The organism is Rheinheimera gaetbuli (assembly GCF_054781935.1).
Genome location: NZ_BAAGTL010000025.1, coordinates 1 through 57671 on the forward strand (window position 1 = coordinate 1; position 57671 = coordinate 57671).

Genomic DNA, 57671 nt, shown 5'->3' on the forward strand with positions numbered 1-57671 from the left:
TAACGCAGCTCCGTTTCCAGGAGGTGGTCATGGTTTACAGCGGGTGTATCAGAGTTAGGATCAGTTATTTAGATCTTGATGGTCAGCTTGTATCTCTCTCCATACTTGAGGTTCAAAATCCGCACGCCTTCCAATCACTGCAATTGCAGCCCTGAATCGCTCAAACTTCAATTGACTCAGAAATCTCTAAAGCGTCGTCAACTTCAATACCTAGATAACGGACTGTACTTTCCAACTTCTTATGTCCAAGCAGAAGCTGAATTACTCTGAGGTTCTTTGTCTTCTTGTAGATAAGATATGGCTTGGTTCTTCTCATCGAGTGGGTACTGTAAAGAGAGTCGTCAAGCGCTAATTTGCTTATCCATCCATGAAATATACGATTATATTGCCTCGTCGAGATATGTTGAGATGAAAGTACTCGCGATTTGAAAAGGTAATCGCTGCTACGTAAATTGGCCTTTCTTATCCAATCCGCCACAGCTGCTCTAGTACCGCTCGTAATCTCAAATTGCACCGGCGTCCCGGTTTTTTGCTGTACTACATGTGCTCTGCTGAGAATCGAGCGCCCGCAAGTGACATCCGCTACTTTGAGTTTTACTAGGTCACAACCCCGAAGTTTACTATCAAGCGCTAAGTTAAAAAGTGCCAGATCTCGAGTCTTTCCTTCTAACTCCAGTCTTATTCGAATGCCCCAGATATGAGATATCTGAAGTGGTCTTTTCTGCCCAACTAAACGATCTTTGTTCCAAGGTGAATGTGTCATAACAGTTCTCCCGTATATAAGGAGAAATAATTATGGTTGGCATCGTGCAATAGAGGTCCAGAGTTAACCTCTCGCGCCATGCGACAGTATTACAACACCATTTACCCAAATTAACTATTTAATAGGGATAGGTCGCAGTTTACAGAGTAACTATTAGAGCTTTCTACTTCATTTCCTTTATTATCCACTTCTGTAAATTCAATCATATAAGCTTCGCCCTCGCTTATCTTCATTCGGAGGACATAATTTAATAACTTTAGTTTCAACCATTTACCAATAGCCACGTCGTTTGGTGATTTAGGCTTTCGCTTACTCGACCATTTGTATTCGCGTAGACAACTGTACATCGCACCTAAGTTGCCACGTTGCTCAAACTCATGTTTAACATGGTACTGTTCAAGAACAGTGTAATGACTGTCTGGCGTCAGTTCTTGAAATACATTTTCGATTATTGGATCTGGTCGAAACAAAGCTACTGCAATTCCAACCAACCAACTAACGCAAAAAAAATACAATATATAAATAGGCTTAAAGCGATTACTCAAGTTCCACCCACATCATTTCAGCCATAAATCTGACATCACGACGAACATCCGAAAATATCCTAATCTCTATTCGCTGGATGCTAACATTATTCGTTACAGATTGTCCGCTTTTGGCACTTAACGGACATTACACTTAAGTTTTTTTAAACCAAGTTCTGGAGTGGCAATTCTTTGCAACAGACAACAAAACCCGCAAGATTGAACCTATTTTCACACGCCATACAGTTCATGCTGTAACGCTTTAAACTGGTCTTTAAACGCCTGCTCTGATTTAGCCGGGAATGGGTAACCTGCCGGGCCGACGAATACGAAGTCGGTTCGTGCATTTAGCGTGGTGTCGTTTCGAATGCGGTTATAGGCTTCTATCCAGGCATCGTAATGTTCTATCAGCGCGATGGCATGCACCATTAGCTGTGCCGGGATTAAATGACCTTTGGCCAGCAGTAAATCGCGGATGGCTATATTGCCTTTTTGAATTACCTCGGCTTCCAAGTGCAGGTTTTTATTGTCCCAGCGTTCAAACGCGCGCTTGGTGCGCTCTAGCTGCATTTGCAGCGGGCCAAACAGCTCTGCTAGCGCCTGCTCTTTCCAGCTGCGGGTGGATTCAAACACTTTAAGCCCTTGGTTAAACTGGGCTTCTATCTGCGTTTCAATAGTTTTATTGCGGCGTAAAAACAGCACGCCCAGTAATGCCGTTACCACACTGCTGCCAAGAAAACTGCCGATAACGACATCTAGTAATTGCGCCATTTTCCGGCCGCCTGTTACTTGTTGATATTGGCATTAAAGATAGCAGGCCGCTGTCCGGTGCAGCGCAAACTTTAAGCTTTATCTTTTAGCGCTACCCACTTAAGCCCACAAAATACTTAAAATAATTAACCCCATCACCGCTGACATAAACAGCACATTATATAACGAGCTGGTTAGCCAGAATTTCAGCACGGTTTTACCCCAGCGTTGTTGGTAGTAACTTTTTTGGCATAACAGCAAATAAGTCGGGATCCAAATCAGGATAGCAGTAGCCAACCAATCAATAACTGTAAGCAGCCAGGGCAAGCTGATGCTGCCCGCCAGCGCTTGCAGGGCCAGATACAGCACAGAAAATTGCAAAATAAAGCTGTGGCTGTGCAATGCCACAATTAAATGCTCCATGTAGTAGCGGTTTGAGCGGATGTACAGCAGCTTTAGCAGCAAGGCAAACAGCGGCAGTAGTACAAACATCATTTGCGGTGCCAGGCTAAAAAACTTATTTATCGCCAGCTTAGGGTTGGCGACGATAGCCTCTACTTTCGCATCAAACTCTTGTTGCGTTTTATCGGAAAAAAAGCCAGTGCTATGGTCTTGTTGCAGGTCGCGATTGACGTCAGTTATTACGTCAGAAAAGATTGCTTTAGCCTGCCCTGCGTCTTGTGCCGGCTGCGCCGCTACTGCTTCAGTAGGGCTTGCAGTGCTCTGTGGATCGGGCATAAATTTAGCAAAGATCAGAAAAGCAATAATCGAGGTAAACAGGTACAGTCGCAGCGGCGGCACATAAGGCACGCGGTGGCCGTTGACATAACGACGACTTAAATAACCGGGCATAAACCATAGCGGAATAAGAGTGCGCCAGAGTCGGGTGTCCCAATTACTGAATTCACCAAAAAACTCCGTTACTACCCCGCCAACATTGCGGATATAGCTCTTCTTTTCCTGGCCACAGTGATGGCAAAAATCGCCTTGTAAGGTGCTATAGCAGTTATCACACTGCCCTGCTGATACATCCATCTTGTTTGGTACGCTGTTAATTCTCCTAAGCTGATTCTACGTTAAGCAATTGTTTTGGCAATAGTTGTCCGCAACGACGTTGCGGACAGTTTAACTGTACGCGGACACGGCGAAACGGTGAAGAAAAACAATTTTATACATTTAAATCAGTAATTTAATAGTTGGCACTAAACCTGCTAAAAGCTGGTATAAGCAATAGAGCAGGACAACAAATGATTCAAGGTACAGAGCAACAAGACAATATTATTCAGCGGCCGGCCAAAAGCGCACTGCGCCGCTATCTGCCTGCTGTCGCCTTCGCCGCCATCGGTCTGGCTTTGGCATTAGTGTTGTTTCAATCTGTGGGGCAAAGCGCCAGCTTAGTATTACCACGTAATCAAATGCAGTTTGCCACAGTAGAGCGCGGCGACTTGGTACGCGATATCGCGGTGCAAGGCCGAATTGTCGCCGCCAACGCCCCTACCCTGTACAGCCAGGAAACCGGCCAGGTGCAGTTATTTAAGCAACCGGGCGAAGCCGTTACGCTGGGCGATTTACTCGCCACCATTACCAGCCCGGCGTTGCAAAACGATTTACAGCAACAGCAAGCGGTGCTGGCCGGTATGCAAAGTGAAGCCGAGCGGTCTGTGTTGGCGGCACGCGAGCAGCAACTGGATATCGAACAAGTGATGAACAATGCTCAGGTGAATTTGCTGGCGGCACGACGTGAGCTGCAACGGGCTAATCAATCGATTGAAATGGGCGTGATACGTGCGCTGGATTTTGATATTGCCAAAGACAATTTAACCAAAGCCGAGCTGGAATTTGACCATGCCAAACGCAAAGTTGAGCTGGCTAAAGACAAACTGGCGTTTGAGCACAGCTCACGCGCGCAGGACATTCACCGCCAGCAGCTGGTGGTAGATGAGCTACAGCGTAAAGTGGCCGCGCTCAATATCACCGCGCCGGTTACCGGCCAGCTGGGTAACTGGCTTACCGAGCAACAAAGCCATGTATTGCCGGGCCAGGCGTTGCTAACGGTAATTGATTTAAGCCAATACGAAGCAGAGCTGGCGGTACCGGAAAGTTATGCCCGCGATTTAGCCGCCGGCCAACAAGTTGAAGTAAGCATAGGCAACCAGCAACTTAGCGGCGCAATCAGCACCATAGCGGCTGAAGTGCGCAATAACCAGGTTACAGCCCGGGTGCGCTTTAGCGAGGCCGACAGTACACAGCTGCGGCAAAGTCAGCGTTTAACCGCGCGAGTAGTCCTGGAGCACAAAAGCAATGTGCTGAAAATTGCCCGCGGTGACTTTGTCAGCTCTGGCGGTGGCCGCCAGGCCTATCAGGTACAGGATAATCAGGCATTGCGTAAAAATATCGAACTGGGTGCGCTGTCGGTGCAGTGGGTAGAAATACTTAGCGGCGCGACGGAGGGCGAGCAATGGGTAATCTCTAACCTGAGTGACTTTAAAGATCAGCAACGGGTAAATCTGAATTAAACAGGCTAACAGCAAGGAATAAATAATGATAACGCTAACCAATTTGAGCAAAATTTTTCGCACCGAACTGATAGAAACGCACGCCCTGCGTGAGGTTAACCTGCAAGTGAATGAAGGCGAATTCGCCGCTTTAACCGGCCCATCAGGCTCGGGTAAATCTACCCTACTGAATATTCTTGGCACGCTGGAAAGCTTTGACAGCGGCGACTACCTGCTGGATGGCCAATCGGTGAAGGGGTTGTCGGATGCGGCGCTGTCCAAACTGCGCAATGAAAAAATAGGCTTTATTTTTCAAAGCTTTAACCTGATAAAAGATTTCAGCATTTATGACAATATCGAGCTGCCACTGCGCTATCGCGGTTTAAACGCCAGCGCGCGCAAACAACGCATCGAGCAAGCGCTGGAACTGGTAGGCCTGCATGCACGGCGCGACTATCTGCCAGGGCAGCTATCCGGCGGCCAGCAGCAACGGGTAGCCATTGCCCGCGCCATTGCCGGACAGCCGCGTATTTTGCTGGCTGATGAACCTACCGGTAACCTCGACTCGTTAATGGCACGCCAGGTGATGGAGCTGCTAGAGCAAATAAACCAGCAAGGCTGCACCATTTTAATGGTAACGCACGACCCGGATCAGGCCCGCCGCGCCGGACGCAATATTCAGATCATCGACGGTCAGCTGCACGACAGCACCCTGTATGAACCATTGGCCGCACACAGCGCTTAAGGGGCACAATATGGAACAGTTTGTTTATTATCTGAAAGTCAGCTTTAAGGGTATTAAGCGCGCCCCGCTGCCTTATGCGTTAACCATTTTTATATTAAGCGTGGGGCTGGGGGTGTTTTTTGCCAATGCCACCTTTTACTATCAGCTAAACAGCGACCCACTGCCGCACAAAAGCGACAAGTTGTTTTTTCCGATGGCATTAATGGCACCCTATGAGTGTAACGATTGTAAGCCACCGAGTGTGCTTAGCTATAGCAATGTGGAAAAACTCAGCCAAACCGACATCCCAAGCAAAGCCTCAGCCATGTACAGCGCGGATGGCTATTTGCGTCAAACCGCTGAGCAAGCGCCGTTACCGGTGAGTATCCGTATTACTCAGCGTGATTTTTTCAGCATGTTTGACGTGCCGGTATTGCACGGCAGTATCTGGCCGGATAACAGTGCGCGCGCTGAGGTGATCTTAACCAAAGCCAGCGCTGAAAAGCTGTTCGGTCGCACTGATGTGGTCGGTGAAACATTATTACTCGATGAACGCGATGTTACGGTAAGTGCCGTACTGGACAGCTGGCAAATGCTGCCCCGACTGTACGACGCCAATCATCGTAATCATTTAAGTGACGCTGACGATATTTACCTGCCACTGGAAACCGGTTACGACATGAATTATTTGTCGAACAGCCAGTCACAAACCTTTGATGATACCGACTATCGCCAGTTAAGTACGCAAGGCCGCAGCGGCGCATTGCATCAACTACAGTATTGGGTGCAATTAGATACACCGGCCCAACAACAAGCTTATCGTCAGTTTATGCACAATCTGGTGCAAGATGAAAAAGCCGCCGGCCGCCATCCGTCAGTGCCGAATAATCAGTTAGTTGCTATGCGTGATATTGTGCACTACTTTGGCGGTGAAAGTAGCGATATCAAAGCCTTTGCATTGGTTACACTACTGTTTTTGCTGGTGTGTTTATTTAATGCCAGTCATCTGTCGTTAAACCGTTATTTAAGTAACCAGTACGAATTTAGCCTGCGCCGTGCACTGGGCGCCAGCCGGGCGCAACTGCAACTGCAGATGTTGGCTGATGTAATGCTTATGGCATTGTTCACTATTGTGGGCGCGCTACTAACCGGCTATGCCGGCATCAAACTGATGAATCAGCTGCTACCCAGTAACCGGTTGTTTTCCAGTTGGGATCTGCCACTGCTGCTCAGTTTATTGGCTATTGCCTTTGTCTGTAGTTATCTGGTTACGCTGTACCCATCGCTTCGTGCATCGTTTGGTTCGTTAAATCAGCAGCTTAAGGAATAATGGCTATGTCATTTTATTTACTCTGTAAAGTATTGTTCAGCCGTAAAGTGGTCACCAGTTTATTATTATTGCAATTGGCGATGACATTGGCCCTGCTGTTAAACAGTGTGTTACTGGCGCAGCAAACCCAACAACAGCTTAACCAACCTACCGGGCTGGATTTAGACAATATATTGCTGGTACAGCTAAAACCCACGACAGCACCGCTGCGGGTATATCCGGCGCTGGAAGAGTTGCTAAACCGGCAACTCAGTGCGGTACAAGCCATCCCCGGTGTTATCGCCGCGGCTTATTCAAACCAGTCTGCCATTATGCAGGGCGGCAATAACGGCAATGTCTATGTGGTAGAGCAACAAGAACGTACCAATGTGTCTACCGTGCCGATGTATTTTGTCTCGCCGGACTTTTTTAACGTACTGGACAGTCAGGTGCTGCAGGGTGAACTACCGCTTCACTCGGTATCGCTGGACGCTCCGGGCGCCCCGGACGTGATAATAACCCAAAGTTTGGCAGACAAACTGTTTGCTGGTTCGCCAGCGGTGGGCCAACAGCTTAACCGCGGCCGGGTGGCAGCGGTTATCAGCGATTTTTACGGTCAGCGCAGTGGCGACCATATTATGTATAACAGCGTACAGGTCGCCCCACCCTATGGTGTTGATTGGGGCTACAGCATTTTACTGCGCACTACACCAGCGCAAACCGACGCCGTAAGGCAACAGCTGGCCACTGTGTTACAGAACGTTGAGTCAAATATCGAAATCTTCCATATTCGCTCGCTGGCCGAGCAGCATCAGCGCCTGTACCGAAACGAATATGGCCTGGCGATGTTGCTGACCATATTAAGTGCGCTGATGTTATTGGTGACTATGGTATCAAGTTATAGCAGCACTCACTTTCATGCGCTGAAACGCCAACAGGAGATTGGTATTAAACGCGCACTGGGTGCCAGTAAAAGCTTAATTTTAGTCGAGTTACTCAGTGAGAACTGGCTGTGTACGGCCTTAGGCGCCATGCTGGGGGTGGTGCTGGCCTTGTGGCTTAATCAGGCGCTGGCACAGGTCATTTCTATACCGTCATTAAATTGGTATCTGCCTATGATAACGATAGCGGTACTGCTACTTTGTGTCACAGTAGCCACATGGTATCCTGCTGCCATTGCTACCCGGGTGTCACCGGCCACTGCCACTAAAGCCTTATAAACTATGCTAAAATTATTGGTAATTGATGACAATCAGCCAATCTGTCAGGCCCTGCAAACGCTGTTTGCATTGCAGGGTTATCAGGTGTTGTGCGCCAACTCGCCTGAGCAGGCCTGGCAGCTGCTAAGCCAGCACAATATTGATTTGATATTGCAGGATATGAATTTCAGTGCCGGCCAAATGCAGGGCGCTCAGGGCCAAAGCCTGTTTTATCAGCTACGCCAGCGTTATCCAGCTATTCCAATAGTACTAATGACCGCCTGGACGCAATTGGAAATGGTAGTTGAGCTGGTTAAAGCCGGCGCGACCGACTATATCGCCAAGCCGTGGGACGACCAACGCTTGCTGCTTACTGTCGCCAATGCCCTCAAACTTAAACAGCTAACCGAACAGCAGCAACGCACTGAGCAAGCCCGTAGTGCCGCCTTTGCCGGTAAAGAGTTATGCGGTTTGGTGTTCGCCAGCAGCCAAATGCAGCAATTGCTGCAGATGGCTCTGCAATTGGCGCCTTCGCAGGCAGCCGTGTTGATCACCGGCCCCAATGGCGCGGGCAAAGAAGGCATTGCCAATGTGTTGCATGCCAACTCTCCACGCAAAGATAAGCCGTTTATTAAAGTAAATATGGGTGCCCTACCGGCAGATTTAATGGAGGCCGAGCTGTTTGGCGCTGAGGCAGGTGCGTACAGTGGTGCAAACAAAACCCGCATTGGCCGCTTTGAAGCAGCCGATGGTGGCAGTGTGTTTTTGGATGAAATTGGCAATTTGTCGCTGGCCGGCCAGGCCAAGCTGTTGCGCGTGCTGCAAACCGGCGAATTTGAACGTTTAGGTTCCAGTGTTACCCGCAAAACAGATGTCAGATTAATCAGCGCCACCAACAGTGATTTAGCCTCAGCCATCAACCGTGGCGAATTTCGCCAGGATTTATATTACCGTATCAATGTCGTGCAACTGGACCTGCCGGCTCTGGCCAAACGACCTGACGATATCCTGCCGTTGGCACAGTATTTTCTGGCCGGTAAAAAAGCCTTAAGCCATACCGCCGAACAGCTGCTGCTCAGCCACAACTGGCCCGGCAATGTGCGCGAGCTACAAAATGTCTGTCAACGGGCCTTGCTGTTAAGTCAGGGCGACGAAATACATAGCAGCGATCTGGGGTTAACCGAAACTGGCAGCACCAATAAGCGGGCGCTGGATGATATAGATTGCGAGCACTTGCGCCAGGCATTATTGCAGGCCGGTGGCATAGTGTCCCGGGCAGCAAAACAGCTGGGGATCAGCCGGCAGGCGCTGTACCGGCGCATGGAGTATTACGGCATTGATGCCCCTTAAGCAGCTATGTTCTGCATTGAAACGGCGCTGGCAACGGCCCGACAGCCAAAGCAGACTTAACCTGTTGTGCCTGCTGCTAACCCTGGTGGCACTGGCGGCACAGTTTAGTCTGGTTGGCGCTAATAGCGTTGTCAGCGCGGCCATCTGCAGTGCCGGTATCTTATTGGCGCTATTACAGCATTTATGCCTGCGGCCGTTATTACAAGAAATTACCGCACTTAATCTGCATGCGCAAAACCTGCAGGATGGCAGTTTTAATACTGGCGCGAATCAATTAAAAATCAATGCGCTGGCGCCGTTGGCACAAAGTTTAAACACCATGTCGGCGCAATTGCGCAGTGAGCGGGCCACGTTGTATCAGCGTGAGTTGCTACTTGATACGGTGCTGCAAAGCAGCCCCACGGCGTTGTTGCTAACCGACGAGCAAGATACCGTATTGATGACAAACCCGGCCGCGCGGCAACTGCTTAACGCCGGCAAAGCCTTAAACGGCAGCAAGCTGGCTGACAGCACCACAGCCCTGCCCACTCTGGCACAGGCCATAGCCAGCCGACAGCAAGGCTTATTGCATTTGCCGGACCACAGCATCTGGCATTTGGCGCAAAGCCAATTTCAGCTAAACCAAAAGCAGCATCATTTATATCTGTTAAAACCTATGACGCGCGAAATTCAACGCGAAGAGCTCAGCGCCTGGAAAAAATTACTGCGCGTGATTGGCCATGAATTAAACAATACGTTGGCACCGCTATCATCATTAGCTTATTCCGGTGAGCAACGCGCTTTGCAGCTACAACAAACTGAACTGGCACAGTTATTTAGCAGCGTAAGTGAGCGCAGCATGGCATTGAACCAGTTTGTACAAGCTTATATTCAATTTGCTAAATTGCCGCAACCGCACCTTAGCCCGGTTAACTGGCCGCGGCTGATAAATCAGTTGCACGATTTATATGAATTCGAACTCGTCGGTGACCTGCCACAACTGCCATGGCAAGCTGACAGCGCGCAGCTACAGCAGTTACTTTTGAACTTGCTGAAAAATGCCCATGAATCCGGCTCTGCCCCTGAGCTTATCACGCTACAGTTTGATGAAAGCCCACAGCAGCTATTTATTACGTTGCAAGATGGTGGCGGCGGCATGAGCGAAGAGCAACTGCAACATGCGCTGGTACCATTTTATACCAGCAAAAGGGGTGGTTCCGGTATCGGGCTTACGTTATGCCGCGATATTATTGAAGCACATGGCGGCAGTATCAGCCTACGTAATCAAGGGCCTGGCTTAGAAGTCAGGTTAATCTTGCCTCGGCACTCGGCTAATACCTAGCCCTTTATTCCCATTGCACCGGACAGTGTTTCTTCTGCGCTTTTTGCAGCATTTCGAGCAGCGGCACAGCGCGCACCGTTAAACTAACATGCTCTTTGCCGCCAGCGTGCTGATTAGCATTAGCTGCCTCGGCTTGCTCGGCTTTTTCCCGCTCTGAATCGGCAATAGCCGCTAAGCCTTGTTGCAGTTGCATCAGTGCAGGACCAACGTCGTCTGCATAAAGTGCGGAGGGCACTTTGTCATCACGTCCCATCAACTGTAATAGTTTTAACGCGGCATCTTTAAAGTAAATTAAATCGCCGCTGGCTTTGGATCTAAAAGTAACAATCATAAGGACTCCATTCACAGGTGATAGGCAGCGTTGCAGTTTGCTGCTAGGCTGAACAATAACTTAAGCATAACGTTAAAAGCTTACGCCATGTCAAAATATATTCTGGCCATCGATCAGGGCACCACATCCAGCCGCGCGATTATTTATAACGCTGCAATGCAACCTCTGGCCAGCGCACAGCAAGAGGTGCCTCTTACATATCCAGAGCCCGGTTGGGTCGAGCAGGATCCCAAGCAACTTTGGCACAGTGTACTGGACTGTATTCGGCAGGCGCTGCACCGCGCGTCGCTAAGTGCTGCCGATATTGCCGGTATTGGTATTACCAATCAACGCGAAACCAGTTTGTTGTGGCACCGACACACAGGCAACGTGTTGTACCCGGCGATTGTCTGGCAGGACAGACGCACAGCAGCCCACTGCCAGCAGCTAAAAGATGCCGGTGTTGAGGCGTTGTTGCAGCAAAAAACCGGTTTGTTGGTCGACCCCTATTTCTCGGCGACAAAACTTTGCTGGCTATTAGATAATGTGTCCGGAGCCAGGCAGCAAGCTGAGCGCGGCGAGCTGTGCTTTGGTACCGTTGATAGCTATTTACTCTGGCAATTAACTGCGGGCAAAGTCCATGCAACCGATGCCAGCAATGCCAGTCGTACCTTACTGTTTAACATCCATAACCAATGCTGGGATGACGAGCTGCTAACACTGTTTAATGTCCCGGCTGCAGTTTTGCCAACAGTAGAAAATAACACTGCCCATTTTGGTATGAGCTCACCTGAGCTGCTAGGGGCGACAATCCCCATTCTTGGCATGATCGGCGATCAGCAAAGTGCACTGCTAGGCCAGGCTTGTACTGCAGCAGGTATGAGCAAAAGCACCTTTGGTACCGGTTGCTTTACTATGGTAAATACCGGCGATACGGTATTACACAGCCAGCATAAACTGCTGAGTACCGTAGCATGGCGCTTAAACGGCCAAAGCACCTATGCACTGGAGGGCAGTATTTTTATGGCCGGTGCCACAGTGCAATGGCTGCGTGACCAATTGGGCATTATTGCTACTGCAGCCCAGAGCGAAGCACTGGCGCAGCACGTTGATTATCAACAAACTGAGTTGCTAATACCTGCTTTTACCGGCTTAGGTGCACCCTACTGGCAACCTGAAGTAAAGGCGGCTTTATTTGGCATGACCCGAGACAGTGGCCGCGCGCACATAGCTGCCGCTGCGCTACGCAGTGTCGCCTATCAAAGCCGGGATTTACTGCAAGCTGTGCAGCAAGATGGTATTAACGTACAAAAACTGCGGGTAGATGGTGGCATGACAAGCAACCGCTGGTTCTTGCAGGCACTGGCCGATATCACCCAGCAACAGGTAGAGCGCTGCCAAACTACCGACGCCACCGCTATGGGCGCAGCATTTCTGGTGGCGTTGCAGCTGGGTATTTATCGCAGTGTGCATGACATGCATGCCGTTTGGCGTAGCGACTGGCAACTTAGCCCCTTGCTAAGCAGCGACGAAGCCGACAAGCTGTACCAACGCTGGCGACATGTGGTGACAGCACTACTCAGCGTCAATCTTTCTCTGGACTAAGCCGTTAATTTAAAAATATTTTTGTTCCAAGGCAAATTAAGCTTGCATAAAAAACCAGCGTTAATTAGAATGCGCACGCTCGAAAGGCAAGTCTCCCGAAAGGGTGTACACGCAAAGCTTCAGGTCTAAGGGTTGCCGTAAGGCATCTACGATAGCTGGGCTGCCGTCGCTAAGTGCGATGTTTATTCTGCTCTGCCAGAGTTAAACGACATGCCTTATGTCCTTTCGTGTTCTGCAACTGCTGTTGCATTAATGATTGTAAATTAACTCACATTTTGGAGCTCGAATATGAAAGCCAAATTAATCACTTTAGCTACTGTTATTGCCGCAACTTCATTTATCAGCGCTCCTGCTGCTGCCAACGAGCAGTTAGCACAATCTATTTGTTCTTATGTAGCTGCTGACAGCAAAAACAACCTGCGTAAAACCTTGTCTGACAACCGCTTACGTCTGCGTAACGTATACGATGGTATTGTATGTGACGGTTTACCACTGGTTCGCCACGCTATAAAACACAACGCTGCAGATGCTGCAGGCTTTATCATCAGCCAGTTACCAGGCAGCCAGGTTGCCGCTTCAGGTGATGTAGAATGGGCTAACAGCAACGGCTTCGGTTCATCACCCATTATTGCTGCTATTCAAGAGCGTAGCGCAAGCTAATAAACGACATTCCAGAATAAAGGCGCCTAGTGGCGCCTTTATTGTTTTTGTATTCACGCCTTTAATGTAAAACAGTGCTGCTTAACATGCTCGGCAATACCGACACCGGCTTCAGCCATGGTTAAATAGGTTTGGTCGGCACCGGCGGCAATAATGTCACGAGCCTCATCATCATGCATACTATGCGATACGATAAAACCGCCAAAACCAGCACTTCGCAGTTTTTTTGCTGCAATCATTTTGGCTTCTACATCATTCATACTTAAGATCACTGCTTCAACTTTGCCAAAATCCAGGCCTTGCCAAAACACCTGATCTTCAGCGTCGGCATAAAAAATATTAATGCCCTTTTGCTGATGTTCGGCTACTTTAGCCGGATCGGAGTCCATGGCAATAATTTTCCGGCTGGTTTGCAGGTAATTGTATGCCGACGTGCCGGTACGCCCCATACCCATAATTAATACGTCCGCATCCCCCAGCGACACAGGCTGCTCGTCAGGGTGATGAATATTGCGCTCAAATTTCAGCAATCTGTGGCAGAGCTTTTCATACAGCGGGTGCGCCATGCGATTAAGAGGGGCAGAGATAACAAAAGATATCGCTACCGTTAACGCCAGCGGAATTAGCCATTCCGGTAAGACTACGCTTGCGACAATCAAACCAAACTCACTGTAATTTGTCAGGCTGATGCTGGTTAAAAATGCGCTGCGTGCCCGCAGTTTAAACAAGATCAATAACAGGAAGAATAATATTGCTTTTACCGGCAGCAATAACGACATCACACCGGCAAATAGCCAGGCGTTGGCATCAGGCAAGCCATCTATACCAATTTGCAAAAAGAAGCCAACCAGGAAAAACTCTTTAATACTCCACAACGATTTAGACAGCTCGCCGGCCCTGGCATGCTTAGCTAACAAGGCACCAAACACCAGTGCACCTAACTCTGAACTTAGCCCCACCAGCTCAAACCCCTTGCCGCCTATGACCAGGGCCAGCATTAAACCGAATAAAATCAGTAAGTCTTCATGGCCACTGGCATCAAGCAATTTGTATAACACCGGCCGCAACAACGGCAAACCGAACACCAACAGAGCCCAGGGTGATGGTGTAGTGCCATTGGCCAGACTCATTACCAGTAGAGCCAATAAATCCTGCACAATCAGAATACCTATGGCAACCCGGCCATGAAAGGCACGGATCTCGCGTTTGCCTTCGAGTACTTTAGCCGCCAACACTGTGCTGGAAAACGCCAGCGCCACGGCCAGCATCAAAGCCTGATACCAACTAACGTCAAAAATAAACAGTACCGCAGGTAAGGTAAGAATAATCGACAAGGCAAAATGCAAAGTACTACCGCCCAGTACTTCTGGCTTGGCCAGACTACGTACATTTAACTTCAGGCCAACAGTAAACAACAGCAGTAATACCCCCAAATGGGCAACATGATGAATTATCGATGGTCCTTCCGCCGGTAAGTTAAGGTCTGCAGCAGTTGCAGAGATAACAAAACCAGCCAGCAAATAGCCCACTAATGGCGGCAAGCCGATAGCACGCACCAATAGCCCTAATGAAAACGCAAAACCAATCCAAACTGCTTCAAGCATCCACAAATCCCAATGTTAGTATTTAATTGTTAGTTATGAGTTTATTCAGTATTTTGCGTACTGTTATTAATGTGGATCATCAATATCCTGTACTTTAGCTTCTTTGTGCAGGCTAAACAAACTGCCGTTATTGAGGTACAACCACTCGTCTAAAATGTCTTTAGGTTGCACGCGCTGCCAGCTTGGCTGCCAACCACTCGGCCTGGGTTATCGGGCTGGTGTCACCGGCGTTTACACCATTTAGCTCAGCCTGCTGTTTACGCTTAGCAACCTTTTGTAATATAGCGGTATTTTGCTCATCTGTACGCCGACTCCAGTCAACTATTTCAGTTATATGACGATAACAACCGACACACAGCTTATCGGCATTTAACCGGCAACACGCCACACAAGGTGATTCAACCACTCTTTTCTCCTGTTTTATCGGCTTTTGCCTGAGTTCTGGCGCAAGATGATAGCGAAAAACTTAACTCAGGCGCCAGTTTATGTCACTCTGCTGCTTGAGCATACCAACGACAATAAAAATAGCCAAACCAAACCACAGGATCTGTATATGAAAACTCCTACCCCAACTCTGCTGGCGCTGGCGCTCAGCAGTTTTTTTCTGCAGGCTGAAACTGACAAAGACCTCGCCTGGGACGTCAATGCACCACAAGGCCAATTTGAGACGGTAAATATTAATGTAACACAAGGCAGTTGGATGAATGTCGCCATAAGCCCGGACGGCAAAACCCTTGCCTTTGATTTACTCGGTGATATTTATACCATGCCGGTAAGTGGCGGCGAAGCGAAGCGTTTAACGCCGGATATCGGCTGGCAAATGCAGCCCGCGTTTAGCCCGGACGGTAAATACATTGCCTATACCAGTGATGAAGGTGGCGGCGACAATATTTGGATCATGAACAGCGACGGCAGCGAGCAACGCGCCATAACCAAAGAAACCTTCCGCTTATTAAACAGCCCGGCCTGGAGCCCGGATGGCGAGTTTATTGTGGCGCGTAAGCACTTTACTGCCAGCCGCTCCTTAGGTGCCGGTGAAATTTGGCAGTACCATAAAACTGGTGGCAGCGGCATTATGCTGACTGAGCGCACCAATGATCAGAAAGACTTAGGCGAGCCGGCGTTTTCTCCCGACGGCAAACATATCTATTTCTCTCAGGATGACACTCCAGGCAAAACCTTTCACTACAGCAAAGACTCAGAAAGCGGCATTTATAAGATAAAACGCTTCGAGCGCGAAACCGGAAAATGGGAGGTTGTGCTGGATGGTGCCGGTGGTGCTATTCGCCCTACGCCGTCACCGGATGGTAAATACCTTGCTTATATCCGCCGCGTCGATTTTCAAAGTACGCTGTTTTTATATGACTTAACCAGCGGTGAGCATATTAAATTGTATGACGGTTTAGACCGCGATATGCAGGAAACCTGGGCTATTCACGGTGTTTACCCCACGCTGGCCTGGACACCGGATAACAAAAGCCTGCTGTTTTGGGCCCGCGGAGAAATTAAGCAACTCAGCGTAGCCGATAAAAAAGTCGCGACAATACCGTTTAGCGTCACCACCGATAAGCAAATTCAAACGGCACTGCGGGTACAGCAAGATCTGGATAAAGACCAGCTCGATACTAAAATGCTACGCTTTGTGCAGGTATCACCTGATGGCAAGCAAGCAGTATTTACCGCACTGGGGCATTTATATATTACCGATGTCACTCACCCTAAACCTCGCCGCTTAACCAAACAAAGCACAGATTTTGAATATTACCCGCAATTCTCCCGCGACGGCAAAGAGCTGGTGTACGTTAGCTGGAACGACAACAGCCAGGGCGCAGTGAACATTTTAAACTTACGCAATGGCCGCATCAGCAAATTAACCAGCGAGCCGGGTAAATATGTTGAGCCGGTATTCAGCCCGGATGGCAAAACGGTGGTGTACCGCAAAGCCGGTGCCGGCAGCTTGTTACCCCGGCAATGGTCGTTAAATACCGGTTTGTACAAAATCAGCAGCAAAGGCGGCACACCAGAGCTTATCAGCCGCAACGGCCGCGCACCGATGTTTGCTGCCGGCAATGAAGCGGTATACGCCATGGACTATGGCAAAACACCAAGCCTTATTCGTATAGATTTAACTAAACACACCCAGCAAACGCTGTACACCGCCAAATTTGGTACCGAATTTAAGCTGTCGCCGGATGGCAAATATCTGGCCTTTGCCGATCGCTTTAAAGTCTTTGTTACGCCCTTTACCGAGCGTGGCAGTGCCATTGATATCAGCGGTACCGATAAGCAACTGCCCGTAAAACAGCTGTCAGTGCGCGCCGGCGAATATATCAGCTGGAGTGGTGACAGCCGCCATCTGTACTGGAGCTTAGGCCCGGAGCTGTATCACGCCGGTATTGATGGCCTGTTCGACTTTAGCGCTAAAACCGACTTTGCCGCCAAAAACGGCGTAAACCTCGGCTTTAGCACCCCCGCTGACATACCGCGTGGCAGTGTGGCCTTTGTTGGCGGCCAGGTAATTACCATGAATGGCGATGAAGTGATCCAGGATGGTGTGGTACTGGTTGAAAACAACAAAATTAAAGCGGTAGGTAAACGCGGCGACGTTGCTATACCTACCAGCGCAAAAGTGTTTGATATCAGCGGCAAAACCATTATGCCGGGCCTGTTTGATGCCCACGCCCATGGCAGCCAGGGCACTAACCAGTTAATACCACAGCAAAACTGGCAAAACTATGCGTTGCTGGCCTTTGGTGTTACCGCCATTCACGACCCGTCAAATGATACCCGTGAAGTATTTGCCGCCAGCGAAATGCAACAGGCCGGCCGCATTGCCGCGCCGCGTATTTTCTCTACCGGCACCATTTTATACGGTGCCGAAGGGGCCGGTTATACCTCACATATCGACAGCCTGGACGATGCTAAATTCCACCTCGAACGCTTACAAAAAGCCGGCGCCTTTAGCGTAAAAAGCTACAACCAGCCACGGCGAAACCAGCGTCAGCAGGTAATACAGGCCGCGCGTGAGCTGGGTATGATGGTAGTACCCGAGGGCGGATCGTTAATGCAGCACAACCTGACAATGATAGTTGATGGCCACACCACCATTGAACATGCGCTGCCGGCCGCCAAAGTGTATGACGATATTAAGCAGCTGTGGCAGGCCAGTGGTACGGCTTACACGCCGACCTTAAACGTAGCCTATGGCGGCATTTGGGGCGAAAACTACTGGTACGACAAAACCGAAGTATGGCAACACCCGAAACTGCGGACCTATGTACCCATGGATATGTTAGCGCCGCGCAGTATGCGCCGGCCTACCGCACCAGAGCACCACTATAACCACTTTAGCGTGGTAAAAACCGCTAAAGAACTGAGCGACTTAGGTGTAGTGGCCAATATCGGCGCCCATGGCCAGCGTGAGGGTTTAGGTATTCATTGGGAGATTTGGATGTTTGCCCAAGGCGGCATGAGCCCGCTGGAGGCACTAAAAACCGCCACCATTAACCCGGCGAAAACCTTTGCTATGGACCATCAACTCGGCTCGCTTGAAGCCGGTAAACTGGCTGATTTAATTGTCATCGACGGCAACCCGCTGCAGGATATCAGGCTTAGCGACCGGGTAACCCATACCATGGTAAATGGCCGTTTATTTGATGCTAACAGCTTGAACGAGATTGGCCTGCGTGAGCGTAAGCGCGCGCCCTTTGAGTTTGAACCGCGATAAAGCCTTTGCTGCGGGGCAGCTAAGCCTGCCCCGTGGCTACAACCACGCCCGCGTTATTTTTCCGATTATTGCGTTACATCAAAGACTTTGCAGCTTTTTTGTCTATACTAAACCGCAATTTAACACCGATTTAAGCCAATGGAGTAACAGTGCCGTTATTGCAGCAATTTCTGCATCAGTTTATCCATGCCCTGAAAAACCTGCTGCCAATAGTGGCCGTAGTGTTGTTTTTTCAACTGGCTATTTTCCAAACCCTGCCACCTGAGCCACTCAGTATTGTTGTTGGCCTGCTGATTGTTGCCATTGGTATAGCACTGTTTTTGCTTGGGTTGGAGCTGAGTATCTTTCCGGTGGGTAAAAATCTGGCTAACCAGTTTGCCCGTAAAGGCTCCCTGCCCTTACTGCTGCTATTTGGCTTTGCTATTGGCTTTGCCGCTGTTATTGCCGAACCGGCATTAATTGCTGTGGCGCAACAAGCGCAGCTAATCAGTGAAGGCCGGGTAGATGGTTTAACACTACGCTTAATTGTGGCCTGCTCGGTAGGCGCCGTGATGGCGCTTGGCATACTGCGCATTATTTTAGGCTGGCCTATCCATTGGCTGATGATTGGCGGCTACATCATAGTGCTGACAGTCACTTTTTTTGCGCCGGCTGAGATTGTCGGCCTGGCCTATGACTCCGGCGGCGTGACGACCAATATTGTTACCGTGCCGCTGATTGCTGCACTGGGGCTGGGGCTGGCCAGTTCGATTAAAGGCCGCAACCCGCTGATGGATGGTTTTGGTTTGGTTGCGCTGGCGGTAATGGTACCGATGATCAGCGTACAGTTGTATGGCATTTGGGTATATAACGTCAGTGACGCTGCCGCTGTTGTCAGCGACGCCAGCTCTGCCGCCCCCATGTTCTGGTTGCTCAAAGCTGTTATCGATTTAACCACTATGGTTAAAGATATTCTGCCGATGATTTTGGTGGTACTGGTATTTCAATACCTGATCTTGCGCCGGCCGTTAGCTAACCCGGTAAAAGTGGTATTGGGTTTTAGTATGGTGCTGCTGGGGCTTTATGCGTTTGTACTGGGGTTAAAGCTGGGCCTGTTTCCGGTTGGCAGCCTGATGGCAGAGCAACTGATTGCCAAAAACTACAATGCACTTATTTTACTGTTCGCCTTTTTAATTGGTTTTGCCACTACCATGGCAGAGCCAGCACTGATTGCTATTGGCGAACAAGCCGAGCAAGCCTCGCCGGGTAAACTTAAAGGCTCGGTGATCCGGCTGATTGTAGCGCTGGGGGTGGCCATCGGCATTACCGTAGGTGTGTACCGCATTATCAGCGGCGACTCTATCCACTATTACATTATGGCCGGCTATGCCGTAGTAGTACTGCTGACGGCTTTTGCGCCGCGCTATATCACCGCGCTGGCATTCGACCTGGGCGGTGTTACAACCTCTGAAGTAACAGTGCCGCTGGTTACTGCCTTGGGTATTGGCCTGGCCACGTCAATTGAAGGGCGCAATGTATTGATCGACGGCTTTGGCCTGATCGCCTTTGCTTCTATTTTTCCTATTATCACTGTTATGTTGTACGCCATCGCGGTAGAGTTTATTAATCCTCGCAGGAGTGTCACTGAATGAAATTTTCCATTGTTGTTGCTATTGCTCCGGAAGAACTGGAACAACAAGCTATCGAAGCAGCACAACACGCCGGCGCCGCAGGTATTACCTTATTTAATGGCCGCGGCATTGGCGCTAAAGCAAAAAAAACCTTCTTTGGTATGACTTTTGAGGGCAGTCAATCCGTGCTGTTGATGGTAGTAGCAAAAAGTCTGGCTGAACCTGTTTTAGCAGCTATGCATACCCTGCTGGTTAAAGATGGCGACTCACGTGGTTTAGCCTTTAGCCTGCCAATAGAGCACATTACAGGTATAGACTTAAGCCAGCTTGAGCAATTTGAACAACGCTTAATGCACAGTAATACTAGCGACTAATGAGAACATGCAGCTGATTGCGCAAGCTTTCAGCTTCCTGGCTATCAAACGGCAACACCAGGTCATCTTTGCCGTTGCCGGTTAAATCCATCACTTTTACCTTACGCGCATCGCGCGGTAAATCCAGTTTCAGCCTTTCACTGCGCCGGCTGAATAAACGTTTGTCATCATGCTGATATACTTTAAGCTGGTTTTGCCCTTCGCCTATTAATAACGCTTTAAAGCCATCGCCGTTAATATCCGCCAGTTGAAACAGTGGCATATCATAGCGTAGGTTTCCTATGCTAACGTCAATAGTGGCTTGCTGGCGAAAATCGGCTTTTGCCGGATACTGGCGTTGCCCGTTTAATAAATAGAAGTCAATGTCCAGATTAGCACTACCGCGCAGCAACACGCGGATTATGGTCCCTACCCCAAAATGCGTGCTGGGGATATAAAAGTCTTTACGGCCATCGTTGTTAAAGTCGTCTATTACTACATCTATCGGCGAGGTATCAGTGGTAATTAAGGTATCCGGCTCAGCATTAAAACTCAGGCCCTGATCACCAATACGGCCAAAATGGACACGAAAGCTGTTATTGCGCTCCAGCGCATCGGCCAACTGCTCACGGTTTATCACCAGATCCGCAACCCCATCGCCATCAAGGTCTGTAAGCTCGCGCAAGGTATCAATATTCTGCCCGCTGTAGCTGCGCCCGGCATCGTTGCGTTGGTCGGATTCCTGCTCACTGGACAACAGCACCGGCCACGGCATTATTGCAGGCTCAGTGCTGAAGCTACCATCAGACTGCTGTAAAAATGCCTGAAACTTACCTTGCCAAATGAACAACAAGTCTGGCCTGCCATCCATATTTACATCAACAATAGAGTGTTTGCGCGGGGTATAATCGGGACTGTTGCGCCAGCTTTGTACCAGCGCCGGGATTTGCAGCGCATAGTGCATGAAGCTGCCGTCAGTTTGCTGGCGGTATAAATGCGTGTGTTGAAAATCGGCAATTAAAAAGTCACTTAAACCAGAGCCCAACTCAACGACAAAATTAGCACTGCGCAAACGATTTTGGTCCAGTACCCGGTAGAGTGAATCAGCAGCTACTATGCGCTGCGCGTAACTGCCATCTTCACTTAACCGGCTAACGCCGCCCAAGCCAAGAAACACCAGCTGGCTACCTGGCTCGCCCGCCAATGTCGCCGAACTGAAAAACTGGGCATCATCCGGTAATGGCAACATCCGGCTGCTGTAATCGGTTAAATCAACCGCACTTAGCCAGCGGGCAAACTGGCTATAACCTGATACCACAAGCTGTTTACGCTCGGTTAGCTGCAACATATCGCCATTGGGTGGATGTGGCAGGATAATTTTTTTCAGCTCAGCATCGGCGGCCTCTGCTAAAAAACTGATGTTTAACAGCAGCAATAAGATAAAACAAGCAACATACTTCACGGCCAAAGACATCCTTGATAAATTCGCTGAACAAAATGAACGTATAAACAGCGCTTTTGGTTCAACATGTTGCAGGTTAAAGCCTTTGGCGGATCTGGTCTACTTCGCCACTTTGTAGCATCTGTTGCCAGTGTTGCTGCAATTCTTTGTATAGTTCATTAGATATTGCCTTACGGCTTACCGCAAAATAAACCGGGTTCTCATGCACAACAAACAACTTTATGTAGCGCGGTGCCAGGCCGCTATTTAGCAACATCTCATCAGCAATGGCTTCGTCTTCTAACGTAGCCACCACCCTGTCGGACGCCAACATCGCCAGTTTTTGTTGATTTCCTGAGGCATAAAATAAGCGTTTTTGCAGCGTAGTTTTTCGTTGAAGCAGTAGTTGCTGCCATGTCGGCCCGTAATAAGCACCGTCGGTAACAGAAATCAGCCCGGGCCAGCTCAACAGTTGAAACAAATCACTGACGCTGTCTTGCAGTTCACGCCGGCCCACTACAACCATACGCTCAATATGGTGCGGCCCGACAAAATAACTGAACTCAGCCCGCTCCGCCGTTTCTGACATGCCGACCATAACACTCAGTGAGCCATCTTCCAGCATTTTAACTGCTCTACCTGCAGGTAATGCCTGCATTTTTAACTGGCATCCTGCTTTGTCGAGCAGGGCGCTAAGCAAGGCGTAAGATTGTCTGGAGATGCGGGTATTGTTGTGCAATCCGGCTGCCGTGCTTTGCTGCTCTGATTCCAGCCTTACACTGAGCACACAGGCGCTTTGCTGCGCTAATGCAGTTAGGCTGCACAACAACAGCAGTAACAGGCAGCTGGCACTGGCGGACCCTATCATCTGTCGCTCCTGTTAGCAATTCACCTCACTATAGCGCTGTCGTAGCAATGCAGCAAGTTACATTGCCACGCTATAAAAAAGGCCAGCGAGCGGCTGGCCTGATCAGGTGTTATCGCGTTAACAACGCGGTTCGCGCGCCCTGTTAACGGGCATTGGTGCTTTCAAAAATTTTATCAGCTGACGCAGCAACAAAACCGGTGTAAAGCATGCCATTCGTCATCGGGTAACGACGGGCAAATTCATAAAAACAACTTGGAATAGTCGCCACAGTATCGCTGAACTGTACCGGGTGTAAATCAGCCAGAGTAGAAGATTGCTCCAAATACACCTGTGGCGTGCCTTTAATCTCACCACCTGAGGTGTTAAGTAAAAAGCCGGCATCTTTCAGCGCGTTGTTTACCTGCTCTAGCGTCGCAAAGCTTTGTAAATCATTCACACTTACTGTGAAGTGGTTAGCGCGGTAACCCCAGGCAGATACCCAGGCGGCGTATTCGCTTTCAGCAAGTAGTTGCTCATAGGTCGCCTGGCTTACCTGCCAGTGTGTACCGCTGTACAGGAAGTTATCTGCCGTAACAGCATCAGCCGGAATTTGTTCAACCAGCGCGGTGATGGTGTCGCGCAAATAAGCCGAGCATTTATCCAATAACAGCTCAGAGATAAATACCTTGGGTAAGCTGCGATCCGGGTGTTCATAGTGCTTGGCGTACAGCTTTTTCGCCTCAAAATGGTATTCACCGCATTCTTCATAGCCCAGCGCTTTAAAATGCGCCGCTAATTTTTCCAGGCCTACCTTTTCCAGGTTAAAGGTACGCAGCGCGATATGATCGTTTATCACATCATCCTGCTGCGAACTGCCGAGTAACTGGTGTACTTGTTTGGCAGAAGGAGTCACGGCTACATAGTCTTGCCACAGGTTGGCAAACAACACTTTTACATCAGTATGCATTTTTAATCCGCCTTAACATTTACCGGTTAATACTTGTTTGGCCCTCAAGCCTTATCCAACACTATAAATCTTGCCATATCGCCATCGTGCAGGCGCAGTGTATCGGCAAATTCTGCACTTAGCAGCAGTTGCTGCTGATCTGCATCAAACTTTGCGTTCTTACCAAAGCTGGCGCGAAAGCCTTGCAGTTGGGTATTAGCCACTGCCAACGTTTGCTCACCTTGCACATCGGCAATTTTAACTTTGACTTTCTGACTGGCCGCCACCGATTTAATCTGGTTTAAGCGCGCTTCAACCGTCGGGCCGGCGTCAAATAAGTCGATATAACCACGATGGGCAAAACCTTCGCCTTCCAGCATCTTCAGTGCTGGCTTGGTGTTTTGATGCACCTGACCAATGACATCCTGCGCGGCCTGTGGCAGCAAACCTACGTAGATAGGGTGACGCGGCATCAGCTCAGCAATAAAGGCTTTTTTACCCACACCAATCAGGTGATCGGCGGTCGGAAAATCAATGGTTAAAAACAGTTGCTGTAACCAGTGCCAAAAAGGTGGCTGGCCATTACTGTCTGCCGCACCACGCATCTCGGCAATAACCCTGTCGCTAAAGCGCTGTGGATGCTCAGCCATAAACAAAAAACGCACCTTGGATAAAAACCGGCCGGCATGATTGCGCCGGTAGCTTTCACGCAAAAACAACGTACAAATTTCTGAAGCACCAGTGTAGTCGTTACACAGCGTCAGGGTTTTTAGCTGGTTAAATACATTTAGCTCAGCACTGTGATGAATAACGGTATTCTGCTGAAAGTGGTACAACGGTGTGCTTAAACCCACAGCCGCTTCAATGCCGGTTGTACCGACAATTTCACCGCTTTGGGTATCTTCCAGCACAAACAAATAACCCTGATCGCCCGGGCCATCAACCTTAGCGGCAAAGCTGTGCTCAGCATGGTCAATTTTTTGCTTTAAACGCACATCATTTACCGGCAAAGAGGTAAAACCCGCACCGGATTCAATAGCAATGTGCTTTAGTGCAGCAAAATCCGCTGCCGTTATCGGCCGGATCACTAACATAGCTTAGCCCTTCACTACTTGAGCTACAGCACGCTCAAAGCGCGCCAAGCCTTCAATGACATCGGCATCAGGAATAACCAGTGACGGTGCAAAGCGCACGACGCTGGTACCGGCAACCAGTGCCATTAAGCCCTGATCTGCCGCCGCTAACATAAAGTCACGCGCTTTACCGGCGTAATCGCTGTTTAATACCGCACCAATTAATAAACCGGCACCGCGCACTTCGCTAAACACATGATATTTTTCGTTAATGGCGTTCAGTCCATCTTTAAACAGCTGCGCTTTAGCTTTAACACCATTTAACACAGCCGGTGTATTTACCGTATTAACTGCGGCTAACGCAACCGCACAAGCCAGCGGGTTACCGCCATAAGTCGAGCCGTGGGTGCCTACTACCAAATGTTTGGCAATCTCAGTGGTGGTTAACATAGCGCCAATTGGGAAGCCGCCGCCCAGTGCTTTGGCTGTGGTTAGAATATCCGGCGTGACACCATAACCCATATAAGCATACAGCTCGCCGGTGCGGCCAACGCCGGTTTGCACTTCATCGAAAATCAGCAACGCATTGTGCGCATCGCACAGCTCACGTACGCCTTTAATAAAGTCAGCAGTGGCCGGCATAACACCGCCCTCGCCCTGCACCGGCTCAACCATTACCGCACAGGTGTTTGCGTTAATCAGTGCTTTTACGCTGTCCAGGTTATTAAACTCACCGTGAACTATCGCTTCCGGCTTAGGGCCGAAACCGTCTGAATAGGCCGGCTGACCACCAACGGTGACAGTAAAGAAAGTACGGCCATGGAAGCCTTGTTTAAAGGCGACAATCTGGTTTTTCTGCTCACCGTATTTATCTTTGGCAAAGCGGCGGGCCAACTTCAGTGCTGCTTCGTTGGCTTCAGCACCGGAGTTAGCAAAGTAAACTTTTTCAGCAAAGGTAGTATCGACCAGCGCTTTGGCTAACAGCAACGCCGGCTCGTTGGTCATCACGTTAGATAAATGCCAAAGTTTATCAGCCTGATCTTTTAAAGCAGTGACTAACGCAGGATGGCAATGGCCTAAGCAATTAACCGCAATACCGCCGGCAAAATCGATAAACTCCGCGCCATTTTGATCCCAAACGCGCGAGCCTTCGCCTTTTAGCGGAATAATCTTTGACGGCGCATAGTTTGGCACCATAACATCATCGAATAAGCTTCTTGAAACCTGCATATACTACCTCTCTGTTGCTGTAGGGCTGGCCTGCCTTTATAAATTTACGAAGTGGCGGGTCCGGGTAAATTTAACCTTATTATATTGCTGTCACTCGCCAAATTGCAGTATCATTATCAGCAATTTTAAAGATTAACTTAGCAATTTAACGACACGGATTAGCAAAATGATAAGCAAGGAAGATGAAAAGTTGTTAGCAGTACTAAAACACCATGCCCGCGCTAGTATTTCAGACTTAGCACGCATGCTGGATTTATCGCGCTCAACGGTGCAAACCCGCATCGCCAAACTCGAGCAAAGCGGTGTAATTAAAGGTTATTCAGTAGATTACGGTGAAGATTATCTGGCCTCACTGGTATCGGCCCATGTCAGTATTAAAGTACGGCAAAAACTCACCGCCAAAACCAACGTTGAGCTAAAGCAAATTGCCCAGGTGTCTGCACTCTATGCCATCAGCGGTGAGTACGATCTTATCGCCATAGTGCAAGCACAAAGCACCGAACAACTCAGCCATATCCTGGATGATATCGGCAATTTAGACGGCGTAGAGCGCACTAACTCCTCGGTCATTCTGGAAACCAAGTTTAAGCGCTGAATCTGAGGGCAGCATGAGCTGCCGGCAAAGATTTACCGTTGTAACGTCACGGTGGGCTCGCGCTGTTGCTGCCATAAATCGGGTCTGGCTTGCAAATACTCAATAAAGGCCTGCGCGGCGACTTTGCAATCAACACCGTCGGTTTTGCACGGCAAAGTGGCAACATTGTGGTATTGGGTGCTGAAGGATTTCTGACCACTGCTGTCTTGTTTAGCCGTAACGCGCTTAACCGGATATAGCGCCACTTGCTGCTGGCGCAGGATAATATCCAGCCGGTCGCTGTGTTCTGCCTGCAATTGCTGTAACAACTGCCAGCCGTCATTGCCATCGGCCAGGTAACTGGTGGTGACCAGGCTATAACGCTGTTGCGGCTCAACAGCTTGCCAGCTCCCGCCTTGTTTAATATCCAGCGTGGTTAACTCTGCGGTAGCCGGGCCGGTTTGCTTTGCCACATAGCGTATACCGGCAACATAAGGGAACTTACCGGTATGGGCACCGGCGACTACCGACTGGCTAATAATATCGGTTAACAGCGCATGCAACTCGGCACCGCTAATGCTCAGTACACTGAGCGGCGTATCAAACGGCAGCACTTCCAGACGAATATTACCTTCGCGCACTTCACCTGCTGCCAGCGGTGCGCGGATATTGCCGGCGCCAATCAGCGCTAACTGCACCGGCCGTTTCATCAGGTTTTGCATTGCAGTTTGGTTAACATAGTTAAGCATCGCATCGGCGATATGCCCAGCCAGTGGCGAGCCGTGCATATCACTACCACCGCTGCCGGGGAGCCGTACATGTGACACTTCAGTTTCAGTGCTGCTGATCACCGCACCATAAGCTTGCTGTACCGCCGGTAAATAAGTGCTATCCAGCACTGAGCGCAGCGCGGCATCTTCGGCCACAATGGCTGTGCGCGGCAGGCCGGCAATATAACGCTCTGTCGCAGCTTGCCCAGCTGCAGCAATACGGCTGGACTCGCTGCGCAGTGCCGAGCGGAAATAATCAGTGCCTGCCAATAAGGTATTTTGTCCGGCACAGCTTAGCAGCTCACCGCCGGTGTTAAACTTAAGCCTTGCCTGACCCACGGCCTGAGCAAACTGCCCTGCCTGTACCACACAGGTTTTACCTTTGCCATCGGGGTTGGCAACCAGCTCAGCGTAAGGCCGTTGGTTGCCCAAATACCAATGGCGAAAATCACCCAGCAGACTGTGCGAGTGGCCGCCGACAATGGCATCGATACCATTTACCGCACCGGCCAGCGCCAAGTCACGCTGATTCCCCAAATGCGTTAGCGCAATAATGTGCTTAACACCCTGCGCAGTTAACCTATCTACCGTTTGCTGTGCACTTTGCACCTCATTGTTAAATATAACCGCGCCGGTATCGGGCGCTATGGCCCGCATATCTTGCAGCGCCAGGCCAAACACCGCCACCAGCTCACGCCCGGCAGCAGCATCAACACTGGCCACAGCATTCAGTTGATTGTTATCAAGTGCAAATAAACTGTAGGGCTTCAGATTTTGGCTATTGACCAACAGCGGTTCAGCACTGGTATCAACGTTAGCGGCCAAAACAGGAAAGTTTACCTTGTCGACAAAGTCGGCCAGTTTGGTCAGGCCAATATCAAACTCATGGTTGCCCAGCGCCATAGCATCGATATTCATCCGGTTTAACACATCGATATTAATGCGCTGTTCAAACAGCTCAAAATAGGCACTGCCTTTAAAAGCATCGCCGCCATGTAAAAACAGCGCCGGCACGCCATCTTGCGCAGCCTGCTGCCGCAACTGCTGTGCTTGGGTTAACAAGCGCGGATGGCCGCCAACATAGGTATAAACGGGCTTACCGCTGGCATCCTTTACACTGGCCGGGCTGGCATCAAATTGCGAGTGGGTGTCGTTAATATGAATAAGGCTTAGCGTTAAGCCCGGCTCTGGTGAGGGTGATGATGGCAGCGCGCTGCAGCCGGCCAGCAGCAGTGCAGAAAAAAACGACGCAGAAAACAGCAGTGAAGAGTTAAATCGCATAAATTAAACCTGTGTAACTCCGGTTAAAGTGCCGTGCGGATTTTTTCTGCCAGCGCTTTTATTTTTTCCATATTGCCCATTGCAGCACCATGGCCGGATAATTTAGATAAATGCTCCGGAATTAAATGAAAGTGCAAATGCGGTACAGTTTGCCCTGCTGCGGCGCCATTTAATTGCATGAGCACTACGCCTTCAACGCCGAGGGTAGATTTAAGCGCCGACATCACTTTTTGTACCGTGGTCATGGTGTGGCTAAGCTCATCCGCCGGAATATCTAACAGCGTCTGTGCCTGAAATTTCGGGATCACCAGGGTATGGCCGTCGGCCTGCGGCATAATATCCATAAAAGCCAGGGTGTAGTCGTCTTCGTACACTTTAAAGCTGGGGATTTCGTCGCGCAGAATTTTGGCAAAAATATTGTTGTTATCGTAGCTCATGCAGTTCTCCTTTATGCGGGCTTATGCAACCAAGTATGCCAGCATCTGACGGTATAAAACCAGCTTTTGACGGAACAGATTAGTACGCAAACGCGGGCTTTATCGCCCGGCGCCATACATTTTTACCGGAACACGCCGTAAACACATCCCTGGGGGCTCGATTCGCGCCGTCCGGGCGCTCAACGGTTCCGGCTAAAAAGTATTATGCCGGGCTCAATCAGGCATTGCGGCAGATTTTATCAACCAATCAGGTACTTCGCATGAAACCGCAGATGCTGCTCAATAAAGCTGGCGATAAAATAATAGCTGTGGTCATAGCCCGCCTGCAGGCGGATCTCAGCCGGCGCAGCGCTTTGCTTCGCTGCAGCAATTAAACTGTCGGTGCGCAATTGCTCAGGATAAAAACTGTCTGCTGTACCTTGATCAACTAATAACGGCAGCGGATCTTGCGCTGCAGCTAACAACAAAGATGCATCATATTGCTGCCATTGGCTTTTATCATCGCCTAAATAGCCACTAAAAGCTTTAATACCCCACGGGCAATTTACCGGGTTACAAATCGGTGAAAATGCCGAGATGCTGCTGTAGCGCTGCGGGTTGCGCAGGCCAATCACTAAAGCGCCATGCCCGCCCATCGAATGACCGCTGATCGCACGCTTATCCGATAATGGCAGCTCAGCTTCCAACAGCTGCGGCAGTTCGCTGACAATATAATCGTACATGCGGTAATGCTTAGCGAATGGCTCGCGCGTGGCGTTAACATAGAAGCCAGCGCCCAGGCCAAAATCGTAAGCGCCGTCTTCATCATCCGGTACACCATCACCGCGCGGGCTGGTATCCGGCATAACCAGCGCTATACCTAACTCTGCAGCAATACGCTGGGCACCGGCTTTGGCAGAAAAGTTTTCATCGGTACAGGTTAAACCCGACAGCCAATACAGTGCAGGCACAGCTTGTGTTTCGGCCTGTGGCGGTAAAAACACCGAAAACTGCATATTGCAGCTCAGCACAGTGGATGCATGGGTAAAACGAATTTGTTTGCCACCAAAGCAAAGCTGTTCGCTGGTTTTCACTAACTCATTTTTATTCATGGAATTTGCCACCTAAGTTGAAGAGGACGAATTAGAACCCCGTTTTGGTTGCCACAGAGTGTCTGAGCCTTGCCGTAGGCAAAGGGCGAGTTGCTGTGGCAAGCCAAGGCGGGTGTTGTAATTTGTCCTAAAACCAAAAAATCAAATCCATCAAAAATGAATCACTGTCCGAATCGACTTACCCTCATGCATCAAATCAAAAGCTTCATTGATCCGTTCCAACGGCATGGTATGGGTAATAAAAGTATCCAGCTCAAACTCACCGTTTAAATAGCGCTCAACATAATCCGGCAACTCAGTGCGGCCTTTTACGCCACCAAAAGCAGTACCGCGCCAAACGCGGCCGGTCACCAGCTGAAATGGCCGGGTTGAAATTTCCTGGCCGGCACCGGCTACACCAATAATGACCGACTCGCCCCAGCCTTTATGGCAGCATTCCAGCGCCGAGCGCATAACGTTGACATTACCGATACACTCAAACGAGAAATCTACCCCGCCGTCTGTCATCTCAACGATAACATCCTGAATTGGCTTATCGAATTTTTTCGGGTTAATAACGTCAGTCGCGCCAAGCTTGGTGGCAATATCAAACTTACTCTCATTAATATCAATAGCAATAATCCGGCTGGCTTTGGCCATTACCGCACCAATAATGGCAGATAAACCAATACCACCTAAGCCAAATACCGCAACCGTATCGCCCTCTTTTACCTTAGCGGTGTTCATTACCGCGCCCATACCGGTGGTTACACCACAGCCGAGCAGACATACTTTTTCCAGCGGCGCGGCTTTGTTAATTTTGGCCAGCGAAATTTCCGGCAGTACGGTGTACTCAGAAAAGGTAGAGGTGCCCATATAGTGATAAATCGGCTTGCCGTCTTTTGAAAAACGCGTAGTGCCATCAGGCATTAAACCCTTACCCTGGGTAGCGCGGATTGCCTGGCACAGGTTAGTTTTACCGGATAAACAGAACTTACATTTACCGCACTCCGGGGTATACAGTGGAATAACATGGTCGCCCACCGCAACCGAGGTTACGCCCTCGCCGACAGCTTCAACAATACCGCCACCTTCATGACCTAAAATGGCCGGGAAGATGCCCTCAGGGTCTTCACCCGATAAGGTAAACGCATCGGTGTGGCACACTCCGGTGGCGATAATTTTAACCAGCACTTCGCCTTTTTGCGGTGGCATTAAATCCACTTCTTCAATCGATAATGGCTGGCCCGGGCCCCAGGCCACTGCAGCGCGTGTTTTGATCATTTGCATCAGGTTGTCCTTTTTGTTGTTTGCACAGGGCAAAAATCTGTTACCAGCAAGTGTAACCTGATTTTTATTTTTGCCATATCAGTATGAATAACTGTAAAATGCAAATCAGTTTTTCATATATGCAAAACTTGAGTGCCGGCAGCTTGCGTTACAACGCCCGCCCTGGCTTGCCACAGCAACTCACTCACGCTGGCGCGTTCGCTCAGACACTCTGTGGCAACCAGAACGGGGTTCTAACCGCTGCCTTGAGTTGCAATATCACACAAGCAGCCTTTCGTCACCGAAGCCGATTTAACAAAAACTGATTATAAAGAGGCAGGTTTAATTGAAACACTGGATTGGCATCAGCGAATTTGTAGCGGTAGCAGAGCTGCAAAGCTTTACCAAAGCCGCAAAGCAATTAGGCATCTCGGTAGCCCAGGTTAGCCGCAATATTGCCGAACTGGAAGCCAGTTTGGCGATAAAACTGCTGTATCGAAGCACGCGCAGTGTCAGCCTGACCGAAGAAGGCTTACTGTATTTGCAGCATTGCAGGCATTTGGTTTCCAGCTTAGAAGAAGCCAACCGTACTTTGGCAAATTTAAAAGCCACGCCACGCGGCCAAATTAAACTTACCGCGCCGGTGTTTTACGGCGAAACCCGTATAGCGCCGTTGCTGCATGATTTTATGGCACAATACCCCGACACCGAACTGGATTTACAGCTGACTAATAACAAGCTGGATTTAGTCCAGGGTGGCTTTGACCTGGCTATACGCCTGGGCACACTGGAAAGCTCCAGCCTGATAGCGCGTAAGCTGGCAAGCCGCACTCAGTATGTGGTGGCTTCACCGGCTTATTTGGCAAAGCATGGCATACCGCAAAACCTGACAGATCTTACCCGGCACCAATGCTTAACCGGCACCGTTGCGCAGTGGCGCTTTATGCAGCATGGCAAAGTGGTCCAATTTAAGCCGCAGGGCCGTATTGTCTGCAACAGCGGCGTAGCCCTATTGGATGCCGCATTAAAAGGTTTAGGCCTGGTACAGCTGCCCGATTACTATGTCGGCGAAAAACTGCAAAGCGGTGAACTGGTGGCGGTACTGAACGAGTTACGCCAGCCGGATGACGGGATCTGGGCTATTTATCCGCAAAATCGGCATTTGTCGGCTAAGGTACGGGTACTGGTAGATTACCTTGCCGCTAAGCTTAATTAACTGCGTATTTGTAGCAACCTGACTTGGTCGCCAGCGCTTGCTGTGATAGCGTTTTAGTATTATTAAATTTTGGGATACGTGATGAAACAACTACTTTTTGCTTTTGCCCTGCTGCTGAGCGCCGGTTTTGTAAATGCCAATGACAGCTTTAAAGACGGTGAACATTACCAAACATTGGATACTTCCGCCTCTGATACGCCAGGCGTAGTAGAATATTTTTCTTACTACTGCCCGTTTTGTTATAACTTTGAGCCGATAGTTGCGCAGTTAAAGCTAGCCCTGCCAGAGGGGGTAAATTTACAAAAGATACCGGTAGCCTTTCATGGCGGCCCTTTAGCGCCGGACGTACAGCGTGCCCATGCCATGGCTGAAACGTTAAAGGTGGCAGAGCAATTTTCAACAGCGCTGTTTGCGCAAATTCATCAGCAGCGTAAACCACCGCAAAACCGTAATGGCTTAAAGCAGTTATTTGCAGAACTCGGTGTGGACAATGAGAAATTCGATGCCAACTTTAACAGCATGACGGTCAACAACCTGATCACGCAATATGACCAAACTATTCGCGACGCTAATATCCGCTCGGTTCCTACCTTTATTGTTAACGACAAATATTTGGTTAATATCAGCGCCGTGTCATCGCAGCAGCAATTTAATGCGCTGATAAATTACCTGCTTTTGCTAAGACCGGAAGCAGCAGCGAATTAACGTCTGCTCACTGAGCGATGGGTGATTCGGTATAGGTATGAGGCGCAGTGATGAGCCTCTACAGCATAGACGCAGGCATCCATAGCTGCGTTTTTTACAGCCTTTCCAACAGCAGGGCTATGCCCTGCCCGCCGCCGATGCACATGGTTACCAAACCATAGCGGCCGCCAATACGCTTAAGCTCTGCCAGTAATTTAATGATCAAGATAGAGCCCGTCGCGCCCACCGGATGCCCCAGCGCTATAGCGCCGCCATTGGGGTTTACCTTTGCGCTGTCAAAGCCCAGCGTATGGTTTACCGCCAGCGCCTGCGCTGCAAAAGCCTCGTTGGACTCAATCACATCGATATCGGCCACGCTTAAGCCGGTTTGTGCCAACACGTGTTGTACTGCAGGTATCGGTCCTAATCCCATTACACCAGGCTCAACCCCGGCAAACGCATAACCGACAAGGCGCGCTTGCGGCTTAAGGCCGCGTTTTTCTGCCTCAAACCGGCTGGTTAGCAACATGGCGGCAGCGCCATCGTTTAAGCCCGACGCATTACCGGCGGTGACTATGCCATCTGGTTTAAAAGCGGGTTTAAGCTTAGCTAAACTCTCTGCGGTGGTATCGGCGCGGATATGCTCATCACGGTCAAATACGTATTCCGTGCGACCGGCTTTTACCGTTACCGGCACAATTTGCTCAGCAAAATAGCCCTGCTGCTGTGCCAGTGCAGCGCGCTGCTGGCTTTGCACAGCAAAGGCATCTAAATCAGCTCGGCTAAAGCCATATTGGCTGGCAATGGTTTCAGCCGTCAGGCCCATATGACCGCTGCCGAACGGATCGGTTAAAATACCCAACGTCAGATCGGTGATGGCGCCATGGCCCATTTTTAAACCGCAGCGCACATTGGGCAGTAAATAGGCACCATTGCTCATGCTCTCAGCGCCACCAGCCAGGGCAATAGTGCTTTGCCCCAGCTGAATAAGTTGCGCCGCCGATATCACCGACTGCACAGCCGAGCCGCATAGGCGGTTGACATTAAAGGCAGAAGAGCTTGGCGCCATACCGCTGCTTAGCGCTATATGCCTGGCTAAATAGGCATCTTCAGCGCCGGTGGTAATAATATGGCCAAATACCGCATGGTCAACATCTGTTGCTGCCACGCCAGAGCGGCTGATAGCGGCTTTTGCCACCTCAGTGCCCAGCTGCGCCGGGCTTAAAGCCGCTAAACTGCCACCAAAGCTGCCAATGGCCGTGCGGGCACCGGCCAGGATCACCACATCTGATATTTTCATATTCTATTCCTATCGCACCGGCACTAAGCCAGCACCGGCCTTTTCGCTTTCGGTAAGCTTTTAACAATTAACTGATACGAATTTTCAATCTGCCGCTTTATCTCATTTTCCGGCACGCTGCCATCCAGCAGCACGGTGTTCCAGTGCTGCTTGTTCATATGGTAGCCGGGGGTAATAGCCGGAAATATATCGCGCAGCATCACAGCTTCAGCCGGATCGCATTTTAAATTCACCCTGGCCACGCCATCTTTCTCGCTTAAAATAGCGAATATTTTGCCCACTTTATAAACATAGATATCCGGACCAAACGGGAAGTCCTCGATGCTTTGCAGTTGCATCAGGCAGTGATCACGGCATTGTTGAAAATCCATCGCGGTCCATACTCCATTACACTCTAAACTGAGCCGCAGAAGTGCTCAACTGATTCGCCAAGCCTAACAAATGATGGGTACTTTGTGCTACCTGAGATATTGCGGTACTGTTTTCCTCTGCCGCAGCACTTAAGCTGGCAATGCCTTGCGCCAACGTGGCACTGACCTGGGTTTGTTCTTCAGCGGCACTGGCGGTTTGCGACATCAGTGTGCTGAGTTTGACTAAACGCTGCTGAATATCTTGCACTGCCTGCTGCATGGCACCAGCATCAGCCACTGATTGAGCCGCCTCGGTTGAACATACAGAACTATGTTGCACCAGGGCGTCAGACTGGCGGCCTATTCCGCTTAGCACTGCTGAAATGTCCTGTATCGCTTCCTGCACTTTGGTGGCCAACTGGCGCACTTCATCTGCCACTACCGCAAAGCCGCGGCCATGATCACCGGCGCGGGCGGCTTCTATGGCGGCGTTCAGCGCTAACAAATTAGTTTGTTCGGCAATGCTGTTAATTACTGCCAGCACGCTGCCAATACGTTTGCTATCCTGCGCCAAACCCTGCACTTGCTGCTCAATCGCATTAAAGCTAACCATACTGCGCTCCAGTGATTGCCGGCTAACATCCAGTCTTTCAGTTAACTGCTGGCCAAGCTGTTGGCTGGCATTAACTTCCGCAGCGGCAGCAGTCGTATTCTGGCCAATTTCTGCCGCAGCGTAACTCATTTGCTCAATGGCGGTAGCCAGTTGATCCGTCTCCCGTGCCTGTAGCTGAATACTGCCATCAGCCTGAGTGATGGCGGCAGAGTTTTGTTCGGCAGCTTGTTCCAGCTCTTGCCCTACGCCAATAAGCTGTGAGATAAGCTGGCGCAAGCGGTTTTGCATACGTGCCAGCCAACTCATCAAATGGCCGGCATTGTTATCCACCTGCATCTCTAATGTCAGATCGCCATTGGCGATTTGACTGGTCAATTGACACATCGTATCAGGCTCACCACCCAGCGGACGCAGCACAAAGTTACTCAACATTTTTGCAGCAGCTAATGCCAGCAACACGGCGATAACGGCAATGCCAATACCAATGTTGCGCATTCTATGTGCAGGGGCCATAACTTCGGCTACGTCAATTTCGGCCAATAACGCCCACTGAATGCCATAGGCATTTAACGGCGCAAAAGCTGACAATACTAAGTTGCCATTGTAATCAATAATACTGCTGATCCCACGCTGGCCAGCTAATGCCGCTTTGCTTGCTTCGGTATCTACACCGTTTTTCTCAAGGGTACCGGCAAAAGAAGCCTGTACGGTACGGTTCTCAGCATCCAGATAAGAATCTGATCGCATGCGATTATCGGCGCCTACTAAATAGGTTTCACCGGTTTGGCCCATACCTTCCCGAATTTGCATAACCTGATTAATCTTATCGATAGAAAGCTGCACAGCAACATACCGTCGCTGCTGCGCCAGCTGCACGGGTTTGGCTAAAAAAGCGGCAGCCTCATTATTTGATGGTGCATAAGGTGAAAAGTCTTCCAGCAATGTATCATTGCCCCCGGATTGCAAGCGCTTAAACAAACGTCCAAGGCCGGAGGTACGGTAAGGACCTGTCACTAAGTTAGTACCAAGGTCAGCTTCACGCGCCACGGTAAATACCACCTGACCACTCTCGTCAATAACAAAGATATCGTAAAACCCCAATTGTTCATTTAATTGTTGTAATACCGGATACAAGTTATCCAGCTGTGACATATCTGCTGTACCCGCTACGGCTGATATTGCGTTTAAACCGCCATTAAAATCCTGCAACATTTGCGTAATCTGCTGTTCTTTTATTTCCCTTACTGCCAGTAATTGCGCTTGCGCATGTTGCTCTAGTTCATACCGTGCCATATAGGTTATTACCACGGTGGCAATAACCAGCGGTAATAACACTATTAATAAGCTGATTAATCTTACTTTACTAATAAAGCCCATAGCCGTCTCCCAGCCGCAATTGCATCACACTGATGCAAACGCCATTTAATAAACGTAATATCAATATAGCTGCAACTTTCAATCTTAAACAGAAACATGCTGTTATATTTATTAGCCAATAAAAACCCCGCGTTAAAGCGGGGTTTCAATATAATTATGTATTAACTTAACACTTAAGGTTTGGTGTATTTATCCAGCCACTGAAACACTTCGTTGTACCAGCGCACGCGGTTATCTTTATTTAAGATCCAGTGGTTTTCATCGGGGAAAATCACTAAGCGCGAATCGATACCTTTGCGTTGCAGGTTAGTAAAAGCACCTAAACCCTGGGCATAAGGCACGCGGTAATCTTTTAAACCGTGAATAACCAGCATCGGCGTTTGCCATTTATCGGCGTGCGCCGCCGGGTTGAATTTCTGGTAATCAGACTCCGGGTTCCAGGCCGGGCCGCCTAAATCAAATTCCGGAAACCACAGCTCTTCAGTGCTGCCGTAAAAGCTTGGCATATCATATAAACCGGCGTGGTTTACCAGGCAGTTAAAACCAGTTGGCCAGTTACCAGCTATCCAGTTCATCATATAGCCGCCATAAGAGGCACCCAGCGCACAGGCGCGGTCGCCATCAATCCAGGGCTGGGCTTTAACAATGTACTCAAAGCCCTTTTTTAAATCTTCCAGCGGCTTGCCACCCCAGTCGCGGCTGATCGAATCGGTAAACGCCTGGCCATAACCGGTTGAACCATGAAAATCGACCATCACCACCGCATAACCCTGTGCGGCATACATTTGCGCATTCCAGCGCTCGTTAAACATATTGCCAAAGCTGCCCTGCGGCCCGCCGTGCACTAAAAATGCCATCGGGTATTTTTTCTTTGCATCAAAATCCCAGGGTTTTACCAGATAACCGTATACGGTAGTGTCGTTGGCGCCTTTAAAGCTGAATTGCTCGTAGTCACCAAACTGCACAGCCTGGCGCCAATCCGCGTTAATGTCCGTTAACTGGGTCAGGCTGCTACCGTCGGTGCTTAGTTGGAACACCTCTGGTGGCATATCCAGTTTATGGTTGGTAAAGACAATTTTATCTGCTGCCACATTCAATGCGCCGGCATAACCATCGCCGTGCACTTTACGCACATCACCAAAGCTGGTGTTAATGGCATAAATGGCGTACTGGCCCACATCCTGAGTAGTAACATAAATGGTGCGGTTATCCGGGCCGAATTTATAATCGCTGACTGAGCGGTCAAATTCCGGCGCCAGCGCTTTACGCTGCCCGGTCACCATATCCAGCAACATCAGGCTGAACTTATCGGCTTCGGCTTGTGGCTTACTCATGGCTTTATAGGCCATAAAACGGCCATCAGCCGAAAACGAAGGCTGCGCATCCCATGCCGGGTTTGATGCGGTTAAATTTTGCTTTTCACCGCCCGCTACCGGCACCATAAAGATATCGTAATTGGTATGCCAGGCCTGATCGGCATTGGGTATTTTTGCGCTGAATACCAGCCGGGCATTATCCGGGGTAAAAGCCACTTCTTTGATACCGGCAATATCGGTATTCCATTCGCTCATCAGGTTAGCCGCATCTTTCACTGCGCCTTTACCAAGCGCAGCCACATGCAAATGGCTGCGGTACGGCGTTAACCAATGGTCCCAGTGGCGCACCATCAGCTGATCATAGGCCATCGCGGTATCTTTTTTTGCCGCATCAGCCGCTTTTGCCTCCAGCGTACATTTAAGATCCTGACAACCTGGTTTTACCGCTAATGCCAACGCAATCTGTTTGCCGTCGTTTGACACTTTAAAGCCATCGACCGGCAACGGTAAGTCGGTAACCTGCAGCGCTTCACCGCCATACAGCGGCAACTGCCATACCTGGTTAGTACCGCTACGGTTTGCCACAAAATAAATACTTTGGCCATCTGCAGCCCACTGTAACTGGCTTTCACGGCCGGCACTTTGGGTTAAACGGGTTACTTTATTTAAGTTGGACAAATCCATCAGATACAGATCACTGCTGTGATCTGCCGGGCTAAAGCCCGCATTGGTTTGGCCGTATACCACAAAACGGCCGTCTGGTGACAACACCACATCGTGCAGCTTATTAAAGCGGTTTAAATGCTCCACCGTCAGTGGTGCCTTGGCCAGTGCACTGCCTGTTGCCAGCAAAGCCAGCGTGAGTAAGGTCTTTTTCATGCGTATTCCCTGGATTTTTTTGTTATAGGCTGAAAAAAATAAGGCTGCAGCAATGCTACAGCCCTGATGGTAAAGCGATTAGGCTTTATCCATTTGCTGAATATTCACTTTCCAAATAGCCGGGCCTTGCTGGTGCACGTTATTGCCATTGGAGTCTACCGCTACCGTTACCGGCATATCCTGCACCTCAAACTCGTAAATGGCTTCCATGCCCAAATCGGCAAAGGCCACCACGCGGGATTTTTTAATCGCTTTAGATACCAGATAAGCCGCACCGCCTACCGCCATTAAATACACCGCTTTGTGCTGTTTAATGCTGGCGACGGTTTTATCGCCACGCTCTGATTTACCAATCATACCCAGCAGACCGGTTTGCGACAGCATCATATCGGTAAATTTGTCCATCCGGGTGGCAGTAGTCGGGCCGGCCGGGCCTACTACTTCATCACCCACCGCATCAACCGGGCCTACGTAATAAATAAAGCGGTTTTTAAAATCGACGCCATCCGGCAGCGCTTCGCCCTTATTCAGCATATCAGCAATGCGTTTATGCGCCGCATCACGGCCGGTCAGCATCTTACCACTTAGCAACACGGTTTCGCCGGCTTGCCACTCTAAGACATCTTCTGGCGTTACTGTGTCAAGGTTTACCCGGCGCACGTTAGCACCCAGCTCCCAGGTGACCTGTGGCCAGTCTTCCAATTTTGGCGGCTGAATATCGGCCGCTCCTGTGCCATCTAAATGAAAATGCACGTGGCGTGTAGCTGCGCAGTTAGGGATCATCACTACCGGCAAGCTGGCGGCATGGGTGGGTACGCTGTTAATTTTCACGTCCACTACTGTAGTTAAACCGCCTAAGCCCTGGGCGCCAATGCCCAGTTTATTCACTTTTTCATACAACTCTAAGCGCAGCTTTTCATCAGCGGTTTCAGCACCTTTGGCAATAAGCTCCTGAATATCGACCGGCTCCATCAACGCTTCTTTGGCCAGCACAGCGGCTTTTTCGGCAGTACCACCGATACCTATACCCAGCATGCCTGGCGGACACCAGCCGGCGCCCATTTTCGGCAGCGTTTCCAGCACCCAATCCACAATAGAATCAGACGGGTTTAACATCGCCATCTTGGTTTTGTTTTCCGAGCCGCCGCCTTTGGCCGCAATCATCACTTCAACGTGATGGCCGGCGACTAAATCGATATGTACAACTGATGGCGTATTGTCTTTGGTGTTTTTGCGGCTGCCTGCAGGATCGGCCACTATAGAAGCGCGCAGCGGGTTATCCGGGTTTAAGTAAGCACGACGGGTACCTTCGTCCACCATCTGCTGCACCGTCATATCGGTTTTGTCCCATTTAACATCCATACCAATTTTAACAAAGCAGGTTACGATGCCGGTGTCCTGACAAATAGGTCTGTGGCCTTCAGCCGACATGCGTGAGTTTATTAAAATCTGCGCGATGGCATCTTTCGCCGCCTGGTTTTGCTCTTTGTGGTAAGCCACTTCCAGTGCTTTGATAAAATCTAACGGGTGATAGTAAGAGATGTACTGCAGCGCATCTTCGATGCTGTCGATAAAGTCTTGCTGGCGAATAACCGTCATATTGTTTTACCTGTCCTCTGACGCCTCTGGCAGCGCCATGTTTAACTATTGGTATCGGTGCTGGTATGATAGCGCGCATCACAAACAGCGGCTAGCCCCATTCATGCAGCAGTACCTTATTCCATCTGAAATCGTCGGAGAAACACCGGACAACCTGCTGGCCTTGTTCAGCCATGTTGCCATGCAACCATGGGCGATGCTGCTCGACTCGGCGGCGCCAGAGCACGTTAACAGCCGCTATGATATCTTAGTGACTCAGCCGCTTGCTACGCTGGAAGCCAAAGCCGGCATTAGCATTTTAACCGACGAGCACGGCGCTCATAGCTACAACGAAGACCCATTCACCGTACTTAACTGCGCGCTAAAACGCTATTTTTCTCAGCCTGTCGACAGCACCCTGCCTTTTGTTGGCGGTGCCCTGGGCTACTTTGGTTATGATTTAGGCCGTTATACCGAAACCTTACCGGCCACGGCAGAGGCCGATATTAACCTACCGGATATGGCGGTGGGGTTTTATCAACAGGCCGTGATTTTAGATAAGCAACAACGCCAGCTTTGGTATGTCGATTACAAAGGCAACGCCGAAGCCGGTTGGCACAAACTGTACGCCAGGTTACAACAAAACTTGGCGGCAGCAGTGCCATTTAGTTTAAACAGTCACTGGCAGGCCAATATGGATAAAGCCGGCTACGTCGCACGGTTTAATCAGGTGCAAGAGTATTTGCTTAGCGGCGACTGCTACCAAATTAACCTGACCCAGCGCTTTAGTGCGGGTTATCAGGGTGATGAATGGCAGGCCTATTTGCAACTGCGGGATAAAAACGCCGCACCCTTCTCCGCCTTTATCCGCCTGCCACAAGGTGCGGTGCTGAGTATTTCGCCGGAGCGTTTTTTACAACTGCACGGCAATAAGGTGGAAACCAAACCGATTAAAGGCACCCGACCGCGCGGCAGCTGCCCGCAAACAGATGCAGCAGAGGCCGACGCACTAAAACTATCGCCCAAAGATAGAGCCGAAAACGTGATGATTGTCGATTTACTGCGCAATGATTTAGGCAAAGTGTGCCAGCCCGGCAGTGTCGACGTGCCACAACTGTTTGCCGTTGAAAGCTTTCCGGCGGTGCACCATCTGGTTAGCACCGTAACGGGTATCTTAGCACCAGAGTACAGTGCCTGCGATTTGCTACGTGGCGCCTTTCCAGGCGGCTCTATTACCGGTGCACCCAAGGTACGGGCAATGCAGATTATTGAGCAGTTAGAACCACAGCGTCGTTCAGTATACTGCGGCGCTATTGGTTACATTAACAGCAACGGCGATATGGATACGAATATTGCCATCCGCACACTGATTTGCAGCGAAGGGCAAATTCACTGCCAGGCCGGCGGCGGCATAGTAGCCGACTCCGACGCCGACAGCGAATATCAGGAAACCTTAGATAAAGTGAATAAAATCCTGCCTGTTCTGGCAGTACAGGAGTTATAGCGATGCTTGTCAGTGAGTTTCGCCAGCGTTTTTTACTGCAAACCGCCGCCGCAGCTAGCGCTATAGCTGCTACAGACAAACATCAAGCCGCCGTGTTAGTGCCGATAATTAATTACGGCGATAAGTTACAGGTACTGTTTACCCAGCGTGCGCTGCGTTTGCGTCATCATCCCGGGCAAATCAGCTTTCCGGGCGGCCGGATAGAGTCCGGCGAAAGCAGCTACACGGCAGCACTGCGCGAAGCGCACGAGGAAATTGGTCTGGCACCTGATGCGGTGGAATTACTTGGCCGCTTGCCGCTGCAAAGCACCAGCACCGGCTTTACTATCCAGCCTTGGGTCGGTTTGCTTGCGCCACAGCGCAGCTGGATTTTGCAGGCTGATGAAGTCGCTGGTATTTTTGAGGTGCCCTTAACGCACTTTTTGCAACAGCAAAACCGCCATCAGTTTAGCTTGCGCCTGCGCGGCAAAGTGCAGCAGCTGCATGCAATGCCGTATCAGGATAAGTTTATCTGGGGTGCGACTGCCTCCATCATGCACCGGCTGTGTTTGCAGCTAGCCTAATATCCATGCTACGCAACTTATAATAGCCATTTCTTCGAGCGCCACAGCAAAATATTAAATGCTGAACTACAACTAGTGCCAACTTAAATAAGCAGAGCAAGATGGATAAATATCAAACTTCTGCTATTACTAGAGCAACATTAGATTAACCCATCTTAAAAACAATTCGTTACTGCAAATAGAAAAGGACGACTATCATGTTAACATTGAATGACATCAATCAAGCCAGCCCCAGCTATATTCGCCTGCTTGAAGCCCTTTTATCTTCAGAGACCAATGCTGACATTGGCGATGTCGTTAACAAGCTTAAAGTTTTTTTAGACGGCGAGCTTAACGATGATGACTTAGCAGAACTGCAGGATATTTTTAATAATCTGGGTATCAATGCAAATTTAGTTGATGTGCAGCAGATCTACGAGCATTGGAAAACATTAACAAATCCTATTAGCGCTTTTAAAGAGTTAAAAGACTGGTCGGTAGATTGGGACACCACTACTGTTGCAGGTAGCAACAACGACATTAAATTAAAGATGTCGGCCAGGGCTGATACAAGCATTGAAGTCTGGACTAAAGCGCGCGCTGCTGAGCAAGATATTACGATTAGTGACGCTGATGTTATTGTCAATCATGAAGTGACCGGGGGGTACTCAGCGTCTGGCGCATCAGCCTTGGCTTCGGGTTACGCTACGGCGTCTATCGGTATTGACCATGCTAAAGAAATAGAATTCGATCGCTATTTTCAGTATCCGGCAAATACACCGACCTACCAGGTGGTGTGCAACAGTTTCTCAGGCAGTTTAATTGTTTGGGATTTAAACCAGGTTGCAAAAAGTCTGTCGCCCTGTGTAAACGGCATCAATTGTACAGGCTTGCGCGAGCTGTCCTTACGCACGCAAGGCAGCTTTGCCTTTAACGCGTCACTCGGTTTTGGCCGTGCCTGGAGCAAAAAGGCCGATGGCAATTTTTCTGACGTCAGCGCTTCGCTTAATTTAAAGGCAGGGTTAAGCAAAACCTTCGAGCACAAAGGCGGCATTCTTATTCGGTTATCAGCACCGGCCGTCGCCGACAACGGCACTTCGCAAATTCGAGCTGAGGTCGAATTAACCGACACTAACCAGGAAGACTTGTCATTTAGCATCAATGCAAACGCTGAAATAACAGGTCTCGATGCGGTTGCCAAAAAATACATTGTACCGCTGTTTGACGACGCAGATGAATTGGTCAGTAAATTAGAAACATGGAGTAGTCCGGCTGACAAACTGATAGACAGCATTACAGCCACTAAGGCGGATGAATGGTATAGCCCGTTAGTGAAATTGGTTTTCGGCGTTGCCGACAGCAACGAGGTATATAACCAACTTATTGCTACAGAATTAGCCACTATCGTTAATCGCTATGCTCAAGATCCCAGTACCGATGCCAATATCCTGGCAAAAAAGGCTGTCGATAAGCTTTTACAAGCTTTTGACCTTGATAGCAGCAACGAACAGACGGCTATTATTGCCTCAGATTTATCCAACCACCTCGCTACTCAATTCAGCGCATGGAAAACAGCGTTAACGGACGAAATCAGTCAATTTATTCAAGCGCAGCAAGGGCCCATTACCGAAGCACTGGCACCACTAGCACAATTAGGTGTAAAGGTTCAGGCGCTGAAGAATCAAACAGATGAGCTCGTCAACGAGAAAATTCAATATGCCGTCAGTCAGTACCAGGGGTTTAAAGAAAAGGTGCTGGCTGCATTAGAGAAATCGGCTAATATTCAGATTGGTTTAGCGCTGGCACTGGAGAAAAAATCTGCAATAAAGCGCAATCACTCCCTTGTTATTGATTTTATTGATAGCCGTCACGCATTGAGTCAAAGTTTGTATAAAGCGCTTGTCCTGGGCAACAACAAACAGTTTGTGCGTTTACTTGATCAAGCCCAGCATGCAGGCTTGATCAATGTACCAAAAGAGTCTATCAGCGCAAATTACAGCACAGAGAAATCTTTATCATTCAATCTTGAGTTGTCTGACAGCAAAATAGCCTACAGCAAAAACATTAATACCGACCTTAACATACTGGTTGATAACCTCGGTAACATTGCCATTAGCGGCTCTGTTACTGCAATCGCCAAGTCAAAAAGCTTTGCTGAAACCCGCAAAGCTTCCATGGCACTGTCTTACGATTTAGCCAATGCGCTTATTGATGAAGAGCAATTCGCCGCCTTTGCCATACACTATACGAATAAAGACATTAAAAAGCATAAGACCGCAGAAATACGCGACATTTTGCAATCGATGATACTTCCGGACGGCAAAGTTGATATCAATAAAGCACCTATGCCTGATATTATTGCCCCGGACTCCATTGCTTCGCACCTTAGTTGGTATCAATCTCAGCTGCTTACTCAGAAAATAGCCACCAGCACCGTTGATATCTTTATTGCTGACAGCAGCAAATTGGTCCGTACCTTACAAAATGCTGATGCCGGTTTCGCTTTTGAACTGGCCACTGATCGCTTACTCGAATTAGCCACCACAGAGCATCGGCGGAAAGTGGTTGATATTGCTGAAGCCTATCGCGAGGTTATCGACCCCGATATGAGTCTTGGCCAAAGTTTGCAGATGCTAGGCGACAATATAAGGGTGAACCCTAGTAAAATCCGTAAGGTTTTAGAGCGCAATAAACGATCTGGTGATCTGTTTAAAAGAACCGAGACAAAAGTTTTCAAACGCTACATTGAGGATGTAAAACGTACTTACGACAAAGCTAATGCAATAAAAGAGATTGTCATTATCCTGCAATTAACCTTAAAGCATATAAATGACTTGAAATCGCAAGGCCTCGCCCCCGCAGCACTTGAGCAGCGAGTTAGCAGCGAGCTTATATCTATAAATAAACGCCTTAGCGATGCGCTTGACCAGTGGGTTAAAGTCAGTGGCTGGCTGATGGATTTGCTGGTTGGTGGCATAGACAAAACGCTGCTGTGCTTCTTTAGTATTTTGTTGTCATTGGCTGAAAACCCACAAAACTTGCTGCGCGTTACCCTTACGCTTGAAGACAATAAAGGCAATAAAACGATTCGGGTAATTAACTAAACAAATAGCACGGCAACGTTTTGCTGCAATAGCCCGCGAATGCAGTAGCGGGCTATTGCTACCCATTAGTTTTTCTCATCTGTAATAAACACCGACCAGTTACCAACCGACTTACAGAACAGCGCGGCTTGGGCTACAATGGTGCAACTTTGATAACAACCAAACAGAATTAATTATGATTATCAGCGCATTTGATATGTTTAGCATCGGCATAGGGCCGTCCAGTTCGCATACCGTAGGCCCGATGCGGGCAGCGAAAAAATTTACCGACGATTTAACCGACAAAAACCTGCTCGACAGCGTTACCGGCGTAAAAGTAGAACTGTTTGGCTCATTAGGCCAAACCGGCATTGGCCACGGTACTGGCAAAGCGGTTATTTTAGGCCTGGCGGGCTACCTGCCGGAAACGGTTGATCCTGATGCCGTACCCGGCTTGTTAAAGCAAGTTAATGACGAGCAGCAAATTCGCCTGGCCAAGGTAAAGCCGGTTAATTTCCCGCGCGAAGGCGCTATTGTATTTCACCGGCGTAAAACCTTAAAAGAGCACTCCAACGGCATGGAGCTAATTGCCTATGATAAAGAGAAAAACATCGTACTCAGCGATGTGTACTTCTCTATCGGCGGCGGTTTTATTGTCAAAGCGGAAGATTTTGCCAAAGAAAAAGAAGCGGCCAGTCAATTTGCTGCAGACAACCCGCCACCGTTTCCGTTTGAGTCTGGCGCCGAACTGTTAGCCCTGTGTAAAGAGCACGGTTTATCTATAGCCGGTTTAATGCTGGAGAACGAAAAAGTATTGCGCAGCCCGGCGCAAATAACCGACGAGCTGAATAATATCTGGCTTACCATGCGTGCCTGTATTGAGCGTGGCATTAAAACCGAAGGCATACTGCCGGGTGGGTTAAAAGTAAAACGCCGCGCCCCGGCGCTGTATAAAAAGCTGATGGCCGAAAAAAGCAGTGACCCACTGCAGGTAATGGACTGGGTAAACCTGTTTGCGCTGGCGGTAAATGAAGAAAACGCCGCCGGTGGCCGTGTGGTTACCGCCCCGACTAACGGCGCCGCCGGTATTATTCCGGCAGTACTGATGTACTACGATAAATTTATTCAGCCGGTTACGCCGGATATCGCCGTGCAGTACCTGTTAACCGCGGCGGCTATCGGCATTTTATATAAGAAAAATGCCTCTATCTCTGGTGCTGAAGTCGGTTGTCAGGGCGAAGTCGGCGTTGCCTGCTCTATGGCCGCCGCCGCGTTAACCGAAATTCAGGGCGGTACCCCGCTGCATGTCGAAAACGCCGCAGAAATTGGCATGGAACATAACCTCGGCCTGACCTGTGACCCGGTGGGTGGTTTAGTACAGGTACCTTGTATCGAGCGCAATGCCATGGGCTCGATTAAAGCCATTAACGCGTCACGTTTGGCGCTGCGCGGTAGCGGTGATCAAAAGGTGTCGCTGGATAAAGTGATTAAAACCATGTGGGATACCGGTAAAGATATGCAAACCAAGTATAAAGAAACCTCGCGTGGTGGTTTGGCAGTCAATATTATCGAGTGTTAAGGCACTTGCAGATACAAACAGGCCCGCTTAAGCGGGCCTGTTTGTATCAGTTTAGCCTGGTTTTTTCGCCCAGGCGGCGCACCAGCCTTCACTGGCAACCACTTTGCCCGGAAAAATACCACATGGCCGCCATGCTTCGCCATCAGCGCCTTGGATCAGTGCACAGTTGGCGCAGTTTTGGCCGTCTTTGGCCGACTTATGCACATATTGCAAGGCTTTTGCCTGCGGGCTGTCAGGATCGACTTGTTCAGCGGCAAAAGCTTTTAAGCTGATCCCACCCATACTTAAACCCACTACGCCACCGGCGGACAGTTTTAAAAAACGTCTTCTGCTATTGGTCATTGTTGTTGCCTCTGATGTTGTTTAATGTTGATCTACTACTGCACTTACTATCGATCTTAGTATTGCGCTTAGTTGCCGTTGAGCCTAGTTACTGCTGCAATTAGCGGCGCAACACTTTTAGTTATATTATTGTTTACTGATACTAAGACGAATTGGTTTAGTCTGGTTTTTCACCTGTAAAACCAAACCAAAGCACTGATGTCACGTAACAGTTACAGCTGCAAGCTTAGCAGCCCGTATCAGGAACTTCTTTGATGGAAAACAACATTATTATTACCGGCGCTGCACAGCGCCTGGGGCTGCACTGCGCACTTACACTACAACATGCCGGGTATCAGATTATTGCCACCTACCGCAGTGAAAAGCCCGGCCTGCAACAACTCAGAGATGCAGGCGCGCGCTGTATACAGTTGGACATTACCGACCAAAACGCGCTGGCCAATTTTATCGATAGCATGAAACAGCAATTGGGTAGCTTACGCGGACTAATTCACAACGCATCAGACTGGAAAAAAGACCTGCCGCTCAGTGACAGTAGCTACGCAGCCTTAGCGGCTGATGCAGCTGTGTACGATGCTATGCAAGCAGTCCACGCCAGAGCGCCGTATTTGCTCAATCGCGCTTTTACGCCGTTATTGCAAGCCCATGACAGCGTAACTGACATTATTCATTTAACCGATTTTGTCGCCGGTGTCGGCAGCAGCAAACATATGGCTTATGCAGCCTCTAAAGCGGCGCTGGAAAATTTAACCTGCAGCTTTGCCCGCGCGCTGGCACCTAAAGTTAAAGTAAATGCTATTGCCCCGGCGCTGCTGCTGTTTAATGACCACGATGAAGCCAGTTACCGCGCAAAAGCATTACAAAAGTCTTTGTTGCAGGTTGAACCCGGCGCCGCAGAGCTTAGCAACACGGTAATGTATCTGCTAAACAGTCACTATATAACCGGCAAAGTTATCGGCCTGGATGGTGGGCGGCAATTAAACCTGCCATAACCGGTGCTAAACCGATCAGGGTTTAATTTGTCATCTTTGGCTGGCAAAATAGCCTTAATTACCAATGATGAAGCATACCTATGAAAGCCAGCCTGTACTTAATCAGTGTATTGTTCGCCGCCGGCACATTTGCTACCAGCCAGCCAGTTGCCGGTAAATGGATAACCGATAAACAAGGCAACACCTTAACCGATCCGCAAAGCTCCGGTTTTACCTGGCGCCATGGTGAGCTTATTCACTTGGGGGATAACAGCGCTGCAGAGCCTATGCGCAATAAATTGCTGCGAATAAACCCTAATACTGCTCAGCTTAACGCTGAGCCGCTTAACATTACAGTATCAGAGCGGGTACTAAATGGCTGCTTTGGCGAGCTGTTTAGCAAATACGCTGATTTTGAATCGCTGACATGGGACAGAGCAGACGATACCGTGTTTATCAGCGTTACCGAAGACTCATCCTTTGTGCAGTTAACTGCAGATTGCAAAGCAAAATACGGCACCACCCACTCTACTGATTTCCCCACCTTACTGGTTAAAATTGAAACCGACCGCAAGCTAAGCCGCGCTGAAATAACCGCAGTGCGGCCGGTGCAATTTCCCAAGTCCGCCGCTGTTGGCAATGCACCGAATGACGGCATTGAAGGCTTAGCCTTTGACAATGCCGGTAACTTATATTTAGCGCTGGAGCAAAATGCCGCCAACGCACCGATGATTTTTAAAACGCCTTACAGCAACACGTTTTGGCAGCAAGATGGCTACGTCAAGGTACAGGACAGCGGCTTTATGTTGCCGGTGCCGGATAATAAAGATCACCCGATTAACGGCCTGGACTACTTAGCCGCAAAAAAACAGGGCCACCCCGGTTATTTGGTGGCTGCGGCGCGCAATGACGACCAGCTGTGGATCATTGATTTAAGCCAACAACAAGCGCCCTTTGTGCAGCAAATGGCCTACTATGCGCCAACCCCCGCAGATAGCACCTGCCAGGCCTATGAGCAGATGGTACAAACCGCCATTGAAGGTGTGGCAGTGCACGGTGACACGGTATATTTAGTTAACGATGCCTGGAAAAAACGTTACCCCGACAATATTCAATGCCCGGCCAATGCCGCGCATTTTAATAAGTTTTCGCCGCTACTGTTTAGCCTGCCGGTAGACCCGCGCTGGTTTATTAACAGTACTGAATAACCTAGGTGAAGTGCTGGCGTTCTGCTATTATTACCGGCTGTTTGCCAGCCCCCTGGCACAACACCGGCTAATACCGCTTTGTTTACGCAGGAAACCCTATGATTAACCATTTTCGCGTACTGGGTGTAAAAACCAATGCCAGCGATGACGATATTAAAAAAGCCTATAAACGTCTGGCCAATAAGTTTCATCCGGACAAACTACACGGTTTAAACGACGATGAAAAAGATGCGGCAGCAGCACAACTGCAACGGGTAAAAGCGGCCTATGAGGTACTGTCTGATCCAAAGCAGCGTAACGCCTTTATCAAAGACTTTAACAATGTCATTGTTACTGACCCCACGGCTGCTATGCAGGAGCTGTGGGACCAGTACTATTGAACTATTCGTAATAACACACTATTCGCACAAGCTATTGCTTAAGAGCAGGTTATGGCACAAAAATTAAATTTGGCGCGCATCCGCGCACTGCAAACTGACGCGCTGGAAAATATCGAATCCTATATGGATCCTGATACGCCCAAAGCACTGGAAAACTTCACCGCGAAAATGAAAGCGATTTTGCTGGCTAGCCCCGATATGCTTGACTCGGTGCCGGAATATTTACCGATGGCACTGTACGGCCGGGTAAAGTTTCCTGCGCCAGCCAAACAGCAATGGCAGCAATGGTTGGACAAAGCTGTAGCGCCAAGCTGGGACCAGTTTAAAACTTCAGTAGCGTTTAATAATGCCGACCTGGAGCTGGTTAAAGCCATTAGGGCCTATTCAGAGCCGCAATTAATTGAAGCTTGCGCCGTGCTGTTTTTACTGGATGGCGGTGACAAAATTACCGCCAAACGGCGTAATGGTAGTGAGACCTACAACGAAGATGGCGACGCAGCTGCAGAGCATGATGAAGATGATGCCAACAGTTATCACAGTGATTACGACAGCGATAACCTTGATGCTGACGATGACAGCGACGAAGATGGCTACGACGATCAATACGATGAAATCCGCTTTAAAGGAGAATAAGTTTAATGACTACCAGTTTAATTGAAATTGCGGTGGCCGAAATTAAACAACTGGCCGTGGTTGAACCCAAGCAAGCCAGTAAAAAGTTTGAGCTTATCGCCAATACCATGAGCGACGAGCAACTGGTTGAAGTCATTGAGCAAATCGACATCGTTACGCTGACCCAAATTAACAGCGAGCACGACATCTCCTTTCCATCCATTATGTCTGAACTGATGAGCCCGGAACGCATTCGCGATATCGTTTGCCAGCAGCCATTGTATTGGGAAGAGAAAATTAAAAACAATGCTGAAGAACTAAAGCAGCATACCTTTGATTTTTTAACCTATTTAATCCGCACCCAGGATAGCGAAGACAAACAGGCCGAAGTATTAGAATGTATTGCTGATGATCCGGCCGGGTTATTTTATTTGTCTATTCCGTTTATCGAACTGTATCGCGGTGAAATTCTCGAGTATGAAAACTACTGGGAAGACAAACTGTACGAAGACGAAGAACATTTAGAGGAAGCCGAAGCTTACACCGAACGCAGTCAGAACGAAGAAGCGCATAACTTAGGCTTTGACGATCCACGCAGCTTACTGGCCCTGATCCGCCAGTTAACACCAACAGTAGAATCTGCCATTAAAGCCCTGATCCGCAATGAAAACTCGGCTTGGGAAGGCATTATAAGTAAGTTTGCCTCAGAGCTGGTACTGCAGGCGAAAGAGAAGAACAGCCAGAGTGCCGATGAATACCAGGAAGTCGACGAGATGTTTAGTTTTCTTGATTGAGCCGCGAAGTAAAAGGATAACACCATGCAGTTAATGCTACGCGACGGCAGCACAGGCCCGTTTTTAACCCAGGTAATTACTAAAGCCTTGGCCGAAGCAACACTGGATGACAGCGGGTTAAAGCAAATTAAAGCTAAAGCCGTGTTGATGAGTCTGAAATTTGCCGACAAGTTTTATAATAAATACAAAATGCACTTGCTGGAACAAGCGGCTTACGACGTAATTGGTATTGTCAGCTTGGGTTTGCAGGAGCTGGCGCGAGACGATCAACAACAAGCGTTAACAGTGCTTTTGGCACCAGAGGGCCTGGTTAAGCCATTTCAAAAAGGCTGGACCATGCTGGCAGCAGTTAGCAAAAAAACGGGTAAGCCATCACTGTACGGTGATGTCGCCGAGCAACTACTACAAAGCATTTCAACCCCACCCGACGCAGAAGACTGGGATGGCTACCAGCAATATCAGCTGGCATTGACTGAACATCGCCGCAGCCAATCAATGCAGTTGTTACAACAGCAGTTTTACGCCCGTAGCCACTTTGATGAGTTTGAGCATTTCAGCTTAGAAGAAGTGCTGGCTGAAGTGGTGTTTTATCGTGCGCTTACCGGCGGCGATAAAGTACGGCAAGATTTAAAACAGCGCCTGCGCAACATAACATTGCAACCGCACTGGTTTAGTGACACCTTTTTTGCTTTGCAAATTGAAGCCACTCTTACCCTGTTACCGCCAGCCAATGCCGATGCTATTCGAGCTGACTTAGGCCAGCACTTTGTACCATCACTGCTGCGTACCCTTAACTTTGTCAAAGACTATCAAGGGTTGCAATTGAAAGATGCCTCGCCGGAAAAACTCGATGCTTTTGAGGGTAAACAAGGCTTAACCAACCCGTTACTGGGCTGGCCACAGTATTTAGAATTATAAACAGCAACGACTAACGGATATTGAATGACTAAGGGTATTCATCTGGCTACGGCCATGCTGCTATGGTTGTTACCGCTGCACCATGCGGCAGCCAACACAGAAGACACCGCTGCTGACGTGCTGCGCGTTGCCCTGCCCGCTGCAGCCTGGGGCATGACACAGTATCTGGATGACGCTGAGGGCAGCACGCAGTTTTACTACAGCTTTGCCGCCACTGTAGCTACAACTCTGGCGCTGAAGACCGCTATTCACAAAACCCGCCCCGACGGCTCAGACAACGACGCCTTCCCCTCCGGCCATACTTCCATGGCGTTTCAGGGAGCAGCGTTTTTACAGCGGCGTTACGGTTGGCAATACGGTGCACCGGCTTATGCACTGGCAAGCTATGTCGGTTACAGCCGGGTAAAGAATGATCATCACGACACTCGCGACGTACTGGCCGGCGCATTAATCGGCATCGCCGCCAGCTATTATTTCGCCGAACCGTTTTATGGTGTGCAGGTAACACCAACCGCAGGTTTAAATGGTGTGGGATTGCAGTTAACTGCGAACTGGTAACGACGGAAGACTATCGGAGAGTTTCAGCGGGGTTAGCCGGCGTTTTTACGCCGGCTGCATTTGTTTCAGGTGTAATTGTTTGACAAACTCAGGTGCCAAATCGGCGCCATTAGGCCAGACAACGGTTTCCAACTCAGGATCAACAGCAATTTTTCGGAATATCGCGATGTCTTTCAGCGGTTCAAACACCGGCCCCTTTAACACACCATCCAAATTCACCTCACCTGAAGTCCCGTCATCAAACGCTACCCAGATAATGTAACCAGTTACGTATTTCGCAGCTTTAATGTGCAACATAATTACTCCAATGGTGCTATGTAATTAAGCGGTTCACCAGCTCTGGCGCGGAGCCAGTTTTGTTCCAATTCATCCTGATGCAGTGTAATCCACTCCTTTACAAACACAGCAGCCCTTTTGGGTAACTCACCGTCTAGTATGGTTCCATCAAATGAAAACAGTGCTTCATAACCAGAGTATTTTGCATGGAAATGCGGCGGATTATGATCGTTAAAATACATGGCAATCAAAATCCCGTAAAACCTGCTTATCACCGGCATTAGCGCATCCTTAAAAATATAGTTTCATCTTAGTGAAACTGCGCATAGTGTCAAATCAGATGTACTAAGACAACTACATTTCATGGTGTGCCCAGCACGTAAATATAGTCCGCAAAGTACTTGCCGCCGATGCAGTGCTCATTGGCGGCAATATGCTGTAAGGCAAAGCCGCATTTGCGTAATACCTTTTCCGATGCGACATTGCCTTCAGTTACCACCGCACGGTAACGCTTAATGTTATGCACGGCGCCGGCCCAATCTATCAAACCTTGCAGCGCTTCGGCTGCATAGCCTCTACCATAGAATTCAGGTAAAAACAGATAACCCACTTCGGCAACGCCGTTTTGTAATAAAAAAATCCGCTTACGCCAAGCTCAGCTCCGCTGGCTTTATCGGTGACAACCAGACCAAGCCAGTGGTCATTATCGGGCGTCCAGGACTGCAGGCGCGATGCAAACTTCTGCCGGATCTCACGCTCGCCCGGCACATCAAAGCACAACGCCACTATTTGCGCATCGCTGTGCAAGCGCAAAAATAACGGCCATTGCTGTTGTTGCAGGGGTTTGATAAGCAGACGACTGGTTTCGATCTCTATCAAAGATGTACCCACAGGTGTTTATGCTTAAATCTGCCAGACGAACTGATAGCTCTATTTCGTGTTAACTTAACGATCCAATTTACTTAGCAGATTGGCTTTCACTGCCGGCCATTCGCTGGCAATAATAGCTTGTGTAACATAGCCAGCCATCTGATCTGCCGCCGGCACATGCGCAAACCATAGTTTGTCAGGCTCGCCGTCGGCAACCGCCCGTTGCAGCGGCTCAATATGATGCTCAGCTAGCGGCTCCAGTGTTACAAAACGACCTGCTAATTCTTCCGTCTTAATCCACATATCGAAAACATCCAAACTGTTGCCCGCTTTTAACATCCTTTATCGTCATGGTTAACGCAGGGTTCCTGATAGGCCGCCCTATTTCGTACGGCGTGATTTAGCCTTCGGCTTGGCACTGGCGTTACCCTGCAGCTCTATTACGGTTTCGCTGGCTTTGTTAGAACGGCCTGACAATACCTTGCGCGAAATACTCTTTAACAGCGAGCCGCGATTACTGACTTCAAAGCCCGGTTTAACAATACGTTTGATATCGCTACCAATCAGCTTTTGAATACGCTCTAAGGTTTGTTCATCTTCACGGCTGACAAAGGAAATAGCATTGCCGCTAGCACCGGCGCGGCCGGTACGACCGATGCGGTGCACGTAATCTTCTGGTAAATACGGTAGATTAAAGTTAACAACATAATCCAACCCCTGAATATCTAAACCGCGGGCGGCCACTTCGGTAGCAATAAGCACCTGTAATTTAGCCGACTTAAACTCGGCGATAGCACGGCGGCGTGCGCCCTGGCTTTTGTCGGCGTGACATACTGCTGCGTCAATTTTGCGCTTTTGTAAGCCAGCTAACAGTTGGTCTGCCTGCTCTTTGGTACTGGTAAATACCAACACCTGAAACCAGTTATGCTCTGCCAACAGTTGTTCAAATAAATCAATTTTTCGGCTTTCTTCTACCTCGTATACCACATGATTTACCGTATCTGCGGTACTATTAGTTTTCGCCACCCGGATCTGCTGATGATTACGCAGAATTTTATGCGACAGCTCGTTCACCGCCGGTGACGTTGTGGCAGAAAACAGCAGGGTTTGCCGTGTGGTCGCGGTCATTTGCAGTAACTTCAGCACATCGGTAATAAAGCCCATATCCAGCATCCGGTCGGCTTCATCCAGCACCACAAATTCCACATCGCTCAGTATCACATTGCCCAATGCCATATGCTCTAACAAGCGGCCAGGTGTGCTAATAACCATATCTACGCCGGCAATCAGTTTGTTAGCCTGGCCGCCCATTTTTACGCCACCGTACAGCGCCGTAACACTCAGCGGTAAAAATTGTGCATAAGCACTTATCGCCTGCGCTAATTGCTCGGCAAGTTCGCGGGTTGGCGTCAGGATTAACGCCCGTGGCCGGCGCTCAACGCTGGCTTTAGGCTTGTCCAGCATGCGCTGTAACAGCGGAAGAGCAAACGCAGCGGTTTTACCGGTACCGGTTTGCGCCGTTACCTGTAAATCTTTGCCACGTCGCGCCGGCACTATGGCTTGCTGCTGTACCGGGGTCATTTCACTGTAGCCACATTCAACCAGCGCGCGCTGTAAGTCTGGTGCCAAATCTAAAGATGAAAATTGCATAAGAGTTCCTCTGTAGATTAGCTACAGTAAAAAATGAGTCAATAAAGGTTTTGTTGCCGTTGCATTGTAAACTGCGGTTATTCGCCGTCGTCTTCAGCGGTATCGGCAGCGGGCGCCGCAGGGCGCGGTTTATGCTTACAGGCACGGGCTAAAATTTCAATATAGAACGCCGGCAGCTCTTGCGCCACGGCAGTATCAATATGTTTGTTGATTTCAGAGGTGAAAATAGTTTCGGCAACGTCTTCAGAGGCACCAAAACGACAATCGAAAGTCCAGTAGTCCTGGCCGTCAGGTAGCGATTTACGACGCTCTCTGTTTAAGTATTTTTTAATATCATACTTAATAGCATCTACCCAACGGGCCGGTATTAACTTGGGGTGCGTTAACGCGATTGTCTTTTTCATTACATTTCCTACAGAGGTACCAAAGCTGAGCCAGCTTTTAAACGCGCATTCTACATGGAAGCACGCAAGATAACCGCCACTATCTGCGATTTTATATTAAAAGCGAGCTAACTAGCGACAATATACTCAGCTTTGTGCTTGCAGGAATGCATTACCTCAGGACAGCACAGGCTTTAACTTTAAGCAACACTGCGCCTGGCCCATAGCGCAAACAGCGAAGCGCTGGCGAACATCAGCAAACTGTAAACACTGGGTGCTATCGACATGGCCGAGTTTTGCAAAATTCCGGTTGTGATAAGTAGCGCCAGTGTACCGTTTTGCAGCCCTACCTCCAGGCAAATGGTACGGGCCTGGTTTTCGTGCTTCAGCAACCATTTGGCCAGGCCATAACCGAGCAACATGGTGCTAAGGTTAAGCACCAAGGCCGCCGGCCCGGCTTTTGCCATGTAACGCCATAGCTCATCGCCTAAATCGACGGCGATACTGACAATTAACAGCGCCAGTACAATAATCGAAAATTTGCTGATGTAAGGCTCTGTTATTTTTGTAAACGCTGGCCATTTTGCCCGCAGCAGCATGCCCACTAACACTGGGAATACGCTGACCACCATTAGTGTCAACCAGGTGCGAAATAGCGGCAGTTGCAGCTCCGAGTCAGCCTGAGCATAAAAACCTATGGCCCAGGCTGCCAGCAGGGGAATAGTAAAGGGCGTAATAAAGCCTACTACGGCAGTTAGTGACACCGACAAACCAACGTCGGCCTTACTCAGGTAGCTATAAAGGTTTGAGGTAGTACCGCCCGGGCACAGCGCTAAAATAAATAAGCCGATCGCCACTTCAGCTTGCAAGCCAAACAGGGCGATAATGGCAACAGCAGCCAGCGGCAGCAACAGCAGTTGCGCCAGCGCACCGAGGAGAAAACCCTTAGGGGCTATAAAAACCCGGCTAAAATCGGCTGGGCGCAAGCTCATGCCTACACCGGTCATAATAAGAATTAATGCCAGCGGTAAACCAATTTGAGTCAGGGTATCGAACATAACACTGCCTGTTGCGAACAAAACACTACGTTACCCTATTGTGCGGCATCAGTATACTGTAGCACCTGGTTACGTTCGGACAGGTTAGCCTTGCAACGGGCATTTAAAGCACTTGTGCCAAACGTTGCTGCACCTCAGCAAGTTCCTTGTTGTACAAACTGATATAGGGCAATTCAGTACTATCTGCCGCTAATTTAAGTGCAGATCCACGTTCTATCTTCAGCAACAGCGCTAATGCTTCAGCCATTGGGCCGCTGTTGTGATTCAGCGCTGTTTCAACCTGCTTTGGTACATTTAGATGGGCTAAAAACGCCTGCGGCGACACACCAAACAGCATATCGGCACCAGAAATCAGCCCGGCAAGAAAATACTGCTGACATTGGGCATT

The 57671-nt window shown here is 49.3% G+C and carries 56 protein-coding genes and 1 riboswitch (1 of these 57 running past the window's edge); of the genes, 25 read left to right on the forward strand and 31 right to left on the reverse strand.

Going from position 1 to position 57671, the window contains the following annotated elements; all coding sequences use genetic code 11:
- Nucleotides 1-160 precede the first annotated feature (160 nt).
- The 4 genes from ACYVIC_RS15120 to ACYVIC_RS15135 all read right to left on the reverse strand — a co-directional run bounded on the left by ACYVIC_RS15120 (nt 161) and on the right by ACYVIC_RS15135 (nt 3072).
- A complete protein-coding gene (locus ACYVIC_RS15120; RefSeq protein ID WP_460861303.1) occupies nt 161-763 on the reverse strand; it encodes a tyrosine-type recombinase/integrase in 603 nt (200 codons plus the stop codon).
- A 110-nt stretch (nt 764-873) separates the two neighbouring features.
- Nucleotides 874-1308, reverse strand: coding sequence for a hypothetical protein (locus ACYVIC_RS15125; protein ID WP_460861305.1), 435 nt, complete (start codon nt 1306-1308; stop codon nt 874-876).
- Nucleotides 1309-1518: 210 nt separating this feature from the next.
- A complete protein-coding gene (locus ACYVIC_RS15130) occupies nt 1519-2058 on the reverse strand; it encodes a hypothetical protein (protein ID WP_460861306.1) in 540 nt (179 codons plus the stop codon).
- Between the two features lie 99 nt (nt 2059-2157).
- On the reverse strand, nt 2158-3072 hold the full coding sequence (locus tag ACYVIC_RS15135) for a DUF3667 domain-containing protein (RefSeq protein WP_460861307.1): 915 nt from the start codon (nt 3070-3072) through the stop codon (nt 2158-2160).
- Nucleotides 3073-3284: 212 nt separating this feature from the next.
- Here ACYVIC_RS15135 and ACYVIC_RS15140 point away from each other — a divergent pair, with 212 nt between their 5' ends.
- The 6 genes from ACYVIC_RS15140 to ACYVIC_RS15165 are packed head-to-tail and all read left to right on the forward strand — an operon-like array spanning nt 3285 to nt 10435.
- Nucleotides 3285-4553 carry an efflux RND transporter periplasmic adaptor subunit gene (locus ACYVIC_RS15140; protein ID WP_460861309.1) on the forward strand — a complete coding sequence of 423 codons (1269 nt, stop codon included), beginning with the start codon at nt 3285-3287 and terminating at the stop codon, nt 4551-4553.
- Nucleotides 4554-4578: 25 nt separating this feature from the next.
- Nucleotides 4579-5277: an ABC transporter ATP-binding protein gene (locus ACYVIC_RS15145; protein ID WP_460861310.1), complete on the forward strand. Its 699-nt coding sequence runs from the start codon at nt 4579-4581 to the stop codon at nt 5275-5277.
- Between the two features lie 10 nt (nt 5278-5287).
- Nucleotides 5288-6586, forward strand: a complete 1299-nt coding sequence (locus ACYVIC_RS15150; RefSeq protein ID WP_460861312.1) for an ABC transporter permease — start codon at nt 5288-5290, stop codon at nt 6584-6586.
- 5 nt (nt 6587-6591) lie between these two features.
- Nucleotides 6592-7785 (forward strand): FtsX-like permease family protein, encoded by a 1194-nt coding sequence (locus ACYVIC_RS15155; protein ID WP_460861314.1) that lies wholly within the window; start codon nt 6592-6594, stop codon nt 7783-7785.
- A 3-nt stretch (nt 7786-7788) separates the two neighbouring features.
- On the forward strand, nt 7789-9114 hold the full coding sequence (locus ACYVIC_RS15160) for a sigma-54-dependent transcriptional regulator (protein WP_460861316.1): 1326 nt from the start codon (nt 7789-7791) through the stop codon (nt 9112-9114).
- Nucleotides 9104-10435 (forward strand): sensor histidine kinase, encoded by a 1332-nt coding sequence (locus ACYVIC_RS15165; RefSeq protein ID WP_460861677.1) that lies wholly within the window; start codon nt 9104-9106, stop codon nt 10433-10435. Before ACYVIC_RS15160 ends, ACYVIC_RS15165 begins: the two co-directional genes overlap by 11 nt.
- 4 nt (nt 10436-10439) lie before the next feature.
- Here the strand turns inward: ACYVIC_RS15165 and ACYVIC_RS15170 are convergent, their stop codons facing one another.
- Nucleotides 10440-10766 carry a DUF1840 domain-containing protein gene (locus ACYVIC_RS15170; RefSeq protein WP_460861318.1) on the reverse strand — a complete coding sequence of 109 codons (327 nt, stop codon included), beginning with the start codon at nt 10764-10766 and terminating at the stop codon, nt 10440-10442.
- Between the two features lie 87 nt (nt 10767-10853).
- Here ACYVIC_RS15170 and glpK point away from each other — a divergent pair, with 87 nt between their 5' ends.
- Both glpK and ACYVIC_RS15180 read left to right on the forward strand, forming a co-directional pair.
- Nucleotides 10854-12350: a glycerol kinase GlpK gene (gene glpK / locus ACYVIC_RS15175; RefSeq protein ID WP_460861320.1), complete on the forward strand. Its 1497-nt coding sequence runs from the start codon at nt 10854-10856 to the stop codon at nt 12348-12350.
- Nucleotides 12351-12425: 75 nt separating this feature from the next.
- Nucleotides 12426-12518, forward strand: a riboswitch (cyclic di-GMP riboswitch).
- A gap of 120 nt (nt 12519-12638) precedes the next feature.
- On the forward strand, nt 12639-13010 hold the full coding sequence (locus tag ACYVIC_RS15180; protein WP_460861322.1) for a DUF3718 domain-containing protein: 372 nt from the start codon (nt 12639-12641) through the stop codon (nt 13008-13010).
- Between the two features lie 53 nt (nt 13011-13063).
- On the opposite strand, the gene ACYVIC_RS15185 is transcribed toward ACYVIC_RS15180, so the two are convergent.
- Both ACYVIC_RS15185 and ACYVIC_RS15190 read right to left on the reverse strand, forming a co-directional pair.
- Nucleotides 13064-14614: a cation:proton antiporter domain-containing protein gene (locus ACYVIC_RS15185; RefSeq protein WP_460861323.1), complete on the reverse strand. Its 1551-nt coding sequence runs from the start codon at nt 14612-14614 to the stop codon at nt 13064-13066.
- Nucleotides 14615-14774: 160 nt separating this feature from the next.
- Complete coding sequence (locus ACYVIC_RS15190; protein WP_460861325.1) at nt 14775-15020, reverse strand: DUF1289 domain-containing protein; 246 nt, start codon at nt 15018-15020, stop codon at nt 14775-14777.
- 147 nt (nt 15021-15167) lie between these two features.
- On the opposite strand from ACYVIC_RS15190, the gene ACYVIC_RS15195 reads away from it, so the two are divergent.
- From ACYVIC_RS15195 to ACYVIC_RS15205, 3 genes are all read left to right on the forward strand, one after another.
- Nucleotides 15168-18341 (forward strand): amidohydrolase family protein, encoded by a 3174-nt coding sequence (locus ACYVIC_RS15195; RefSeq protein ID WP_460861326.1) that lies wholly within the window; start codon nt 15168-15170, stop codon nt 18339-18341.
- A gap of 149 nt (nt 18342-18490) precedes the next feature.
- Nucleotides 18491-19972, forward strand: a complete 1482-nt coding sequence (locus ACYVIC_RS15200; protein WP_460861328.1) for a DUF1538 domain-containing protein — start codon at nt 18491-18493, stop codon at nt 19970-19972.
- Nucleotides 19969-20325 (forward strand): P-II family nitrogen regulator, encoded by a 357-nt coding sequence (locus ACYVIC_RS15205; protein ID WP_460861330.1) that lies wholly within the window; start codon nt 19969-19971, stop codon nt 20323-20325. The genes ACYVIC_RS15200 and ACYVIC_RS15205 overlap by 4 nt, the downstream gene beginning before the upstream one ends.
- On the opposite strand, the gene ACYVIC_RS15210 is transcribed toward ACYVIC_RS15205, so the two are convergent.
- The 5 genes from ACYVIC_RS15210 to ACYVIC_RS15230 all read right to left on the reverse strand — a co-directional run bounded on the left by ACYVIC_RS15210 (nt 20315) and on the right by ACYVIC_RS15230 (nt 25841).
- Nucleotides 20315-21766 (reverse strand): FG-GAP repeat domain-containing protein, encoded by a 1452-nt coding sequence (locus ACYVIC_RS15210; RefSeq protein WP_460861332.1) that lies wholly within the window; start codon nt 21764-21766, stop codon nt 20315-20317. The two genes, ACYVIC_RS15205 and ACYVIC_RS15210, sit on opposite strands and share 11 nt — an antisense overlap.
- 76 nt (nt 21767-21842) lie before the next feature.
- The gene (locus tag ACYVIC_RS15215; RefSeq protein WP_460861334.1) at nt 21843-22613 is read right to left on the reverse strand and encodes a substrate-binding periplasmic protein; all 771 of its coding nucleotides are present in this window, start codon (nt 22611-22613) and stop codon (nt 21843-21845) included.
- Nucleotides 22614-22755: 142 nt separating this feature from the next.
- Nucleotides 22756-23559, reverse strand: coding sequence for a 2-oxoadipate dioxygenase/decarboxylase family protein (locus tag ACYVIC_RS15220; RefSeq protein WP_460861336.1), 804 nt, complete (start codon nt 23557-23559; stop codon nt 22756-22758).
- Between the two features lie 44 nt (nt 23560-23603).
- Nucleotides 23604-24632 carry an arginine N-succinyltransferase gene (gene astA, locus ACYVIC_RS15225; protein WP_460861338.1) on the reverse strand — a complete coding sequence of 343 codons (1029 nt, stop codon included), beginning with the start codon at nt 24630-24632 and terminating at the stop codon, nt 23604-23606.
- Nucleotides 24633-24635: 3 nt separating this feature from the next.
- Entirely contained in the window at nt 24636-25841 is a 1206-nt protein-coding gene (locus ACYVIC_RS15230; RefSeq protein WP_460861339.1) for an aspartate aminotransferase family protein, read from the reverse strand.
- Nucleotides 25842-26007: 166 nt separating this feature from the next.
- On the opposite strand from ACYVIC_RS15230, the gene ACYVIC_RS15235 reads away from it, so the two are divergent.
- On the forward strand, nt 26008-26436 hold the full coding sequence (locus tag ACYVIC_RS15235) for an Lrp/AsnC family transcriptional regulator (RefSeq protein ID WP_173500669.1): 429 nt from the start codon (nt 26008-26010) through the stop codon (nt 26434-26436).
- 32 nt (nt 26437-26468) lie between these two features.
- Here ACYVIC_RS15235 and ACYVIC_RS15240 read toward each other — a convergent pair whose 3' ends face one another.
- From ACYVIC_RS15240 to ACYVIC_RS15255, 4 genes are all read right to left on the reverse strand, one after another.
- A complete protein-coding gene (locus ACYVIC_RS15240; RefSeq protein ID WP_460861341.1) occupies nt 26469-28466 on the reverse strand; it encodes a bifunctional metallophosphatase/5'-nucleotidase in 1998 nt (665 codons plus the stop codon).
- 23 nt (nt 28467-28489) lie between these two features.
- Nucleotides 28490-28903 (reverse strand): HIT family protein, encoded by a 414-nt coding sequence (locus ACYVIC_RS15245; RefSeq protein ID WP_460861343.1) that lies wholly within the window; start codon nt 28901-28903, stop codon nt 28490-28492.
- 239 nt (nt 28904-29142) lie between these two features.
- Nucleotides 29143-29994 (reverse strand): S-formylglutathione hydrolase, encoded by an 852-nt coding sequence (gene fghA, locus ACYVIC_RS15250; protein WP_460861344.1) that lies wholly within the window; start codon nt 29992-29994, stop codon nt 29143-29145.
- 150 nt (nt 29995-30144) lie between these two features.
- A complete protein-coding gene (locus tag ACYVIC_RS15255; protein ID WP_460861679.1) occupies nt 30145-31254 on the reverse strand; it encodes an S-(hydroxymethyl)glutathione dehydrogenase/class III alcohol dehydrogenase in 1110 nt (369 codons plus the stop codon).
- Between the two features lie 334 nt (nt 31255-31588).
- On the opposite strand from ACYVIC_RS15255, the gene ACYVIC_RS15260 reads away from it, so the two are divergent.
- Complete coding sequence (locus tag ACYVIC_RS15260; RefSeq protein ID WP_460861345.1) at nt 31589-32458, forward strand: LysR substrate-binding domain-containing protein; 870 nt, start codon at nt 31589-31591, stop codon at nt 32456-32458.
- 81 nt (nt 32459-32539) lie between these two features.
- Entirely contained in the window at nt 32540-33163 is a 624-nt protein-coding gene (locus ACYVIC_RS15265; protein WP_460861347.1) for a thiol:disulfide interchange protein DsbA/DsbL, read from the forward strand.
- A 94-nt stretch (nt 33164-33257) separates the two neighbouring features.
- Here the strand turns inward: ACYVIC_RS15265 and bktB are convergent, their stop codons facing one another.
- The 5 genes from bktB to ACYVIC_RS15290 all read right to left on the reverse strand — a co-directional run bounded on the left by bktB (nt 33258) and on the right by ACYVIC_RS15290 (nt 40576).
- Nucleotides 33258-34442, reverse strand: coding sequence for a beta-ketothiolase BktB (gene bktB, locus ACYVIC_RS15270; protein WP_460861349.1), 1185 nt, complete (start codon nt 34440-34442; stop codon nt 33258-33260).
- Between the two features lie 23 nt (nt 34443-34465).
- Nucleotides 34466-34813: an MmcQ/YjbR family DNA-binding protein gene (locus tag ACYVIC_RS15275; RefSeq protein ID WP_460861350.1), complete on the reverse strand. Its 348-nt coding sequence runs from the start codon at nt 34811-34813 to the stop codon at nt 34466-34468.
- Nucleotides 34814-34829: 16 nt separating this feature from the next.
- Nucleotides 34830-36782: a methyl-accepting chemotaxis protein gene (locus tag ACYVIC_RS15280; RefSeq protein ID WP_460861352.1), complete on the reverse strand. Its 1953-nt coding sequence runs from the start codon at nt 36780-36782 to the stop codon at nt 34830-34832.
- A gap of 173 nt (nt 36783-36955) precedes the next feature.
- Nucleotides 36956-38977: a S9 family peptidase gene (locus tag ACYVIC_RS15285; RefSeq protein WP_460861353.1), complete on the reverse strand. Its 2022-nt coding sequence runs from the start codon at nt 38975-38977 to the stop codon at nt 36956-36958.
- A gap of 78 nt (nt 38978-39055) precedes the next feature.
- Entirely contained in the window at nt 39056-40576 is a 1521-nt protein-coding gene (locus ACYVIC_RS15290; protein WP_460861355.1) for a fumarate hydratase, read from the reverse strand.
- A gap of 103 nt (nt 40577-40679) precedes the next feature.
- Here ACYVIC_RS15290 and pabB point away from each other — a divergent pair, with 103 nt between their 5' ends.
- From pabB to ACYVIC_RS15310, 4 genes are all read left to right on the forward strand, one after another.
- The gene (pabB, locus tag ACYVIC_RS15295; RefSeq protein WP_460861357.1) at nt 40680-42059 is read left to right on the forward strand and encodes an aminodeoxychorismate synthase component I; all 1380 of its coding nucleotides are present in this window, start codon (nt 40680-40682) and stop codon (nt 42057-42059) included.
- A 2-nt stretch (nt 42060-42061) separates the two neighbouring features.
- Nucleotides 42062-42622, forward strand: coding sequence for a CoA pyrophosphatase (locus tag ACYVIC_RS15300; protein ID WP_460861359.1), 561 nt, complete (start codon nt 42062-42064; stop codon nt 42620-42622).
- A 197-nt stretch (nt 42623-42819) separates the two neighbouring features.
- Nucleotides 42820-45705 (forward strand): hypothetical protein, encoded by a 2886-nt coding sequence (locus tag ACYVIC_RS15305; RefSeq protein ID WP_460861360.1) that lies wholly within the window; start codon nt 42820-42822, stop codon nt 45703-45705.
- A gap of 175 nt (nt 45706-45880) precedes the next feature.
- Entirely contained in the window at nt 45881-47263 is a 1383-nt protein-coding gene (locus ACYVIC_RS15310) for an L-serine ammonia-lyase (protein ID WP_460861362.1), read from the forward strand.
- A gap of 51 nt (nt 47264-47314) precedes the next feature.
- Here ACYVIC_RS15310 and ACYVIC_RS15315 read toward each other — a convergent pair whose 3' ends face one another.
- Complete coding sequence (locus tag ACYVIC_RS15315; RefSeq protein ID WP_460861364.1) at nt 47315-47605, reverse strand: high-potential iron-sulfur protein; 291 nt, start codon at nt 47603-47605, stop codon at nt 47315-47317.
- Between the two features lie 254 nt (nt 47606-47859).
- Between ACYVIC_RS15315 and folM the strand changes: the two genes are divergently transcribed.
- The 7 genes from folM to ACYVIC_RS15350 all read left to right on the forward strand — a co-directional run bounded on the left by folM (nt 47860) and on the right by ACYVIC_RS15350 (nt 53046).
- Nucleotides 47860-48597: a dihydromonapterin reductase gene (folM, locus tag ACYVIC_RS15320; RefSeq protein WP_460861366.1), complete on the forward strand. Its 738-nt coding sequence runs from the start codon at nt 47860-47862 to the stop codon at nt 48595-48597.
- An 80-nt stretch (nt 48598-48677) separates the two neighbouring features.
- Nucleotides 48678-49784, forward strand: coding sequence for an esterase-like activity of phytase family protein (locus ACYVIC_RS15325; RefSeq protein WP_460861368.1), 1107 nt, complete (start codon nt 48678-48680; stop codon nt 49782-49784).
- Between the two features lie 98 nt (nt 49785-49882).
- Entirely contained in the window at nt 49883-50164 is a 282-nt protein-coding gene (atcJ, locus tag ACYVIC_RS15330) for a cold adaptation protein ActJcold adaptation protein ActJ (protein ID WP_460861370.1), read from the forward strand.
- 51 nt (nt 50165-50215) lie between these two features.
- On the forward strand, nt 50216-50797 hold the full coding sequence (gene atcA, locus ACYVIC_RS15335) for a cold adaptation protein AtcA (RefSeq protein WP_460861372.1): 582 nt from the start codon (nt 50216-50218) through the stop codon (nt 50795-50797).
- Nucleotides 50798-50802: 5 nt separating this feature from the next.
- Nucleotides 50803-51570: a cold adaptation protein AtcB gene (atcB, locus tag ACYVIC_RS15340; protein ID WP_460861374.1), complete on the forward strand. Its 768-nt coding sequence runs from the start codon at nt 50803-50805 to the stop codon at nt 51568-51570.
- Between the two features lie 24 nt (nt 51571-51594).
- Nucleotides 51595-52488 carry a cold adaptation protein AtcC gene (gene atcC / locus ACYVIC_RS15345; protein ID WP_460861376.1) on the forward strand — a complete coding sequence of 298 codons (894 nt, stop codon included), beginning with the start codon at nt 51595-51597 and terminating at the stop codon, nt 52486-52488.
- Nucleotides 52489-52512: 24 nt separating this feature from the next.
- Nucleotides 52513-53046, forward strand: a complete 534-nt coding sequence (locus ACYVIC_RS15350) for a phosphatase PAP2 family protein (RefSeq protein WP_460861377.1) — start codon at nt 52513-52515, stop codon at nt 53044-53046.
- A 45-nt stretch (nt 53047-53091) separates the two neighbouring features.
- On the opposite strand, the gene ACYVIC_RS15355 is transcribed toward ACYVIC_RS15350, so the two are convergent.
- From ACYVIC_RS15355 to ACYVIC_RS15395, 9 genes are all read right to left on the reverse strand, one after another.
- Nucleotides 53092-53343 (reverse strand): DUF2442 domain-containing protein, encoded by a 252-nt coding sequence (locus ACYVIC_RS15355; protein ID WP_460861379.1) that lies wholly within the window; start codon nt 53341-53343, stop codon nt 53092-53094.
- 2 nt (nt 53344-53345) lie between these two features.
- Nucleotides 53346-53603 (reverse strand): DUF4160 domain-containing protein, encoded by a 258-nt coding sequence (locus ACYVIC_RS15360; RefSeq protein WP_460861381.1) that lies wholly within the window; start codon nt 53601-53603, stop codon nt 53346-53348.
- Nucleotides 53604-53683: 80 nt separating this feature from the next.
- Entirely contained in the window at nt 53684-53932 is a 249-nt protein-coding gene (locus ACYVIC_RS15365) for a GNAT family N-acetyltransferase (RefSeq protein ID WP_460861382.1), read from the reverse strand.
- Nucleotides 53866-54201: a GNAT family N-acetyltransferase gene (locus ACYVIC_RS15370; protein ID WP_460861384.1), complete on the reverse strand. Its 336-nt coding sequence runs from the start codon at nt 54199-54201 to the stop codon at nt 53866-53868. The genes ACYVIC_RS15365 and ACYVIC_RS15370 overlap by 67 nt, the downstream gene beginning before the upstream one ends.
- Nucleotides 54202-54267: 66 nt before the next feature.
- Nucleotides 54268-54495 carry a hypothetical protein gene (locus ACYVIC_RS15375; RefSeq protein ID WP_460861386.1) on the reverse strand — a complete coding sequence of 76 codons (228 nt, stop codon included), beginning with the start codon at nt 54493-54495 and terminating at the stop codon, nt 54268-54270.
- A 78-nt stretch (nt 54496-54573) separates the two neighbouring features.
- Nucleotides 54574-55842 carry a DEAD/DEAH box helicase gene (locus ACYVIC_RS15380; RefSeq protein ID WP_460861388.1) on the reverse strand — a complete coding sequence of 423 codons (1269 nt, stop codon included), beginning with the start codon at nt 55840-55842 and terminating at the stop codon, nt 54574-54576.
- A 77-nt stretch (nt 55843-55919) separates the two neighbouring features.
- A complete protein-coding gene (locus tag ACYVIC_RS15385; RefSeq protein WP_460861389.1) occupies nt 55920-56246 on the reverse strand; it encodes a DUF6172 family protein in 327 nt (108 codons plus the stop codon).
- A 179-nt stretch (nt 56247-56425) separates the two neighbouring features.
- Nucleotides 56426-57283, reverse strand: coding sequence for a bile acid:sodium symporter family protein (locus ACYVIC_RS15390; protein ID WP_460861390.1), 858 nt, complete (start codon nt 57281-57283; stop codon nt 56426-56428).
- Between the two features lie 103 nt (nt 57284-57386).
- A protein-coding gene (locus ACYVIC_RS15395) for an EAL and HDOD domain-containing protein (protein ID WP_460861392.1) crosses the window boundary here: on the reverse strand, nt 57387-57671 show its final stretch. It continues 945 nt past the right edge of the window; only the last 285 of its 1230 coding nucleotides appear in the window; its start codon lies beyond the right edge, outside the window — the gene reads right to left on this strand; the stop codon is at nt 57387-57389.

Coding starts and splice junctions, on each gene's coding strand:
- ACYVIC_RS15120 (WP_460861303.1), bottom strand. CDS start 763: ATGACACATTCACCTTGGAACAAAGATCGTTTAGTTGGGCAGAAAAGA.
- ACYVIC_RS15130 (WP_460861306.1), bottom strand. CDS start 2,058: ATGGCGCAATTACTAGATGTCGTTATCGGCAGTTTTCTTGGCAGCAGT.
- ACYVIC_RS15135 (WP_460861307.1), bottom strand. CDS start 3,072: ATGGATGTATCAGCAGGGCAGTGTGATAACTGCTATAGCACCTTACAA.
- ACYVIC_RS15140 (WP_460861309.1), top strand. CDS start 3,285: ATGATTCAAGGTACAGAGCAACAAGACAATATTATTCAGCGGCCGGCC.
- ACYVIC_RS15145 (WP_460861310.1), top strand. CDS start 4,579: ATGATAACGCTAACCAATTTGAGCAAAATTTTTCGCACCGAACTGATA.
- ACYVIC_RS15150 (WP_460861312.1), top strand. CDS start 5,288: ATGGAACAGTTTGTTTATTATCTGAAAGTCAGCTTTAAGGGTATTAAG.
- ACYVIC_RS15155 (WP_460861314.1), top strand. CDS start 6,592: ATGTCATTTTATTTACTCTGTAAAGTATTGTTCAGCCGTAAAGTGGTC.
- ACYVIC_RS15160 (WP_460861316.1), top strand. CDS start 7,789: ATGCTAAAATTATTGGTAATTGATGACAATCAGCCAATCTGTCAGGCC.
- ACYVIC_RS15165 (WP_460861677.1), top strand. CDS start 9,104: ATGCCCCTTAAGCAGCTATGTTCTGCATTGAAACGGCGCTGGCAACGG.
- ACYVIC_RS15170 (WP_460861318.1), bottom strand. CDS start 10,766: ATGATTGTTACTTTTAGATCCAAAGCCAGCGGCGATTTAATTTACTTT.
- glpK (WP_460861320.1), top strand. CDS start 10,854: ATGTCAAAATATATTCTGGCCATCGATCAGGGCACCACATCCAGCCGC.
- ACYVIC_RS15180 (WP_460861322.1), top strand. CDS start 12,639: ATGAAAGCCAAATTAATCACTTTAGCTACTGTTATTGCCGCAACTTCA.
- ACYVIC_RS15185 (WP_460861323.1), bottom strand. CDS start 14,614: ATGCTTGAAGCAGTTTGGATTGGTTTTGCGTTTTCATTAGGGCTATTG.
- ACYVIC_RS15195 (WP_460861326.1), top strand. CDS start 15,168: ATGAAAACTCCTACCCCAACTCTGCTGGCGCTGGCGCTCAGCAGTTTT.
- ACYVIC_RS15205 (WP_460861330.1), top strand. CDS start 19,969: ATGAAATTTTCCATTGTTGTTGCTATTGCTCCGGAAGAACTGGAACAA.
- ACYVIC_RS15215 (WP_460861334.1), bottom strand. CDS start 22,613: ATGATAGGGTCCGCCAGTGCCAGCTGCCTGTTACTGCTGTTGTTGTGC.
- ACYVIC_RS15220 (WP_460861336.1), bottom strand. CDS start 23,559: ATGCATACTGATGTAAAAGTGTTGTTTGCCAACCTGTGGCAAGACTAT.
- astA (WP_460861338.1), bottom strand. CDS start 24,632: ATGTTAGTGATCCGGCCGATAACGGCAGCGGATTTTGCTGCACTAAAG.
- ACYVIC_RS15230 (WP_460861339.1), bottom strand. CDS start 25,841: ATGCAGGTTTCAAGAAGCTTATTCGATGATGTTATGGTGCCAAACTAT.
- ACYVIC_RS15235 (WP_173500669.1), top strand. CDS start 26,008: ATGATAAGCAAGGAAGATGAAAAGTTGTTAGCAGTACTAAAACACCAT.
- ACYVIC_RS15240 (WP_460861341.1), bottom strand. CDS start 28,466: ATGCGATTTAACTCTTCACTGCTGTTTTCTGCGTCGTTTTTTTCTGCA.
- ACYVIC_RS15245 (WP_460861343.1), bottom strand. CDS start 28,903: ATGAGCTACGATAACAACAATATTTTTGCCAAAATTCTGCGCGACGAA.
- fghA (WP_460861344.1), bottom strand. CDS start 29,994: ATGAATAAAAATGAGTTAGTGAAAACCAGCGAACAGCTTTGCTTTGGT.
- ACYVIC_RS15265 (WP_460861347.1), top strand. CDS start 32,540: ATGAAACAACTACTTTTTGCTTTTGCCCTGCTGCTGAGCGCCGGTTTT.
- bktB (WP_460861349.1), bottom strand. CDS start 34,442: ATGAAAATATCAGATGTGGTGATCCTGGCCGGTGCCCGCACGGCCATT.
- ACYVIC_RS15275 (WP_460861350.1), bottom strand. CDS start 34,813: ATGGATTTTCAACAATGCCGTGATCACTGCCTGATGCAACTGCAAAGC.
- ACYVIC_RS15280 (WP_460861352.1), bottom strand. CDS start 36,782: ATGGGCTTTATTAGTAAAGTAAGATTAATCAGCTTATTAATAGTGTTA.
- ACYVIC_RS15285 (WP_460861353.1), bottom strand. CDS start 38,977: ATGAAAAAGACCTTACTCACGCTGGCTTTGCTGGCAACAGGCAGTGCA.
- ACYVIC_RS15290 (WP_460861355.1), bottom strand. CDS start 40,576: ATGACGGTTATTCGCCAGCAAGACTTTATCGACAGCATCGAAGATGCG.
- pabB (WP_460861357.1), top strand. CDS start 40,680: ATGCAGCAGTACCTTATTCCATCTGAAATCGTCGGAGAAACACCGGAC.
- ACYVIC_RS15300 (WP_460861359.1), top strand. CDS start 42,062: ATGCTTGTCAGTGAGTTTCGCCAGCGTTTTTTACTGCAAACCGCCGCC.
- ACYVIC_RS15305 (WP_460861360.1), top strand. CDS start 42,820: ATGTTAACATTGAATGACATCAATCAAGCCAGCCCCAGCTATATTCGC.
- ACYVIC_RS15310 (WP_460861362.1), top strand. CDS start 45,881: ATGATTATCAGCGCATTTGATATGTTTAGCATCGGCATAGGGCCGTCC.
- ACYVIC_RS15315 (WP_460861364.1), bottom strand. CDS start 47,605: ATGACCAATAGCAGAAGACGTTTTTTAAAACTGTCCGCCGGTGGCGTA.
- folM (WP_460861366.1), top strand. CDS start 47,860: ATGGAAAACAACATTATTATTACCGGCGCTGCACAGCGCCTGGGGCTG.
- ACYVIC_RS15325 (WP_460861368.1), top strand. CDS start 48,678: ATGAAAGCCAGCCTGTACTTAATCAGTGTATTGTTCGCCGCCGGCACA.
- atcJ (WP_460861370.1), top strand. CDS start 49,883: ATGATTAACCATTTTCGCGTACTGGGTGTAAAAACCAATGCCAGCGAT.
- atcA (WP_460861372.1), top strand. CDS start 50,216: ATGGCACAAAAATTAAATTTGGCGCGCATCCGCGCACTGCAAACTGAC.
- atcB (WP_460861374.1), top strand. CDS start 50,803: ATGACTACCAGTTTAATTGAAATTGCGGTGGCCGAAATTAAACAACTG.
- atcC (WP_460861376.1), top strand. CDS start 51,595: ATGCAGTTAATGCTACGCGACGGCAGCACAGGCCCGTTTTTAACCCAG.
- ACYVIC_RS15350 (WP_460861377.1), top strand. CDS start 52,513: ATGACTAAGGGTATTCATCTGGCTACGGCCATGCTGCTATGGTTGTTA.
- ACYVIC_RS15355 (WP_460861379.1), bottom strand. CDS start 53,343: ATGTTGCACATTAAAGCTGCGAAATACGTAACTGGTTACATTATCTGG.
- ACYVIC_RS15360 (WP_460861381.1), bottom strand. CDS start 53,603: ATGCCGGTGATAAGCAGGTTTTACGGGATTTTGATTGCCATGTATTTT.
- ACYVIC_RS15375 (WP_460861386.1), bottom strand. CDS start 54,495: ATGTGGATTAAGACGGAAGAATTAGCAGGTCGTTTTGTAACACTGGAG.
- ACYVIC_RS15380 (WP_460861388.1), bottom strand. CDS start 55,842: ATGCAATTTTCATCTTTAGATTTGGCACCAGACTTACAGCGCGCGCTG.
- ACYVIC_RS15385 (WP_460861389.1), bottom strand. CDS start 56,246: ATGAAAAAGACAATCGCGTTAACGCACCCCAAGTTAATACCGGCCCGT.
- ACYVIC_RS15390 (WP_460861390.1), bottom strand. CDS start 57,283: ATGTTCGATACCCTGACTCAAATTGGTTTACCGCTGGCATTAATTCTT.